General features: G+C 72.5%; 50 protein-coding genes and 1 pseudogene (1 of these 51 running past the window's edge). 26 read left to right on the top strand and 25 right to left on the bottom strand.

Translation table 11 applies throughout. The features are described 5' to 3' along the window. Positions 1 to 1486: the 3' portion of a putative bifunctional diguanylate cyclase/phosphodiesterase gene (locus ACFVZH_RS01875; protein ID WP_384891596.1), read on the top strand. 680 nt of this gene lie to the left of the window's left edge; only the last 1486 of its 2166 coding nucleotides appear in the window; its start codon lies beyond the left edge, outside the window; its stop codon occupies positions 1484 to 1486. A 141-nt stretch (positions 1487 to 1627) separates the two neighbouring features. Here ACFVZH_RS01875 and ACFVZH_RS01870 read toward each other — a convergent pair whose 3' ends face one another. After that, positions 1628 to 3802: a hypothetical protein gene (locus tag ACFVZH_RS01870; RefSeq protein WP_384891594.1), complete on the bottom strand. Its 2175-nt coding sequence runs from the start codon at positions 3800 to 3802 to the stop codon at positions 1628 to 1630. Between the two features lie 156 nt (positions 3803 to 3958). After that, positions 3959 to 4894, bottom strand: a complete 936-nt coding sequence (locus ACFVZH_RS01865; protein WP_384891591.1) for a LysR family transcriptional regulator — start codon at positions 4892 to 4894, stop codon at positions 3959 to 3961. Between the two features lie 96 nt (positions 4895 to 4990). Here ACFVZH_RS01865 and ACFVZH_RS01860 point away from each other — a divergent pair, with 96 nt between their 5' ends. From ACFVZH_RS01860 to ACFVZH_RS01840, 5 genes are all read left to right on the top strand, one after another. Further along, entirely contained in the window at positions 4991 to 5716 is a 726-nt protein-coding gene (locus ACFVZH_RS01860; RefSeq protein ID WP_384891588.1) for a succinate dehydrogenase, read from the top strand. A gap of 1 nt (position 5717) precedes the next feature. Further along, positions 5718 to 7664, top strand: a complete 1947-nt coding sequence (locus ACFVZH_RS01855; protein ID WP_384891585.1) for a fumarate reductase/succinate dehydrogenase flavoprotein subunit — start codon at positions 5718 to 5720, stop codon at positions 7662 to 7664. Beyond that, complete coding sequence (locus ACFVZH_RS01850; RefSeq protein ID WP_384891582.1) at positions 7661 to 8410, top strand: succinate dehydrogenase/fumarate reductase iron-sulfur subunit; 750 nt, start codon at positions 7661 to 7663, stop codon at positions 8408 to 8410. Before ACFVZH_RS01855 ends, ACFVZH_RS01850 begins: the two co-directional genes overlap by 4 nt. A 292-nt stretch (positions 8411 to 8702) precedes the next feature. Then, positions 8703 to 9095, top strand: a complete 393-nt coding sequence (locus tag ACFVZH_RS01845) for a tyrosinase cofactor (RefSeq protein ID WP_384891578.1) — start codon at positions 8703 to 8705, stop codon at positions 9093 to 9095. Between the two features lie 19 nt (positions 9096 to 9114). Beyond that, the gene (locus tag ACFVZH_RS01840) at positions 9115 to 9942 is read left to right on the top strand and encodes a tyrosinase family protein (RefSeq protein WP_384891575.1); all 828 of its coding nucleotides are present in this window, start codon (positions 9115 to 9117) and stop codon (positions 9940 to 9942) included. Positions 9943 to 9956: 14 nt separating this feature from the next. On the opposite strand, the gene ACFVZH_RS01835 is transcribed toward ACFVZH_RS01840, so the two are convergent. Both ACFVZH_RS01835 and ACFVZH_RS01830 read right to left on the bottom strand, forming a co-directional pair. Beyond that, entirely contained in the window at positions 9957 to 12314 is a 2358-nt protein-coding gene (locus ACFVZH_RS01835; protein WP_384891572.1) for an ATP-binding cassette domain-containing protein, read from the bottom strand. 101 nt (positions 12315 to 12415) lie between these two features. Then, positions 12416 to 13435 carry an MsnO8 family LLM class oxidoreductase gene (locus ACFVZH_RS01830; RefSeq protein ID WP_384891569.1) on the bottom strand — a complete coding sequence of 340 codons (1020 nt, stop codon included), beginning with the start codon at positions 13433 to 13435 and terminating at the stop codon, positions 12416 to 12418. A 125-nt stretch (positions 13436 to 13560) separates the two neighbouring features. Here ACFVZH_RS01830 and ACFVZH_RS01825 point away from each other — a divergent pair, with 125 nt between their 5' ends. Then, positions 13561 to 14049: a hypothetical protein gene (locus ACFVZH_RS01825; protein WP_384891566.1), complete on the top strand. Its 489-nt coding sequence runs from the start codon at positions 13561 to 13563 to the stop codon at positions 14047 to 14049. Positions 14050 to 14073: 24 nt separating this feature from the next. On the opposite strand, the gene ACFVZH_RS01820 is transcribed toward ACFVZH_RS01825, so the two are convergent. Beyond that, complete coding sequence (locus ACFVZH_RS01820; protein WP_384891563.1) at positions 14074 to 14289, bottom strand: dodecin; 216 nt, start codon at positions 14287 to 14289, stop codon at positions 14074 to 14076. 278 nt (positions 14290 to 14567) lie between these two features. On the opposite strand from ACFVZH_RS01820, the gene ACFVZH_RS01815 reads away from it, so the two are divergent. From ACFVZH_RS01815 to ACFVZH_RS01805, 3 genes are all read left to right on the top strand, one after another. Continuing rightward, the gene (locus ACFVZH_RS01815; protein ID WP_384891560.1) at positions 14568 to 15818 is read left to right on the top strand and encodes an extracellular solute-binding protein; all 1251 of its coding nucleotides are present in this window, start codon (positions 14568 to 14570) and stop codon (positions 15816 to 15818) included. Positions 15819 to 15954: 136 nt separating this feature from the next. Continuing rightward, a complete protein-coding gene (locus ACFVZH_RS01810) occupies positions 15955 to 16776 on the top strand; it encodes a GNAT family N-acetyltransferase (RefSeq protein ID WP_384891557.1) in 822 nt (273 codons plus the stop codon). Continuing rightward, complete coding sequence (locus ACFVZH_RS01805) at positions 16773 to 17678, top strand: lysophospholipid acyltransferase family protein (RefSeq protein ID WP_384891554.1); 906 nt, start codon at positions 16773 to 16775, stop codon at positions 17676 to 17678. Before ACFVZH_RS01810 ends, ACFVZH_RS01805 begins: the two co-directional genes overlap by 4 nt. On the opposite strand, the gene egtD is transcribed toward ACFVZH_RS01805, so the two are convergent. From egtD to egtA, 4 genes are read right to left on the bottom strand one after another with little or no spacing between them, the layout of a single operon-like run. Continuing rightward, positions 17573 to 18538, bottom strand: a complete 966-nt coding sequence (egtD, locus tag ACFVZH_RS01800; RefSeq protein WP_384891552.1) for an L-histidine N(alpha)-methyltransferase — start codon at positions 18536 to 18538, stop codon at positions 17573 to 17575. The genes ACFVZH_RS01805 and egtD overlap by 106 nt on opposite strands. Then, entirely contained in the window at positions 18535 to 19287 is a 753-nt protein-coding gene (egtC, locus tag ACFVZH_RS01795; protein WP_384891549.1) for an ergothioneine biosynthesis protein EgtC, read from the bottom strand. The genes egtD and egtC overlap by 4 nt, the downstream gene beginning before the upstream one ends. Continuing rightward, the gene (egtB, locus tag ACFVZH_RS01790; protein WP_384891546.1) at positions 19287 to 20651 is read right to left on the bottom strand and encodes an ergothioneine biosynthesis protein EgtB; all 1365 of its coding nucleotides are present in this window, start codon (positions 20649 to 20651) and stop codon (positions 19287 to 19289) included. Before egtB ends, egtC begins: the two co-directional genes overlap by 1 nt. Continuing rightward, positions 20648 to 21907 carry an ergothioneine biosynthesis glutamate--cysteine ligase EgtA gene (gene egtA / locus ACFVZH_RS01785; RefSeq protein WP_384891543.1) on the bottom strand — a complete coding sequence of 420 codons (1260 nt, stop codon included), beginning with the start codon at positions 21905 to 21907 and terminating at the stop codon, positions 20648 to 20650. Before egtA ends, egtB begins: the two co-directional genes overlap by 4 nt. 242 nt (positions 21908 to 22149) lie before the next feature. Here egtA and ACFVZH_RS01780 point away from each other — a divergent pair, with 242 nt between their 5' ends. Further along, entirely contained in the window at positions 22150 to 22980 is an 831-nt protein-coding gene (locus ACFVZH_RS01780; RefSeq protein ID WP_384891540.1) for a TIGR02452 family protein, read from the top strand. Between the two features lie 422 nt (positions 22981 to 23402). On the opposite strand, the gene ACFVZH_RS01775 is transcribed toward ACFVZH_RS01780, so the two are convergent. The 4 genes from ACFVZH_RS01775 to ACFVZH_RS01760 form a co-directional block, all read right to left on the bottom strand. Then, entirely contained in the window at positions 23403 to 24824 is a 1422-nt protein-coding gene (locus ACFVZH_RS01775) for a flotillin family protein (protein ID WP_384891729.1), read from the bottom strand. 84 nt (positions 24825 to 24908) lie between these two features. Continuing rightward, complete coding sequence (locus ACFVZH_RS01770) at positions 24909 to 25112, bottom strand: hypothetical protein (RefSeq protein ID WP_384891726.1); 204 nt, start codon at positions 25110 to 25112, stop codon at positions 24909 to 24911. A gap of 41 nt (positions 25113 to 25153) precedes the next feature. Then, a complete protein-coding gene (locus ACFVZH_RS01765) occupies positions 25154 to 25861 on the bottom strand; it encodes an alpha/beta fold hydrolase (protein ID WP_384891538.1) in 708 nt (235 codons plus the stop codon). Between the two features lie 50 nt (positions 25862 to 25911). Further along, the gene (locus ACFVZH_RS01760) at positions 25912 to 27186 is read right to left on the bottom strand and encodes an MFS transporter (RefSeq protein ID WP_384891535.1); all 1275 of its coding nucleotides are present in this window, start codon (positions 27184 to 27186) and stop codon (positions 25912 to 25914) included. Between the two features lie 155 nt (positions 27187 to 27341). On the opposite strand from ACFVZH_RS01760, the gene ACFVZH_RS01755 reads away from it, so the two are divergent. The 3 genes from ACFVZH_RS01755 (at position 27342) to ACFVZH_RS01745 (ending at position 30076) form a co-directional block, all read left to right on the top strand. Further along, on the top strand, positions 27342 to 28376 hold the full coding sequence (locus tag ACFVZH_RS01755) for a LacI family DNA-binding transcriptional regulator (protein ID WP_384891532.1): 1035 nt from the start codon (positions 27342 to 27344) through the stop codon (positions 28374 to 28376). Between the two features lie 90 nt (positions 28377 to 28466). Continuing rightward, positions 28467 to 28736 carry a hypothetical protein gene (locus tag ACFVZH_RS01750; RefSeq protein ID WP_384891530.1) on the top strand — a complete coding sequence of 90 codons (270 nt, stop codon included), beginning with the start codon at positions 28467 to 28469 and terminating at the stop codon, positions 28734 to 28736. Between the two features lie 152 nt (positions 28737 to 28888). Beyond that, entirely contained in the window at positions 28889 to 30076 is a 1188-nt protein-coding gene (locus ACFVZH_RS01745; protein WP_384891528.1) for a thiolase family protein, read from the top strand. Positions 30077 to 30315: 239 nt separating this feature from the next. Here the strand turns inward: ACFVZH_RS01745 and trxA are convergent, their stop codons facing one another. Further along, positions 30316 to 30681, bottom strand: a complete 366-nt coding sequence (gene trxA / locus ACFVZH_RS01740; RefSeq protein ID WP_384891525.1) for a thioredoxin — start codon at positions 30679 to 30681, stop codon at positions 30316 to 30318. A gap of 308 nt (positions 30682 to 30989) precedes the next feature. Between trxA and ACFVZH_RS01735 the strand changes: the two genes are divergently transcribed. Next, positions 30990 to 32651, top strand: a complete 1662-nt coding sequence (locus ACFVZH_RS01735; protein WP_384891522.1) for an alpha/beta hydrolase — start codon at positions 30990 to 30992, stop codon at positions 32649 to 32651. A gap of 145 nt (positions 32652 to 32796) precedes the next feature. Continuing rightward, a complete protein-coding gene (locus ACFVZH_RS01730; RefSeq protein WP_384891519.1) occupies positions 32797 to 34248 on the top strand; it encodes a dihydrolipoyl dehydrogenase family protein in 1452 nt (483 codons plus the stop codon). 10 nt (positions 34249 to 34258) lie between these two features. Here ACFVZH_RS01730 and ACFVZH_RS01725 read toward each other — a convergent pair whose 3' ends face one another. Next, positions 34259 to 34900, bottom strand: a complete 642-nt coding sequence (locus tag ACFVZH_RS01725) for a TetR/AcrR family transcriptional regulator (RefSeq protein ID WP_384891516.1) — start codon at positions 34898 to 34900, stop codon at positions 34259 to 34261. A 214-nt stretch (positions 34901 to 35114) separates the two neighbouring features. Here ACFVZH_RS01725 and ACFVZH_RS01720 point away from each other — a divergent pair, with 214 nt between their 5' ends. Both ACFVZH_RS01720 and ACFVZH_RS01715 read left to right on the top strand, forming a co-directional pair. Beyond that, positions 35115 to 36521: a purine-cytosine permease family protein gene (locus ACFVZH_RS01720; protein ID WP_384891514.1), complete on the top strand. Its 1407-nt coding sequence runs from the start codon at positions 35115 to 35117 to the stop codon at positions 36519 to 36521. A gap of 78 nt (positions 36522 to 36599) precedes the next feature. Continuing rightward, complete coding sequence (locus ACFVZH_RS01715) at positions 36600 to 38273, top strand: amidohydrolase (protein WP_384891511.1); 1674 nt, start codon at positions 36600 to 36602, stop codon at positions 38271 to 38273. A gap of 9 nt (positions 38274 to 38282) precedes the next feature. Here the strand turns inward: ACFVZH_RS01715 and ACFVZH_RS01710 are convergent, their stop codons facing one another. The 5 genes from ACFVZH_RS01710 to ACFVZH_RS01690 form a co-directional block, all read right to left on the bottom strand. Next, entirely contained in the window at positions 38283 to 39005 is a 723-nt protein-coding gene (locus ACFVZH_RS01710) for an HAD family hydrolase (protein ID WP_384891507.1), read from the bottom strand. 27 nt (positions 39006 to 39032) lie between these two features. Then, positions 39033 to 39929: a F510_1955 family glycosylhydrolase gene (locus tag ACFVZH_RS01705; RefSeq protein ID WP_384891504.1), complete on the bottom strand. Its 897-nt coding sequence runs from the start codon at positions 39927 to 39929 to the stop codon at positions 39033 to 39035. Between the two features lie 267 nt (positions 39930 to 40196). Continuing rightward, the gene (locus ACFVZH_RS01700) at positions 40197 to 40847 is read right to left on the bottom strand and encodes a DUF305 domain-containing protein (RefSeq protein ID WP_384891501.1); all 651 of its coding nucleotides are present in this window, start codon (positions 40845 to 40847) and stop codon (positions 40197 to 40199) included. A 92-nt stretch (positions 40848 to 40939) separates the two neighbouring features. Further along, entirely contained in the window at positions 40940 to 41494 is a 555-nt protein-coding gene (locus tag ACFVZH_RS01695) for a hypothetical protein (RefSeq protein WP_384891498.1), read from the bottom strand. A 52-nt stretch (positions 41495 to 41546) separates the two neighbouring features. Next, complete coding sequence (locus ACFVZH_RS01690) at positions 41547 to 41891, bottom strand: tetratricopeptide repeat protein (protein ID WP_384891495.1); 345 nt, start codon at positions 41889 to 41891, stop codon at positions 41547 to 41549. Positions 41892 to 42045: 154 nt separating this feature from the next. Here ACFVZH_RS01690 and ACFVZH_RS01685 point away from each other — a divergent pair, with 154 nt between their 5' ends. Then, on the top strand, positions 42046 to 43011 hold the full coding sequence (locus tag ACFVZH_RS01685) for a pirin family protein (protein ID WP_384891492.1): 966 nt from the start codon (positions 42046 to 42048) through the stop codon (positions 43009 to 43011). An 18-nt stretch (positions 43012 to 43029) separates the two neighbouring features. On the opposite strand, the gene ACFVZH_RS01680 is transcribed toward ACFVZH_RS01685, so the two are convergent. Further along, on the bottom strand, positions 43030 to 43959 hold the full coding sequence (locus ACFVZH_RS01680) for a jacalin-like lectin (protein ID WP_384891489.1): 930 nt from the start codon (positions 43957 to 43959) through the stop codon (positions 43030 to 43032). On the opposite strand from ACFVZH_RS01680, the pseudogene ACFVZH_RS01675 reads away from it, so the two are divergent. Then, positions 43955 to 44171 (top strand): annotated as a pseudogene (locus ACFVZH_RS01675) (family 1 glycosylhydrolase); the annotation flags it as partial. The gene ACFVZH_RS01680 and the pseudogene ACFVZH_RS01675 sit on opposite strands and share 5 nt — an antisense overlap. Before the next feature lie 39 nt (positions 44172 to 44210). On the opposite strand, the gene ACFVZH_RS01670 reads toward ACFVZH_RS01675, so the two are convergent. After that, on the bottom strand, positions 44211 to 45236 hold the full coding sequence (locus ACFVZH_RS01670; RefSeq protein ID WP_384891486.1) for a zinc-binding dehydrogenase: 1026 nt from the start codon (positions 45234 to 45236) through the stop codon (positions 44211 to 44213). Between the two features lie 435 nt (positions 45237 to 45671). Between ACFVZH_RS01670 and ACFVZH_RS01665 the strand changes: the two genes are divergently transcribed. The 5 genes from ACFVZH_RS01665 to ACFVZH_RS01645 all read left to right on the top strand — a co-directional run bounded on the left by ACFVZH_RS01665 (position 45672) and on the right by ACFVZH_RS01645 (position 51599). After that, positions 45672 to 46673 (top strand): ABC transporter substrate-binding protein, encoded by a 1002-nt coding sequence (locus ACFVZH_RS01665; RefSeq protein WP_384891483.1) that lies wholly within the window; start codon positions 45672 to 45674, stop codon positions 46671 to 46673. A gap of 67 nt (positions 46674 to 46740) precedes the next feature. After that, the gene (locus tag ACFVZH_RS01660) at positions 46741 to 48303 is read left to right on the top strand and encodes a sugar ABC transporter ATP-binding protein (protein WP_384891480.1); all 1563 of its coding nucleotides are present in this window, start codon (positions 46741 to 46743) and stop codon (positions 48301 to 48303) included. Further along, positions 48300 to 49412, top strand: a complete 1113-nt coding sequence (locus tag ACFVZH_RS01655) for an ABC transporter permease (protein ID WP_384891477.1) — start codon at positions 48300 to 48302, stop codon at positions 49410 to 49412. The genes ACFVZH_RS01660 and ACFVZH_RS01655 overlap by 4 nt, the downstream gene beginning before the upstream one ends. Then, a complete protein-coding gene (yjfF, locus tag ACFVZH_RS01650; protein WP_384891474.1) occupies positions 49409 to 50416 on the top strand; it encodes a galactofuranose ABC transporter, permease protein YjfF in 1008 nt (335 codons plus the stop codon). Before ACFVZH_RS01655 ends, yjfF begins: the two co-directional genes overlap by 4 nt. Positions 50417 to 50528: 112 nt before the next feature. After that, a complete protein-coding gene (locus tag ACFVZH_RS01645) occupies positions 50529 to 51599 on the top strand; it encodes an aldose epimerase family protein (RefSeq protein ID WP_384891471.1) in 1071 nt (356 codons plus the stop codon). A gap of 76 nt (positions 51600 to 51675) precedes the next feature. On the opposite strand, the gene mmsB is transcribed toward ACFVZH_RS01645, so the two are convergent. From mmsB to chvE, 3 genes are read right to left on the bottom strand one after another with little or no spacing between them, the layout of a single operon-like run. Beyond that, positions 51676 to 52920 carry a multiple monosaccharide ABC transporter permease gene (gene mmsB, locus ACFVZH_RS01640; protein WP_384891468.1) on the bottom strand — a complete coding sequence of 415 codons (1245 nt, stop codon included), beginning with the start codon at positions 52918 to 52920 and terminating at the stop codon, positions 51676 to 51678. Next, complete coding sequence (gene mmsA / locus ACFVZH_RS01635) at positions 52917 to 54461, bottom strand: multiple monosaccharide ABC transporter ATP-binding protein (protein WP_384891465.1); 1545 nt, start codon at positions 54459 to 54461, stop codon at positions 52917 to 52919. Before mmsA ends, mmsB begins: the two co-directional genes overlap by 4 nt. Before the next feature lie 56 nt (positions 54462 to 54517). Then, positions 54518 to 55627, bottom strand: a complete 1110-nt coding sequence (gene chvE, locus ACFVZH_RS01630) for a multiple monosaccharide ABC transporter substrate-binding protein (protein ID WP_384891462.1) — start codon at positions 55625 to 55627, stop codon at positions 54518 to 54520. A gap of 225 nt (positions 55628 to 55852) precedes the next feature. Here chvE and ACFVZH_RS01625 point away from each other — a divergent pair, with 225 nt between their 5' ends. Next, complete coding sequence (locus ACFVZH_RS01625; RefSeq protein WP_384891459.1) at positions 55853 to 56899, top strand: LacI family DNA-binding transcriptional regulator; 1047 nt, start codon at positions 55853 to 55855, stop codon at positions 56897 to 56899. Positions 56900 to 57074 lie beyond the last annotated feature (175 nt).

Below are 57074 nucleotides of genomic sequence, written 5' to 3'. Positions count from 1 at the left end.
GCTGGTCCGCGGCGAGCGCGAGCACTACCGCGTCGAGAAGCCCTACTACCGGGGTGACGGAACGGTTCTGTGGACCAACCTCACCGTCTCGCTCCTCCGCGACGCCGAGGGCCGCCCGCAGTACCAGCTGGCCCTCCTGGAGGACACCACCGAACGGCGCCTGCTCCACCTGCGCCTGCGGTACGAGGCCACCCACGACGCGCTCACCGGCCTGCCCAACCGCACCCTGTTCTTCGAACGCCTGGAGAAGGCGCTCGCGCCCGGCGACAACGCCCGCTTCGGCCTCTGCTACCTCGACCTCGACGGCTTCAAGGTCATCAACGACAGCCTCGGCCACTCCACCGGCGACCGGCTGCTCGTCGAGGTCGCCGACCGCCTGCAGAGCTGCGTCACCGGGGCCGGCGAGATGGTGGCCCGGCTCGGCGGCGACGAGTTCGTCGCCCTCACCACCGCCCCCGGCGGCGAACAGGACGTCACCGAGCTCGCCGACCGCATCCTCGCCGCCCTCGCCACCCCGCTCCGCATCGAGGGCCGCGAACTGACCGTCCGCGGCAGCCTCGGCGTCGTCGAGGGCCCGGCGGGGGAGCGGACCCCGGCCGAGGTGCTCCGCAGCGCCGACATCACCATGTACCGGGCCAAGTCCGCGGGCGGCAACCGCTTCGAGCTCGCCGACCCCGAGGCCGACGCCCGCGCCATCACCCGGCACGGACTCACCACGGCCCTGCCCACCGCCCTGGAACGCGGCGAGTTCTTCATCGAGTACCAGCCCCTCGTCCACCTCCACGACGGCAGCGTGCACGGCGCGGAGGCGCTCGTCCGCTGGTGCCACCCGCAGCACGGAGTGCTCGGTCCCGACCGCTTCATCCCGCTCGCCGAGGACACCGGCCTCATCGTGCCGCTCGGCCGGTGGGTGCTCCAGGAGGCCGTCCGCCAGGCCCGCTTCTGGCAGACCCGGCACGCCGACGGCGGCCCGCTGCGGATCAACGTCAACCTCTCCCCGACCCAGCTGCACCACCCGCGCCTGGTCGCCGACACCGTCGACGTCCTGGAGCGGTCCGGGCTCGAACCCGGCGCGCTCTGCCTCGAAGTCACCGAGTCGGCCCTCATCGGCGCCGACGAGGACCTCCTCAAGCCGCTCCGGCAGCTCGCCGAGATGGGCGTCGACATCGCGCTCGACGACTTCGGCACCGGCTACTCCAACCTCGCCAACCTGCGCCGCCTCCCCGTCAGCGTCCTCAAGCTCGACCGCTCCTTCACCCGCGGCATGCAGCAGCACCCCGTCGACCCGGTCGACCTCAAGATCGTCGAAGGGATCGTCTCGCTCGCCCACAGCCTCGAACTCGCCGTCACCGTCGAAGGAGTCGAAACCGGCGCCCAGGCCCGCCGGCTCCGCGACCTCGGCTGCGACACCGCCCAGGGCTGGTACTACGCCCGCCCCGGCGCCCCGGACCGCATCCACTCGCTGCTCCTGGCGGACGCGGTCTGAGACCCGAGCACACGAGACCGGCCTCCCCGCGCGAAGCGGGGAGGCCGGGAAGAGGTACGGGGGAGGAAAGCGGAGAGGCTATTCAGGGAGTGGGAGAAGGAAGCCTCTCCATGGCCTCGCCCCGGGCAACGACCGTAACACTCAGACGGGCAGCAGGTCGCGCAGGTTTTCCGGGGTGAACACGCGTGAGCCCGGCGCCAGGCCGTCCGGCCGCTCCAGGCCGATGTACGTCACCGGGTCGCCCGGCAGGGTACGGCCGTCCCACAGAGTCAGCGGCGCCCCCGACTCCGCCATCAGCGCCACCAGATGACGTACCGTCAGTGGAGTCCGGCCGAGCAGACCGCGCAGCAGGAGCGCGATCGACACCCGGTGTTCCTCGACCCGGTTCGCCGACGGCGTCCCCCGCAGGTACAGGTGCAGCCAGTGCGCGTGCCAGCGGCCCTCGTCGTCCCGCCGGAACGCCAGCGGCAGCGCCACCCGGCCGGGACCGCGCAGATCCGACTTCATCCGGACGGTCCTCGGCTCGAACGGCCGGCCCGCCTGCGCGGACTCGCGCAGCATGAAGCCGAAGAAGCACTCCGCCGCCGCGTCGAAGCCCTCGCCCGAGAAGACGTGCACCTGCGGGACGACGAAGGTGCCGCGCACCGCGCCGAGCCGCAGATCGATGAACTCCGATGCCCCGTCCGGCGCCGAGGTGATGTCACCGGAATGGCTTCCCTCGACGTCGGTGAGCGCGGTGTACGACAGCCAGGTGACCGCCGAGTAGTTCTCGTCCAGGACGAGCGCCGACAGATCGTGGTCGGTGGTGTGCCGCGCCTCCCTCCAGTACGTGAAGAAGCGCAGCAGTTCGCCCTCGACGGGTGAGACCGAGCCGCGCGGCAGGACGCCGAGCCCCGCCGAGGCCGCCCGCCCGCTCAACGGAAGGGCGACGTCGAGGACTTCGGGGTCGATCAGGAGGTGGCCGGGGTCCGGCAGTCGATGCCGGGTCTCCGCGTCGAGGACCTCGACGAGCCGCTCACGGACGGCGTCCGCCAGGGGTGGGCGCGTGTCGGCGGTGACCCATGCCTTGCCCTCCCGGTTCACGAACACGCGGCGCTCCCCGCTCTCGCCCGCGCGATTGCGGACGTGCTCGCGCACGGACAGGACGACCCGGCCCGACACCTCCGGCGCGGCCCGCTCGACGGCGGCGAGGACCGCCTCCCGCTCCGTGCCCTCCGCCGCGTCGCGCAGCAGCCGGTCCAGGGCACGGAACAGCCGCCCCGGGGCGTGGGACGCCAACAACTCCGCCGCGCCCGTGACATCGCCCCGGCCGAGCATCTCCTCCACCCGGCTGTCGAACGACGGTGCCCTACGCTCGCCCCGGGCCACGGCGAACACCTCGGCGGCGTGCGGCCAGTGCGGGTACGCGTGGGGGTGCAGCCGCTCCCCGAGGCGCTTCCACGCCTCCGCGTGCGCGGACACGTCCCCGAGCTTCGCCGGAAACGCGGCCACCACCGCGTCGAGCCCCGCGAGCAGGGCCCGGCGGTACGGGCGGGACAGCGCGCGGAAACGGGTCGGCTCGCGCAGGGTGACATCGCCCTCGGCGAGGGCGCAGGCCAGCCGCAGGGCGTCGGTCACGGTGTCGAGCAGCGGGGCGGCGCCCACCCGCAGCCGGGCGCGGTTGACCACGGCGCGGTTCTCCCGAACGGTGATCGTCTCGGGCTGTGGGCCGTCCGCGCAGTGCTCGGCGAGCACGGCCAGATCGCGCAGGTGCTCCTCGCCGAGCGGGGTCGTGCCGCCGGCCAGGGCGAGGTAGAGCCCGGTGACCTCGGTGTCCGCGTCCGCGCCCAGGTGCAGCACCGTCAGCCGGTCGCCGGCCGCCGCGATCAGCTCGTCGTGGACGGCGAGCATCTCCTCGTACGTGTGGCGGTAGCGGCCGTACGACGGGAGGGTCAGCAGATCGAGGACGCCCGCGCGCAGCCGGTCGATCGCTCCGGCGCGGGCGTCGCCGTCGTCGAGTGCCTCGGTCACGCACGCGATCCAGAAGTCCGTCGTGTCCGGCACGTCGGCCGGGAAGCCGACGAAGCAGACGTTGTGCCGCACATGGTCGCCGACGAGTTCGCGGACCGTGCCCAGGGTCCTGACGGCGGTCTCGACGACCGTCGCCTCCGCGAGCCCCGACAGGCGCGTGAACAGCTCGGGCGAGAGCTTGAACCCCGCGGTCATCAGGGCGGCGTCGAAGCGGCGCGCGGCGGCGGTCCCGTCGCCGGCCGGACCGGCGGGGGAGGGGAGACGGAAGGTGTGCCGGACGACCAGAGGTTCGAGCGCGTGGACCATGCGAGCATGCTCGCAGCCGCCCGCGGCCCGCCGCACGCGGATTTCCGCGCGGGCGCGCGCCACCCCCGGGGGGCGAAAGCGGCACGACGGCGGCCTCGGGCGTGCATGACCAGGAGGCCGGTGTCGGCCCGGGGCCCGGGGCCCAAGGCTCGGCGCTCAGACGGTCGCCTCGCCCGCCGCTGGGGCCGGGTCCGCCGCGTGGTTCGGGTCGCCGCGTCGGGTGGCCAGCAGGATCCGCTGGAGTTCCCGCGCCGCTCTCGGGGGAGCGACGTCGCTGCGGTGGGCCAGGGCGATGGTCCGGCGCAGGCCCGGCCGGGCGAGGGCGGTGACGCGGAGGTCCCGGCCCGCGCGGGCCGCGACCATCGCGGGGACGACGGCGAGCCCGAGCCCGGCCCGGACGAAGCCGAGGACCGCGTCGAGCTCGCCGCCCTCGACCGTGAAGGTGGGCTCGAAGCCCTCCGCCCGGCAGGCCGCGACGGTGAGTTCCCGCAGGTCGTAGCCGTGCCGGAACATCACGAGGGGCTGGTCGCGCAGGTCGGTGATGCGCACCGGCCGGCGGGGGGCCGGGGCCGAGGTCGAGGAGACGACGACCAGGTCCTCGCGGAGCAGCTCGACCGTGGTCAGGGCCGGTGACGGGGTCGGCAGCGGCAGTACCACGAGCGCGAGGTCGAGGGCGCCGCGCGCCAGCTCCCGTACGAGATCGTGCGAGCCGCCTTCCTCGATGAGGAGCTCGATCCCCGGGTGGAGGTCGTGGAAGGCCCGGAGCACGTCCGGGAGCAGCCCGGTGCACAGGCTCGGGGTCGCGCCGAGCCGCACCCGGCCCCGCTTGAGCTGCGCCAGCTCCTGCACCTCGATGCGCGCGGTCTCCGTGTCGGCGAGGATCCGGCGGGCGAGCGGCAGCAGGGCCTCGCCCGCGTCGGTGAGCGTGATGTTGCCCCGGGCGCGGCTGAACAGTTCGGCGCCCAGCTCCTGTTCCAGCGCCTTGATCTGCTGCGAGAGGGAGGGCTGCGAGACGTGGACGCGCTCGGCGGCCCGGGTGAAGTGACGGGTCTCGGCGACGGCGACGAAGTAGAGGAGCTGCTGGAACTGCATGGTCCCAGCGTAGGGCAAGTGAATAGGCTGGGCCTATCGAGATCAGCCGGACCATGTCTTGGACCTCTCGGGCCCTTCGGCCCTAGCGTCGTACGCATGGCTCTGGCACCCACGAGGGACCGGACGGCGGGCCGCCCGCCGTCCCCCACACCGTCACGCGGATTCTGGTCGTCCACCCTGGGCAAGAAGACGGTCATGGCCGTCAGCGGGCTGATCATGCTCGGCTATCTCGTCGCCCACGTCGCCGGGAACCTGAAGGTCTTCTTCGGCCCCGAGGAGTTCAACGGCTACGGCCACTGGCTGCGGGTCATGGGCGCCCCCGTCCTGCACCACGAGTGGGCCCTGTGGATCGTGCGGATCCTGCTCGTCGCCGCCGTCGTGGCGCACGCGGTCTCGGCGTACCAGCTCAGCCGCCGCGACGTGAAGGCCCGCCCGACGGCGTACGTCCACCGCCGCAGGCGCGCCTCGTACGCGACCCGCACCATGCGCTGGGGCGGGATCATCCTCGCCCTCTTCATCGTCTGGCACGTCCTCGACCTGACCACCGGCACCGTCCACCCGGGCGGCTTCGAGGAGGGCAAGCCCTACCAGAACGTGGTCGACACCTTCTCCACCTGGTACGGCAACGTCGTCTACATCGTCGCCATGCTCGCGGTGGGCCTGCACGTCCGCCACGGCTTCTGGAGCGCCGCACAGACCCTGGGCGTCGGCACCGCCCGCCGCGAACGCCTCCTGCGGGCCCTCGCCAACACCCTCGCGATCGTCCTGACCGCGGGTTTCGTCTCCGTCCCCGTCGCCGTCATGACCGGAGTGGTGAGCTGACATGTCCTATTCCGACTACGGCCCCGGTACGCCGCTCGCCGACACCAAGGCCCCCGCCGGGCCCGTCGCCGAGCGCTGGGACACCCGCCGCTTCGAGGCGAAGCTGGTGAACCCCGCCAACCGCCGCAAGCACCGCGTCATCGTCGTGGGCACCGGCCTCGCCGGCGGCTCCGCCGGCGCCACCCTCGCCGAACAGGGCTACCACGTCGTCCAGTTCTGCTTCCAGGACTCGCCGCGCCGCGCCCACTCCATCGCCGCCCAGGGCGGTATCAACGCCGCCAAGAACTACCGCAACGACGGCGACTCCATCCACCGTCTCTTCTACGACACGGTCAAGGGCGGCGACTTCCGGGCCCGCGAGTCCAACGTCCACCGCCTCGCCCAGATCTCCGTCGAGATCATCGACCAGTGCGTCGCCCAGGGCGTGCCCTTCGCCCGCGAGTACGGCGGCCTCCTGGACACCCGCTCCTTCGGCGGCGTCCAGGTCTCCCGGACCTTCTACGCGCGCGGCCAGACGGGGCAGCAGCTCCTCCTCGGCGCCTACCAGGCACTGTCCCGGCAGATCGCCGCCGGAAACGTCGAGATGCACGCCCGTACGGAGATGCTCGACCTGGTCGTCGTCGACGGGCGGGCCCGCGGCATCGTCGCCCGCGACCTCGTCACGGGCGAGATCTCCACCCACTACGCGGACGCCGTGGTCCTCGCCAGCGGCGGCTACGGCAACGTCTTCTACCTGTCGACGAACGCCATGAACTCCAACGCCACGGCCGTCTGGCGGGCCCACCGGCGCGGTGCGTACTTCGCCAACCCCTGCTTCACGCAGATCCACCCCACCTGCATCCCGCGCACCGGCGACCACCAGTCCAAGCTGACCCTGATGAGCGAGTCGCTGCGCAACGACGGCCGGATCTGGGTCCCCAGGGCCAAGGGCGACACCCGCGCCGCCGCCGACATCCCCGAGGACGAGCGCGACTACTACCTGGAGCGCATCTACCCCTCCTTCGGCAACCTCGTCCCCCGGGACATCGCCTCCCGGGCCGCCAAGAACGTCTGCGACGAGGGGCGCGGTGTCGGCCCCGGCGGGCAGGGCGTCTACCTCGACTTCGCCGACGCGATCCGCCGCATGGGCCGGGCGGCGGTGGAGGAGAGGTACGGCAACCTCTTCGACATGTACGAGCGGATCACCGCCGAGAACCCGTACGAGGTCCCGATGCGGATCTATCCCGCCGTGCACTACACGATGGGCGGACTGTGGGTCGACTACGACCTCCAGACGACCGTCCCCGGTCTCTTCGCCGTCGGCGAGGCCAACTTCTCCGACCACGGGGCCAACCGGCTCGGCGCCTCCGCCCTCATGCAGGGCCTCGCCGACGGCTACTTCGTCCTCCCGGCCACCATCAACGACTACCTCGCCCGCCACCCCCACGCCGAGCCCGTCACCGACGACCACCCGGCCGTCCGGGAGGTGCTCGCCGAGACCGAGGACCGGCTGAACCTCCTCCTCGCCGTCGACGGCGACCGCACCCCCGACTCCTTCCACCGCGAACTCGGCGAACTCATGTGGGAGTACTGCGGGATGGCCCGCACCGAGGCCGGGCTGCGCACCGCCCTCGCCCGGATCCCCGCGATCCGCGAGGAGTTCTGGAGCCGCGTCAAGGTCCCGGGGACGGGCGAGGAGTTCAACCAGTCCCTGGAGAAGGCCAACCGGATCGTCGACTACCTGGAGCTCGCCGAGCTCATGTGCCTCGACGCGCTGCACCGCGCCGAGTCGTGCGGCGGTCACTTCCGCGAGGAGTCCCAGACCCCGGACGGCGAAGCCGCCCGCCGCGACGAGGAGTTCGCGTACGTGGCCGCCTGGGAGTTCGGCGGAACCGGCGGGGCCCCCGTCCTCCACAAGGAGGACCTCACCTTCGAGTACGTCCACCCCACCCAGCGGAGCTACGCATGAGGCTCAACCTGCGCGTCTGGCGCCAGAAGAACGCCGGCACCGAGGGCGCCATGGCCACCTACGCGGTGGACGGGATCTCGCCCGACATGTCCTTCCTCGAGATGCTCGACACCCTCAACGAGGACCTCATCGTGCGCGGCGAGGACCCCGTCGCCTTCGACCACGACTGCCGCGAGGGCATCTGCGGGGCCTGCAGCCTCGTCATCAACGGCGACGCCCACGGCCCGGAGCGCACCACCACGTGCCAGCTCCACATGCGCTCCTTCCGGGACGGCGACACGATCGACGTCGAGCCGTGGCGCGCGTCCGCCTTCCCGGTCGTCAAGGACCTGGTCGTGGACCGCACCGCCTTCGACCGGGTCATCCAGGCCGGCGGCTACATCACCGCGCCCACCGGCTCCGCCCCGGAGGCCCACGCCACCCCGGTCCCCAAGGCCGACGCCGACTCCGCCTTCGAGCACGCCGAGTGCATCGGCTGCGGCGCCTGCGTCGCCGCCTGCCCCAACGGCTCCGCCATGCTCTTCACCTCGGCCAAGATCAACCATCTCAACGTCCTGCCCCAGGGCTCGCCCGAGCGCGAGACTCGGGTCCTCGACATGGTCGCCCAGATGGACGCCGAGGGCTTCGGCGGCTGCACGCTGACGGGGGAGTGCGCGACGGCGTGCCCGAAGGGGATTCCGCTGCCGTCGATCGCGGCGATGAACAGGGAGTGGCTGCGGGCGCGGCGGAAGGCGGCCCGGGGCTGAGGCCGGATCCGGACAGTCTGACGGCGTGGGCTCCGCCACACCTCGCACCCCTGAGCGAAAGATCGTTCACGAAACGATCACCTTCTCCGTAAGATCTTCGCTCGGGGGTGCTCCTGTCTCCCGTGACAGCAAGATCAACTCCGTTCAAACCTGCACTTTTCCCCGCATGTTGTCCACATCGCGGCCAACCGCCCGCCGGCGATTTCCGCCGCGCCGACACCCCCGGGTACTGATGAAAGCCGCCGGGGGCACATGACCAAACCCCCGGTCGCACAGACCATTTGGGGGTTTCATGTCCAGCATCACCCGCCGCCGGGCTCTCGGCGTCGCGGCCGGCGCGGCAGGCGCCGCCGCGGGCCTCGCCCTGGCCGGATCCGCCGTCGCCGACGCACCCCGGGCCGCCGCGCCCGCGGCCGGCCCGGCGCCGGCCTCCTTCGACGAGGTCTACCAGGGCCGCCGCATCAAGGGCGGACCCTCGCACGCGGGCGGTCACCACGGGGGACACCACGGAGGCGGCTACTCCGTGACGATCGACGGTCGGGAACTGCACGTCATGCAGAACGCCGACGGCACCTGGATCAGCGTGATCAACCACTACGAGCCGGTCACCACGCCCAAGGCGCTGGCCCGCGCGGCCGTCCGCGAACTGCAGGGCGCCCCGCTCGTACCCCTCACCGTCGCCTGACCGATCCAGGAGCACCACCATGACCGTACGCAAGAACCAGGCCGCCCTGACCGCCGACGAGAAGCAGCGCTTCGTCAACGCGCTCCTGGAGCTCAAGCGCTCCGGGCGGTACGACACCTTCGTCACCACGCACAACGCCTTCATCATGAGCGACACCGACAACGGAGACCGCGTCGGCCACCGGTCGCCGTCGTTCCTGCCCTGGCACCGGCGCTTCCTCATAGAGTTCGAGCAGGCGCTCCGGTCCGTCGACCCGACGGTCACCCTTCCCTACTGGGACTGGACGGCCGACCGCACCTCGGGCGCCTCCCTGTGGGCGCCCGACTTCCTCGGCGGCACCGGGCGCGTCCGGGACGGCCGGGTGACGGACGGACCGTTCGCCCGCAGCGGCAACCGCTGGACCGTCAACGTCCGCGTCGACGGGCGCGACTACCTGCGGCGCGACCTCGGAGCCGGCGGCCGCCAGCTCCCCACCCGCGCGGAGGTCGACTCCGTCCTCGCCATGGAGACGTACGACACGGCCCCCTGGAACAGCTCCTCGGAGGGTTTCCGCAACCATCTGGAGGGATGGCGCGGAGTGAACCTCCACAACCGCGTCCATGTCTGGGTGGGTGGCCAGATGGCCACCGGGGTCTCCCCGAACGACCCCGTGTTCTGGCTTCACCACGCGTTCATCGACAAGCTGTGGGCCGACTGGCAGGCCCGCCATCCCCGGTCGACGTACCTGCCCGCCGCCGGCACCGCGAACGTCGTCGACCTCGGTGACACCATGCGCCCGTGGAACGACGTGACCCCGGCGGACATGCTGGACCACACCCGCCACTACACGTTCGACACCGCGGCCTGACCGCGCGCCGGGGCTCAGCGCACGTCGCCGAGCCCCAGCGCCCGGGCCAGATACGGCGCGGTGCGGCCGTCCGCCGCCCGCGCCACCTCGGCCGGCGGGCCGGCGGCGACCACCCGGCCGCCCTCGTCGCCGCCACCCGGGCCGAGGTCGACGACCCAGTCGGCGGTGGCGACGACGTCCATGTCGTGCTCGACGAGGACCACCGAGTGACCGGCGTCCACGAGGCCGTGGAGCTGGCGCATGAGGACCTCGACATCGGCCGGATGGAGCCCGGTGGTGGGCTCGTCGAGGACGTAGAGGGTGGCGGAACGGTGGGGCCGCTGGAGTTCGGAGGCGAGCTTGATCCGCTGCGCCTCGCCGCCGGAGAGTTCGGTGGCGGGCTGCCCGAGCCGGAGGTAGCCGAGGCCGACGTCCAGCAGGGTGCGCAGACTGCGGGCGGCCGCGGGAGTGTCCTCGAAGAACGCGGCGGCGGACTCGACGGTCAGATCGAGGACTTCGGCGATGGTGAGGCCGCGCAGGCGGACCTGGAGGGTCTCGGGGTTGTAGCGGGCGCCGCGGCAGTCCGGGCAGGGGGCGTACGTGCTCGGCAGGAAGAGGAGCTCCACCGAGACGAAGCCCTCGCCCTGGCAGGTCTCGCAGCGCCCGCCCGCGACGTTGAAGGAGAAGCGCCCCGCCTTGTAGCCGCGGGCCCGCGCCTCCTCCGTCTCGGTGAAGAGCCGGCGGACGACGTCGAAGAGGCCCGTGTACGTGGCGAGGTTGGAGCGCGGTGTCCGGCCGATGGGCCGCTGGTCCACCGTCACCAGGCGGCCGACGCCGGAGACCTCCGCGGTCAGGGCGCCCACGAGGGTCGACTTCCCGGAGCCCGAGACGCCGGTGACCGCGGTGAGGACGCCGACCGGGAAGGCCACGTCCACGTCCCGGAGGTTGTGCCGGGTGAGGGGACCCGTCCGCAGCCACCCGGCGGGGGAGCGCACCGGCCGGGCGGGCGGGGCGGCCCGGTCGAAGAGGAAGCGCCGGGTCGCGGAGGCCTCGACGTCCGCGAGGCCGCTCGGCGGCCCGCTGTGCAGCACCCGCCCGCCGTGCACCCCGGCGCGCGGGCCGACGTCCACGAGCCAGTCGGCGTGCCGCACGACGTCCAGGTGGTGCTCGACGACGAAGACGGAGTTCCCGGCAGCCTTGAGCCGGTCCAGGACCACGAGCAGGGCCTCGGTGTCGGCGGGGTGCAGGCCGGCGGACGGCTCGTCGAGCACGTACACCACTCCGAAGAGCCCGGAGCGGAGCTGGGTGGCGAGCCGCAGCCGTTGGAGCTCGCCGTTGGAGAGGGTGGGGGTGGCGCGGTCCAGGCTGAGGTAGCCGAGCCCGAGTTCGGTGACCGTCGCGATCCGTGCGACGAGGTCCGCGGTGAGCACCCGGGCCGTCTCCGCGGCGTCCGCCGCCGTCCCGGAGAGCAGCAGGGACAGGTCCGTCAGCGGCAGCGAGGCCAGGTCGGCGATGGTCCTTCCCCCGAACGTGACCGCGAGCGCCTCCGGCCGCAGCCGGCCGCCGCCGCACACCGGGCACGGAGCACTGGTGAGGAAGCGCTCGGCCTTCGCGCGCAGGGCGGCGCTCTTGGAGTCGGAGAAGGTACGCATGACATGGCGCCGGGCGCTCATGTACGTCCCCTGGTAGGGGCGTTGGATCCGGTCCGCGTCCCGCACCGGGTGCACGGTGACGACCGGCTGCTCGTCCGTGAAGAGGATCCACTCCCGGTCCTTCGCGTCGAGCTCCCGCCACGGCCGGTCGACGTCGTACCCGAGGGCGTCCAGGACGTCCCGCAGGTTCTTCCCCTGCCAGGCGCCCGGCCAGGCCGCGATCGCACCCTGACGGATCGACAGCTCCCGGTCCGGGACGAGGAGTTCCTCGGTGGTCTCGTGGACCCGGCCCAGGCCGTGGCACGAAGGGCACGCGCCCGCCGCCGTGTTGGGCGAGAAGGCGTCGGAGTCGAGCCGCTGGGCACCCTCCGGGTAGCGGCCGGCCCGGGAGAACAGCATCCGCAGGGAGTTGGACAGCGTGGTCACCGTACCGACCGAGGAGCGGGCGTTCGGCGAGGACCGGCGCTGCTCCAGGGAGACCGCCGGCGGCAGCCCGGTGATCTCGCCGACCGCGGGCGCCCCGACCTGGTGGATCAGGCGCCGGGCGTACGGCGCCACCGACTCGAAGTACCGCCGCTGCGCTTCCGCGTAGATGGTGCCGAAGGCGAGGGACGACTTCCCGGATCCGGAGACGCCGGTGAACGCCACGAGCGCGTCGCGCGGGATGTCGACGTCCACGCCCGCGAGGTTGTGCTCACGGGCGCCGCGGACACGGACGTACGCATCGGGGGAGTGGTACATCCGTGGTCCAGTTCTGTCCCGGTCGGGACCGTCGAGCGTGTCGGCCGGGGCAGGGGTCGCCGTCGCCGCTCCGCTGGTCAGGCGGGGTGGTGTCCAGTCTGTCAGGCGCCCCGCGGTGCCAGGCCGACCGCCTTCGCGAGCCTCTGGTACGTGTCGCTCAGCGCGGCCCGGTCATAGGTGCTCGTGGTGACCAGTACCTCCTGCGCCCCCGTCTCCTTGACGGCCTCCTCCAGAGCCTCGGCCACCTGCTCCTCCGTGCCGTGGATGTGGCCGAGCAGGCCGGCCTCGTAGAGACCGCGCTGCTTCTCCGTCATCACGAGGGTCTCGATCCGCTCGGGCGCGTCGAGCGGCGGGAAGTCGCCCCGGGTGCGCGCGTACGCGAGCGACCAGGCTTCGGGGACGAGGAGCCGCCGAGCCGCCTCCTCGGTGGCGGCCACCGCGACCGTCCCGGCGACGACGACGTACGGCTCGGCGGCCCAGGGGGACGGGCGGAAGGCGGCGCGGTAGCCGTCGACGGCCGTCAGCACCCGGTCGCGGCCGCGCAGGTCGCCGATGACCAGGGGCAGCCCGGCCGCCGCGGCGATCCCCGCGCCCTCCCCGGTCGCGAGGACGAACGGCGGCACCCGCAGGCCCTCGGCGGGCCGGGCGTGCACCTGGGGGTGCGCCGTCCGGTCGCCGGTGAACCAGCCGAGGAGTTCGGCGAGCCGGTCCGCGAACCGGTCGGCCTCGTCCTTGTCCTGCCCGAGGGCCCTGCGGACGCCGTCCGTGAAGCCCACCGAACGCCCGACCCCCATGTCGATCCGGCCCGGGAAGAGCGATTCCAGGACGCCGAACTGCTCGGCCACGACCAGCGGCCGGTGGTTGGGCAGCATCACCCCGCCGGTGCCCACCCGGATGGAGGAGGTGGCGGCCGCCACGGCCGCGGCCAGGACCGTCGGCGCCGAGCCGGCCACCCCGGGGACGCCGTGGTGCTCCGACACCCAGAAGCGGTGGTAGCCGAGGGCCTCCACCTCCTGGGCGAGGCGCACGGTGTTCCGCAGCGCCCGGGGCGCGTCCTCGCCCACCCGGGTGCGCGACCGGTCGAGAACGGAGAAGCGGATGCCGTCGAGGAAGGTGCTCACACCGGGTTCAACGCCGGGGGACGGGAGGGATTCCCGGGGCGCGGCCCGAGGCGGTGTTCCGGAGCGGCGCGGCCCGAGGCGGCATTCAGGGGCGGCCCCGCCCGGCGGCTCCTACGCTGGGGTCCGTGACATCGGACAACAGGCCCCTGGCCGTCTTCGACCTGGACAACACGCTGGCCGCGACCGCGCACCGCCAGCACTTCCTGGAGCGCAAGCCCAAGGACTGGGAAGCCTTCTTCGCGGCGGCGCCGGGCGACCCGCCGCTCGACGAGGGCGTCGCGCTCTGTCTGGAGGCGGCCGAGGAGTGCGAGGTCGTCTACCTGACCGGGCGGCCCGAGCGCTGCCGCCGCGCGACGGTGGAGTGGCTGGCCGCGCAGGGGCTTCCGGACGGGCCGGTCCACATGCGCCGCAACCGCGACTTCCGGCCGGCCCGGGTGACGAAGGTGGAGATCCTGCGCCGCCTGGCCGCCGACCGCGCGGTCAGGATGCTGGTCGACGACGACCTGGCGGTGTGCGACGCGGCGGAGGAGGCCGGCTTCCGGGTCGTACGCGCGCGTTGGGCGGAGCCCTCCGAGGCGCTGAAGGAGGCGCAGGAGAAGGAGGGCCGCACCTGATCCGGGCGTCGGGGGCCCGGCCGGTCAGTCCTCGTCCTCCAGGCGGAAGCCCACCTTCAGGCCGACCTGGTAGTGCTCGATCGCGCCCTCGACGATGTGGCCGCGTACCTGCGTGACCTCGAACCAGTCGAGGCCCCGCAGCGTCTGCGAGGCGCGCTTGATGCCGTTGCGGATGGCCTCGTCGACGCCCTCGGTGGAGGTGCCGACGATCTCGGTGACGCGGTAGGTGTGATTCGACATGGGGGCCGAACTCCTCTCGGTACGTTCCCTCCACGGTGCCCCAGGGCACGGCGGCGCGCGACACGACGGGGGCCGGGCGGAGCCCGGGGAGCTACCGGCGGTAAGGGCGTAGATCGTGCGTCCGCGGACGGAACGGGATGGTCAAGGACTTGACCATCTGGTTGGTCCAGACCAGAATCCAGGCCACATACCCGCGCGAACACCCCGTTCGGTCCCCCCATGTCGGGTCAGCCCCCCATGCCGCACGCCCCTGTGCTGAACCGCAGAAGGTGACCCACGTGAACAACCGCCATCTCGCCTGCCCCCTGGCAGTCGCCACCGCACTCGCCCTGGCCGGGTGCGGCATGCTGCCGGGCGGAGGCGGCCAGACGAAGACCGTCAACATCTGGCTGATGCGGGACAGCGTCAGCGAGGACTTCCTCACGCGCTTCACGGAGACCTACGAGGACGAGCACGACAACGTCGAACTCAAGGTCACCATCCAGGAGTGGACCGGCATCGGGAAGAAGGTCACCGAGGCCATCAAGGGCTCCGGCGGCCCGGACGTCATCGAGGTCGGCAACACCCAGGTCGCCCAGTACGCCGACACCGAGAAGCTCTTCGACCTCACACTGGAGTCGGTGCGCGACCTCGGCAGCGACGACTGGCTGCCCGGTCTCGCGCAGCCCGGCAGCATCGGCGGCTCCCAGTACGGCATCCCCTGGTACGCGGCCAACCGCATCGTCATCTACAACAAGGACCTGTTCCTCGACGCCGGCATCGACAAGCCGCCGGCCACCCGCGCCGAATGGCTCACCGACACCGCGAAGCTCAACCGCGACGGCAACCAGGGCATCTACCTCGCCGGACAGGACTGGTACACCCTCGCCGGATTCATCTGGGACGAGGGCGGCGAACTCGCCGTCGACAAGGGCGGCGAGTGGACCGGCGCCCTCGCCTCCCCGGCGGCCCGGCGCGGCATGGCCTACTACAAGCAGCTCCAGGCCCTCGGCTCCGGCCCCAAGAACGCCGACGAGCAGAACCCGCCGCAGGCCGACGTCTTCGCCAAGGGCGACGTGGCCCAGCTCATCGCCACCCCCAGCGCCGTCGCCGCCATCCTCAAGGCCAACCCGGACCTCAAGGACAAGCTCGGCTACTTCCCGATACCCGGCGCCAAGGCCGACCAGCCCTGCGCCGTCTTCACCGGCGGATCCGACCTCATCATCCCGGAGAACGCGCCCCAGCGCTCCGCCGCCATCGACGTGGTCAAGGCCCTCGCCGGCGAGAAGTGGCAGTCCGAACTCGCCCGCACCATGGGATACGTCCCCAACAAGAAGAGCCTCGCCGGCGTCGTCGCCGGCCAGGAGGCCACCGCCGTCATGGCCAAGGCCGCCGCTCGCGGCCGGGCCACCCCCAACTCCCCGCAGTGGGCCAGCGTCGAGGGCGACAACCCCATCAAGCCGTACATGACGGCCGTCCTGACCGGCGAGGACCCCCTGAAGGCGGCCCAGCAGGCGTCCACCGCCATCACGGACACGCTCGCCGAATAGCATTCAGCGTTCGCACACCCGCGATCCCCCGGACGGCCAACTCGAATCCAGCCGGTCACGGAAGAAGTAGGGGCAGGGCCACCGCGCGAGCGGCCCGGCCCGCCCCTTCCCCTTCCGCCCGCCGGAGGAGCCCGTCATGACCGCACCGACCACGCTCGCCGTCCCCGCACCGACGCCCGCGCCCGCCGTCCCCGCACAGCCCGGCGCCCGCGCGGAGCAGCAGCCCGCCCCCCGGTACCTCGTCGGACTCGCCCGCGACCAGGAGGAGGTGCGGGCCGCCCAGCGGCTGCGCCACCTGGTCTTCGCCGGCGAACTGGGCGCCCGGATCGACGGGCCCGAGCCCGGCCTCGACACCGACGCCTTCGACGCCTACTGCGACCACCTCCTCGTACGCGAGGAGACCACCGGCGAGATCGTCGGCACCTACCGCATCCTGCCGCCCGAACGGGCCGCCGTCGCCGGACGCCTCTACTCCGAGACCGAGTTCGACCTGACCCGGCTCGCGCCCGTCCGGCACGACCTCGTGGAGGTCGGCCGCTCCTGCGTCCACCCCGCCCACCGCAACGGCGCGGTCATCGCCCTCATCTGGGCCGGACTCGCCCGCTACATGACCAGCACCGGGCACAACTGGCTCGCCGGCTGCTGCTCCCTCCCGCTCGCCGACGGCGGGACCCTCGCCGCCGCCACCTGGGACACCGTCAAGGCCAAGCACCTCGCCCCCGAGGAGTACTGGGTCACCCCGCACAAACTCTGGAACCCCGACGGCATCACCCGCCCCGAGGGCCGCACCGAGCTGCCGCCGCTCCTGCGCGGCTACCTCAGGCTCGGCGCCTGGGTCTGCGGCGCCCCCGCGCACGACCCCGACTTCGGCGTCGCCGACCTCTACGTCCTGCTCTCGCTGCGCCGCACCAACCCGCGCTACCTCAACCACTTCCTGTCGCTCGCCCCGGCGCGGTGAACGGGTCCACGGCACCCTCGCCGTGGCTCCCCACGGCACCCTGCACCCCCGGCCACTGCGCCGCCCATCCGCACCCGGCCGGCCGTGACCACGCGGACGCCGCGGCCGGAGCCGTCCTCGCCGCGCTCCGGCTGACCGCCGGCACCGGCACCGTCCTCCTCGGCCTCCTGCTCGCCCCCGCCGCCGCGCTGCTCCCCGCCGCCGCCCGGCTCGCCCTCGTCCGCCGCTGGGTGCGGACCGTGGTCCGCGCCTTCGGGGTACGCGTCCGGTACGAGGGAGAGCCGCCCGGCCCGGCCACCGGCCCGCTCCTGGTCGTCGCCAACCACGTCTCCTGGCTGGACATCCCCCTCGTCGCGGCCGTGCTGCCCGGCCGGATGGTCGCCAAGGCGGAGGTCCGCCGCTGGCCGGTCCTCGGGGTCCTCGCCGCGTTCGGCGGCACCCTCTTCCTCGACCGGGACGGCCTTCGGGCGCTGCCCGCGGCGGTGCGCGGGATGGCCGGGATCCTCGCGGCCGGCGGCCGGGTCGTCGTCTTCCCCGAGGGGTCGACCTGGTGCGGCCGGGCCGCCGGCCGGTTCCGTCCCGCCGCGTTCCAGGCGGCGCTCGACAGCGGCGCCGACGTCCAGCCCGTACGGATCGACTACCGGCCCGCCGGGGCGGCCGCCTACGTCGGTGACGACCCCCTCGGCGCCTCGCTGTGGCGGGTGGTCACCGCCCGCCGCCTCACCGCCGAGGTCCGGATACCGGCGCGGATACCCGCCGCCCGGCACCCGGACCGGAGAGCGCTCGCCGCCGCCGCTCAGCGCGCCGTCGCGAGGGACAGCGCGAACCTGCCCGCGCCATCCGTCCACCAGCGGTCCAGATCGAGGTCAGCCTCCGCCAGCTCCGCCCGGACGCCCGCCTGACGGAACTTCGCCGACACCTCCGTCCGCATCTCCTCGCCCGCCGCGAACGGCACCACGAGATCCAGCTCCGGGATCTTCACGGTGAGCGCGCGGCGGGCGCGCAGCCGCATCTCGATCCACTCGTGCTCGGTGTCCCACACCGCCACATGGTCGAAGTCGTCGGGATCGGCGTCCGCGCCCAGCTCCCGGTCGATCACGGACAGCACGTTCTTGTTGAACGCCGCCGTCACCCCGGCCGCGTCGTCGTACGCGGCGACGAGCGTCCCCTCGTCCTTCACCAGGTCCGTGCCGAGCAGCAGCGCGTCCCCCGGGGAGAGCATCGCCCGCACCGAGCGCAGGAAGGTCCGCCGCTCGGCGGGCAGCAGGTTGCCGATCGTGCCGCCGAGGAAGGCCACCAGCCGCGGCCCCGGCGTGCCGGGCAGTCCGAGCCCCCGGGTGAAGTCGGCGACCAGCGCGTGGACCCGCAGCTCCGGCCGCTCGGCGAGCAGCTTCTCGGCCGCCCCCGTCAGCGCGGACTCGCTGACGTCCACGGGCACGTAGCTGTCCAGCCCGGGCAGCAGCGCGTCGATCAGGAACCGGGTCTTCTCCGAGGAGCCGGAACCCAGCTCCACCAGGGTCCTGGCCCCGGTGGCGGCGGCGATCTCCGGCGCCCGGTCCGCCAGGATCTCCCGCTCCGCCCGGGTCGGGTAGTACTCGGGCAGCCGGGTGATCTCCTCGAAGAGCTCGCTGCCCCGGGCGTCGTAGAACCACTTCGGCGGCAGTTCCTTGGGGGAGTGGGCGAGGCCGTGCAGGACGTCGGCGCGCAGATCGGCGCCGGCGGCGTCGGGGGCGAGGGTGCGGGTCAGCTGGAACGGGCTCACGCGGATGGCTCCTTGAGCGGGGTGAGGGTGACGTCGGCGCGGGTGGCGGTCACGAGCGTGTGCTCGGGCACCTCCCGCCAGCGTGGATCGTCGTCGTACGGTTCGGAGGCCACGACCACCCGGTCGGGACCCGTCAGGTACCAGAGGCCGTTCTCCCAGGTCGTCGCGGCGATGGTGGCGCCGTCGGTGAGCAGCAGGTTCAGCCGGGACCCGGGCGCCGCGGCGGCGGCGTCCCGCACGGTGTCCGCGAGCGCCCGGCCGGGCGCGTCCCCGGCCCGCAGCCGGTGCAGCACGAGCGCCCACAGCAGCGCCGAGTCGGTGCGCGCCTCCAGGGAGAGCAGTTCCTCGGCCGGCAGCGCCGCGGCCGCCGGGGCGAGCGAGCCCGGCCAGCCGGCGACCGCGCCGTTGTGGCTGAACAGCCAGGGCCCGCCGGCGAACGGCGCCGCCGCGGCCTCCCCGTCGGCGCCCGGCAGGGTGGCGCCCCGGACCGCGGCGAGCAGCGCACCCGAGCGCACCACCCGGGCGAGGTCCGCGAACGACAGGTCGCCCCAGATGGGCGCCGCCCGCCGGTACCGCGCGGGCACCGGGTCGCCCTCGGCGTACCAGCCCACGCCGAAGCCATCGGCGTTCACCACCCCGCTGGACTGCGTACGGGGCTCCCAGGACTGGCGCAGCAGCGCGTGCTCCGGCCGGACGAGGAGCTCGCCGAGCGCCACCGGTTCGCCGAGGAAGGCGATATGACGGCACATCAGTCGAGCTCCGCGCTGCGCGCCGTACGGAATCCGGAGAAGATCTGGCGCCGCACCGGCAGGTCCCAGTTGCGGAACGTGCCCCGGCAGGCGACCGGGTCCACCGCGAACGAGCCGCCGCGCAGCACCTTGTGCTCCGGCCCGAAGAACACCTCCGAGTACTCCTTGTACGGGAAGGCCGTGAACCCCGGGTACGGCAGGAAGTCGCTCGCCGTCCACTCCCACACGTCGCCGATCAACTGCCGTACCCCGAGCGGCGACGCACCCTCGGGGTAACTGCCCGCGGGCGCGGGCCGCAGGTGCCGCTGCCCGAGGTTGGCGTGCTCCGGACCCGGATCGGTGTCGCCCCACGGATAGCGCCGCGAACGCCCGGACACCGGGTCGTACCGGGCGGCCTTCTCCCACTCGGCCTCCGTCGGCAGCCGGCGGCCCGCCCACCGCGCGTACGCGTCCGCCTCGTACCAGCTCACGTGCAGCACCGGCTCGTCCTCGGGCACCGGCTCCGTCACCCCGAACCTGCGGCGCAGCCACTGGCCGCCCTCCCGGCGCCAGAACAGTGGCGCCCCGATGGAGTGCTCCCGGATCTGCGCCCAGCCCTCCGGCCGCCACCAGCGTCGCTCCGTGTAGCCCCCGTCGGCGATGAACGCCAGGTAGGCGCCGTTCGTGACCGGTGTGGTGTCGATGTGGAACGCGGGCACGAGGCGGGGGTGCGCCGGCCGTTCGTTGTCCAGCGCCCACGGCTCGTCCGAGGTGCCCATCGTGAACGGGCCACCGGGCACCAGCACCTCGGGCGGCAGCGGCCCCGACCGCCGCGCCGGCGGCGGGGGAGCGGTCAGGGCCGCCGGCCCCTTCCGGAGCTGATGGGTGATCAGCATCGTCTCGTCGTGCTGCTGTTCGTGCTGGGCGATCATCCCGAACGCGAAGCCCGCGTCGAGCAGCGGCCGCCCCTCCAGGGGCGCGCTCGCCAGCACGTCGAGCACCCGGGTCCGTACGTCCGCCGCGTAGGCGCGGGCCTCGCCCGGCGCGAGCAGGGGCAGGGACGGGCGGCTGGCCCGCGGGTGTTCGAAGGCGTCGTAGAGCGAGTCGATCTCGGGCCGCAGCGCGTCACGCCCGGCGACCGCCCGCCACAGCCACTGCTCCTCCTGGTTGCCGATGTGCGCCAGGTCCCACACCAGCGGCGACATCAAAGGGGAGTGCTGCGCGGTCAGTTCGCCGTCCTCCACGCAGGAGGTGAGCAGCGCCGTCCGCTCCCGCGCGACGGTCAGGGCGTCCAGGGCGCGCGTCCGCAGGGCCTCCGGACCGCCGTCGGCCCCGGCCGGGCTCGCGCTCACCGTGCCGCTCTCGTTCCCCGTGCCACCGGTCATGAGGTCACCGCCTGGAGCTCGTCGGCCGGGCAGCTCCCGGGGATCACGTACCGTTCGTGGAAGGCGGCGACCGCGCGCCGCACCTCCTCGCTCGCCCCGATCCGGGGCAGCGCGTCGAGCGCGAGGGCGAACACCGTCCGGGCGGCGGCGTGCAGCTCGGGATCGGCGAGACCGTCGCGGGCCGCCGCGTGCCAGAGCGGATTGCGCGGTGCGGGACCCGGACCGGCCCGCTCCCCGAGGGGCTTGAGCGCCCGGTAGACGGCCTCCGCCGCCTCCGGGTCGTCGAAGAGGGCCGTCGTCACGGCCACCGGCACCATCCAGCCGTCGGGACCGGACTGCGCGTCGATCATCCGCAGCTCCAGATGGCCGCGCGGCCGGACCGGCGGGAAGAGCGTCGTCAGGTGATAGCGCAGATCGTCCGCGTCGGCCCGGCGCGGGAGCCCCGTGCGCAGCCACTCGCGGAAGGACAGGTCCTCGGGGACGGCCCACGGACCCTCCTCGGCCCGCACGCAGAGCACCGGGGTGTCGAGCACATGCGCCGCCCACTCGGCGCGAGGCTCCCCGTCCGGCGACGGCGCCAGCGCCCGCCGGGGGTCGAGATCCGCCCAGAACGACTGCCGCGTCGAACGCCAGCCGGTCCGGCGGCCGCCGTGCACCGCGGAGTTGGCGAACGCCGCCACGAGCACCGCGCCCAGGAGATGGGCCAGCCGCCACCGCCGGTGGTAGCCGAGGGGACCCGGCTCCTCGACACCCGCGTCGAGACAGATCTGCACCGACGCCGAGTCGCACATCATCGCCCGCCCGGCCGGACCGGTACGGCCGAGCGCGGTCTCCATCGCGTCGTAACGAGGCTCGTGCAGCACCCGCTCACGCGGCGCGTGCCAGGGATCCACCCCGTACCCGCTGAGCGTGAGACCGAGCGGACCGAGCGCGCCCCGCACCGACCGCAGGTCCGCGGCGAGGGAATCGAGGCACTCCATGAGAGAGCCGGCCGGGCGCGAGCTGAGCTCCAGCTGCCCGCCGGGTTCGAACGTCAGGGCCGACACCAGGGGCAGCGACCGTACGGAGTCGACCGCCGCCGCGAGCCGCGGCGGCCGTACGGGTGCCCGCGGGTCCCGCAGGTCGTGCACCAGCCACTCCAGCTCCGCCCCCACCGTGCGGGGCGGGCCGGTCTTGAAGCAGATACATCGCAGCAGGTCCTCGGCCTCTCCCTCGGTGAGAGGCGGCCCGCCACGCGGTATGCCGCTCGACGCCATCCGTGCACCTCCTGGTCATGGGGACAGCCCCCGGGAAGTCCCTGCTTCCACCTAAAGCCACCGCCGACCGGCATGCAAGAGCGCCCCGGACGCCCCGCGTGCTCCCCCTGTGCCCCCACGCGGCCGAAACCCCTTCCTCCACGGCATCCCGGCCCGTCCCGCCCGCGTTCCCGGGACGCACCCGTGCGGCATCCCGGGAAATCCCGTTGCCCCGCCGACGGCGAAACGATCATCCTGAGGGCATGAGCGCACGACTGCGCGCGATCGCGCGGCAGACCGAGGAGATCGTGGCCACGGGCCACTACCAGGCCCCGGACGGACGGACCGTCTCCCTCGCGGAAGACCTGGCCGCCGCCCTGTCCGGAACCCGCCTCCACGGCCCCGGGCCCGTCGCCGTCACCCCCGACACCGACCGCACGCCCACCCTCGACGTCACCGGCGAGAGCAGCCTCGCGGCAGCCCGCAGGATGACCGCGGCCGACGCCACCCGCCCTGTGGCCGTCCTCAACTTCGCCTCGGCCCGCAACCCCGGCGGCGGCTACCTCAACGGCGCCCAGGCCCAGGAGGAGGCCCTCTGCAGGGCCTCCGCCCTCCACGCCACCCTGCTGCGCGCCCCCGACTACTACGCCCACCACCGCGCCGACCGGGACGTCTTCTACACCGACCGCGTCATCCACTCGCCCCGCGTGCCGGTCTTCCGTGACGACCACGGCGCCCTGCTCGCCGCACCCTTCACGGTCGGCTTCCTCACCTCGCCGGCTCCCAACGCGGGGGTCGTTCGCCGCACCACCCCCGAACGCGCCCACCGGCTGCCCGCCGCCCTCGCCTCCCGCTCCGAACGGGTCCTGGAGACGGCGGCCGCCGCCGGCTACCGGCGGCTCGTCCTCGGCGCCTGGGGATGCGGGGTCTTCATGAACGACCCCGCGGACGTCGCCGGCGCGTTCCAGCGGCTGCTCACCGGGAACGGCCGCTTCGCCGGCCACTTCGAGGAGGTCGTCTTCGCCGTGCTCGACCGCTCCTCCGGCGCGCGGACGCGCGCCGCCTTCGCACGGGTCCTGGACCGCACACCCTGACCGAGCCCTCCCCCACCCCTCCCGAATGGCCTGACATGCGCCTTTTGGGCCCCCGTGCCAGGCTGAGGGGACACGGACCACAGTCCGAGACCCCTCACGGGAGGCACGATCGTGGGCAAGAAACAGACCCGGAGCAATCGGGGAGCCCGTACCGGCGGTCATGAGCACCGCACCGAAGCCGCAGCGAAGGAACAGACGGCGACCCCCGCGAGAGAGAGCTCGATGCCCCTCGTGGAGCACGCGTCCCACCGCAAGGAGCGGAAGTTCGGCCACAACTGAGGCCGGTCACCCGGCGGGAGCCGACCGGCCACGCACCGGCCCGGAGTCGGTGAGCGGGGCAGGGCAGCCGACGGGAGTACGAGAACGGGGCCCGGCGCCGAGAAGGCGCCGGGCCCCGTCCGTCACTCCCCGGTCGGTGCGGACTACGCGCCGTCGCCGACCGTGATCTCCACGCTCTCCTCCGGCCGCCCGGCGGGCTGCGCCGGCACCGTCGTCCCACCCGGCCTGTCCTGACCGGCCGGGTTCATCGTCGAGAGCAGCTGCCGGGCCAGACCGAGCCCGGTACCGCCCATCGTCAGCGCCTTGGCGAACACGTCCGCCATGCCGTCGGCGCCGTTGAGCAGCACCATCTGGTCCACGTTCCCGAACGCGGAGGCCCCGGCGGAGACGATCTCCGGCCACTTCTCGGCCAGCTGCTGCGCGACGACGGCCTCCTGGTTCTCCGCGAGCGCCGCCGCGCGGGCCTTGATCGCCTCGGCCTCGGCCAGGCCCTTCGCGCGCGTGGCCTCGGCGACCGCGAGCCCCCTCGCGTGCTGCGCCGCCGCCTCCGCCTCACCGGTGAGGCGCGTCGCCGTCGCCCGGGCCGCGCTCGCGAGCTCGGTCTCCTTCGCCTCGGCCTCGGCCGCCGAGATCCGGGCGTCCCGCTCGGCCGCGGCCAGTGTCCGGGTCTCGTACGCCATGGCGTCGGCCGGCTTGCGGACCTCCGCCTGGAGCTGCTGCTCCTTGCGGTGTCCCTCCAGCTCCGCGACCCGGGTCTCCTGGACGACGACCTCCTGCCGCGAGGCCGCCTCCGCCAGCGGACCGGCCTGCCGGGCCCGGGCGGACGCCTGGTCCCGCTCGGCCTGGTATCCGGCCTGGAGGATCTCGCTGTCCCTGGTCGCCTCGGACATCCGGGCCGCGGCCTGCTGCTCGGCCTCGGTGGCCCGCCGGTTGGCCTCCGCCTGCGCGATCCGCGCGTCCCGCTGGACGGCGGCGGCGTGCGGGGCGGCGAGGTTCTTGATGTACCCGGTGGGGTCCTCGATCTCGTGGATCTGCAGCGAGTCGACGATCAGACCGAGCTTCTCCATCTCCGTCCCACAGGCGGAACGGGCCTGCCCGGTCAGCTTCTCCCGGTCACGGATCATGTCCTCCACGGTCAACCCGCCGACGATGGCACGGAGATGACCGGCGAAGACGATGTGCACCCGCTCGCTCATGAGCTTCTGCTGGTCCAGGAAGCGTCGGGCGGCGTTGGCGATCGACACGAAGTCGTCACCGACCTTGAAGATCACCACACCGCGGACCTTGAGCGGAATGCCCTGGTGGGTGACGCACTCGACGGACAGCTGCGTCTCGTTGAGGTCGAGCGACAGCTTGCGCACCGCCTGGACGCCGGGCATGACGAGGGTGCCGCGGCCGGTGACGATGCGGAACCCCATGCCCGCGCCGAGGCCCTCGTTCTTGTGGTTGGAACCGGAGATGATCAGCGCCTCGTTGGGTTCCGCGACGCGCCACATCATCTTGAACACGGTGATGACGACGACGAAGGCGCCGACGACGACGCCCGCCAGAATGCCGATGCCCATGGGCATGGTTCCCCCTTCACCGGAGCCGAACGGATCCGGTGAAGGGAGTGTGCGCCCGTGACGGGCGCGCACTCAACGGTTCGGTCAACTGTCGTACGCGGCTGTGACATAGACGGTGCGTGGAGGGAGATGTTCCATGACCATCACCACCGTCCCGGTCTCGATCCGCTCCTTCGGCGTCGCCGCATAGGCCAGGAAGTGCTCGGCGCCGCCCCGGATCCGGACGATCACCTCACCGACGAGGCCGGGGCCGACGGTGCCGGTCACCCGGCCGAGCAGTCCCACCATCGAGGAGTCCATCGACGCGTCGTCCATGCCTGAACGGTACGTCAGATCCAGCCCTCCAGCGCGGACATGAACCCGTCGAAGTCGTCCCGGTGGACGGTGTGTCCGGCCCCGGCCACCGTACGGAGGGCGAATCCGCGCCCCTCCAGCATCCGGGCCGCGCCGGGCGGGACGAGCGTACTCGGGTCGGCGAGGGTGACGAGGGACGGTACGACGGCGCCGGCCGGCCACATGTCGGCGCCCCTGAACGCGTCCAGGGCGTACGCCGTCCGCTCGTCCCAGTCCCGTACCGACGCCATCTCGACGTCGAGGTCCTCGTCCGCCCAGTGCGGATTGAACCCCTTGACCTGCTCCCTGGTCATCGACCTGCCCCGGACGAAGAGCTCCGCCCGGAAGCCGGCGGGCCCGGCCCCCAGGTGCCAGGCGGGGTCGGAGTAGACCGCGCGGGCCGGCTTCAGCCGCTCCACCGCCTGGGCCAGGACGAGCGCCCCGAGGGAGTGCCCGACGGCCAACTCGGCTCCGGACTGCAGGGTTTCGACGAGGTCGTCGGCATGGTCGCACGGCCGGTACCCCTCCGTCCCCGGCGCCCGTCCGCTGGCGCCGTGCCCCCGCAGGTCCACCGCGATCGCCCGGTAGCCGCGCTCCGCGAGCGCCGGCCCGACCCTCCGCCAGGTGCGGTGGTCGGCCATGAGGCCGTGGACGAGCAGGGCGATCCGGTCCCCGGATCCCCAGGTGGTGGTGTGCAGGCGCACGGTGCCGCCTTCCGTCGTGCTCGGTGGTGCTGGGTGCCCGCCGACCGGGGTCAGCGGACGCTGCGGATGGGGCGCACGGCGAGCGCGCCGAGCACCGACAGTACGGCCGCGATCAGGAAGAGCGCCGTGTATCCGCCACTGAGCGAGACGACGAGCGAGGCCACGAAGGGGGCGACGATCTGCGGGCCGGCATTGGCCACGTTGAGGACGCCCATGTCGCGGGCGGCGTCCTCGGCCTTCGGCAGCACCATCGTCACCAGAGCGGTGTCGACGGCCATGTAGCAGCCGAAGCCGAGGCCGTTGACGACCGAGAAGGCGAGCATCGCCGTCCAGCTCGCGGAGACGGCCGGGATCAGGAGGGCGACGGCGGCCAGCGCGGCGGACGCGCCCACGAAGAGCTTGCGCCGGTCGTAGCGGTCCGAAAGCCAGCCGCCGAGCACCGTGGACACCACCATGGCGACCGAGTTGAGCGGCATGAGGATCGCCACCGCCTCCTCGGGGGTGAGCCCGGCCGGCAGGTCGACGTGGTCCTTGAGGATGTACAGCTGGAAGCCGGCGACCGCGAAGTAGCCGAGGACCAGGAGGGCCCGGCCGATGAACGCCCAGCGGAAGTCGTGGTCCTTGAGCGCGCTGCCGAAGGCCGCGATCTGCTCCTTGACCGGCAGGGCGGCCCTGGGGGGCATGCGCTCCTCGCGGGCGCAGACCGTGAAGAGCACGGCGGTGGCCGCGACGATCGCGCCGAACACCAGGTACCCGGTGCGGTAGTGCTCGGAGAAGGCCGCGCCGACGAGCGCGCCGATCGTCGAGCCGATGGGCAGGCCGAGGCCGACGGCCGCCGACGCCTTGCCGCGCGAGGCGACGGGCACCCGGTCGGGCACCACGGAGGTGATGGCGGCCTGGTAGACGTTCATGACCGCCTGCCCCAGACACCAGACGATGGTGACCAGCAGGATCGTGTGGACGCTGCCGAGCAGCAGCATCACCGGGAGGGCCAGGAGCCCGCCGGTCAGGATCCACGGGTTGCGCCGTCCCGAGCGGTCCGAGAGGGCGCCCGCGACCGGGTTGAAGACGGTCGCGAAGATCGCGGATATGCCGGCGACGAGGCCGAAGTTCGCCACCTTGTCCGCCGGGTCGATGGCCTCGATCTGGAGCGCGAGCAGCAGGCCGGGTACGCCGATGTACAGGGCGTACATCGCGGTGTTGCCGGCGAGGAGCAGGGTCAGCAGGCCGCGCGTCGGCCGGGTGGCGGCGGGGGAGCCGGCCGTATCGGCGGCGGGTCCGGGCGTCGCGGTGCCGGAGCCGGTGCCGGGGGAGGAAAGGGCCACGGTGCCCTCCTGGGGAGATCGCCCGACGAGGGGGCGAGGAGCGGATTGAACGGTACAGTTACACGTGTCAGTGACACGTGTGAGCACTGTGTAGCACTCACTTCCGGCCATCCGCCAGACCCTGTGCCGGATTGTTCTGGAAAGATGCCGAAGCGATGAGTCAGCCAACCGAACAGTCCCCCGACCGCCCCGCCGCGCGCGCCATCCCGACCAGCGCCGACGTCGCGCGCCTGGCGGGCGTCTCCCGGGCCACCGTCTCGTACGTCCTGAACAACACCGCGGCCGTCCGCATCAGCGAACCCACCCGCCGCCGGGTCCGGGAAGCGGCCGAGGAGCTGGGGTACGTGCCGCACGCCGCCGCCCGCAGCCTGCGCGCCGGCCACAGCCGGATGGTCCTGCTGCCGACCGCCCCCGTCCCGGTCGGACCGCTGTACAGCCAGTTCCTCAACGACTTCCAGTGGGCCCTGCGGCGCCTCGACTACACCGTGGTGCAGTACGGCAGCGTCGGCCTCCAGGCCGAGGAGGCGGCCCGCGCCTGGGCCGAGCTGCGGCCCGTGGCCGTGGTCTCGCTCGGCGAGGCCGAGCTCACCGCGCAGGGCGTCGAGATCCTCAAGCGCTCCGGGGCCCGGGCCGTGATCACCCTCGGCACCCAGCGGGTCGAGGGCACCCACGCCCTGGTCATGGACCAGGGACGGGTCGGCGAGGTGGCCACCGCCCACCTGGTGGAGACCGGCCGCCGCCGGATCGGCGTCGTCGTCCCGGAGGAGCCGGGCCTCGACATGTTCGCCGGGCCCCGCCTCGCGGGAGCCCGCCGCGCCGCCGAGGGCACCGGCGCCACCGTCGTACCCCTTCCGCTGCGGTACGACGAGGAGTCGGCACGGGCGCTCGCCGCGCGGTGGCGCGCCGAGGGGCTCGACGCCGTCTTCGCCTACAACGACGAGTACGCCATGCTCCTCATGCGGGCGCTCCAGGACGAGGGGATCTCCGTACCCGGCGAGACCGCCGTGGTCGGCGCCGACGACCTGCTCCTCGGCCGGCTGCTGCGCCCCCGGCTCAGCACCGTCGCGATCGACATGGTGCTCGGCCGCGAGCTGGCCGAGCTCGTCGACCGCGCCGTGCGGGAACCCGAGGCTCCGCCGGTCGCCCGCTCCCTGCTCGACTCGCGGGTCGTGCGGCGGGAGTCCAGCTGAGCGCTCGGCGCCGGGTGGCCCCGGGCGGGGCGGCCCCGGCGGGGCCCGCGTCACCCGGCGGGAGTCCGGGCGAGCGCTTAGCGTCGGTGCATGAGCACAGTTCCGAAGCGTTTCGAGATCCTGCTGGTGGCCGCGCACGTGGAGGACCGCGGGGGCGCCTCCGTGACGGACAGCGCTGTCCGCACGGCCGTCGTCGAGGCCACCGGACGGCACGGCGAGACGGGCTACCCGATCTACGAGGGGCACGGCCTCAGGGCCGACATCGACCCCGAGACGCAGACGGTCGAGGCACTCCTCGTCGACGGCCGCGAGCTCGACTACGGCCTGACGGCGCTGGTCCGCCCCGTCGACCGCGACTGACGTGCCGCCGCCTCCTCCCCGACGTCCGGAAGCGGCCCGTTGACACGGCGGGCCGCCGGACGCAGACTCTGCGCGCGCATGCTGGCGAAATTTATTTCACCAGGCGAACAGAGTCGTTCCGAAGGTCACGCAGGCCACGTGGGAGAGAACCGATGAGCATCCGCGACGTCTACATCGTCGACGCCGTCCGCACCCCGATCGGGAAGTTCGGAGGCGCCCTCGCCCAGGTGCGCCCCGACGACCTCGCCGCCCACGTGGTGAAGGCCCTCGTCGAACGCTCGCCCGCGCTCGACCCGGCGCGCGTCGACGACGTGTACTTCGGCGACGCCAACGGCGCCGGCGAGGACAACCGCGACGTCGCGCGGATGGCCGTCCTGCTCGCCGGGCTGCCCGTCTCGGTGCCCGGCGTCACCGTCAACCGGCTCTGCGGCTCCGGCCTGGAGGCCGTGATCCAGGCGGCCCGCGCCATCGCGCTCGGCGACGCCTCGGTGGCGATCGCCGGCGGCGTCGAGTCGATGTCCCGCGCCCCCTGGGTGCTGCAGAAGCCCGAGCGGGCGTTCCCCGCCGGTCACCAGCAGCTCCACTCCACCACCCTCGGCTGGCGCATGACCAACCCGCGGATGCCCGCCGAGTGGACGGTCGGGCTCGGCGAGGGCGCCGAACTCGTCGCCGACAAGCACGGCATCACCCGCGAGCAGCAGGACGCCTTCGCCCTCGCGAGCCACCGGAAGGCCGCCGAGGCGTGGGAGAAGGGCCTGTACGCCGACGAGGTCGTCCCGTACCCGGGCGTGGACCTCGCCCGTGACGAGTGCATCCGCGACGCCACGTCCATGGAGGCGCTCGGCCGGCTCAAGCCGTCGTTCCGCCCCGAGGGCGGCACGGTCACGCCGGGCAACTCCTCGCCGCTCAACGACGGCGCCGCCGCCCTGCTCCTCGTCGACGAGGACGGGCTGCGCGAGACCGGCCGGGAGCCGCTCGCCCGCATCCGCACCTCCGCGGTCACCGGCATCGAGCCCCAGCTCTTCGGCCTCGGCCCGGTCGCGGCGGTCCGCCGCGCCCTGGAGAAGTCCGGACGCTCCTTCGCCGACCTGCGCGCCTTCGAGCTGAACGAGGCGTTCGCGGCCCAGGCGCTCGGCTGCCTCGCCGAATGGCCGGAACTCGATCCCGAGATCGTGAACCCGCGCGGCGGCGCCGTCGCCATCGGCCACCCGCTCGGCGCCTCCGGTGCCCGCCTGGCCGGCTCCGTCGCGCACCAGCTCGCGGCGGCGGGCTCCGGCACCGGCCTCGCCGCGCTCTGCATCGGCGTCGGCCAGGGCCTCGCGCTGGTCCTGGAGCGCTGACCCGAGCCCCCGGACACGCGCCGACGCGGTGACGCGGTGAGCGGTGAGCGGTGACACACGAGAGGGGTACGGGAGGCTCAGCGCTCTCCCGTACCCCTCTGCCGTCTCACGGAGGTCGTGACCCGGGGGTCATGCCTGCGGCCACGTCCCGCGGGTCGCGTCCCTAGGGTCGCATCCCGCGCGCCGCGCCCGGCCGGTCGCGCCCCGGGGATCACGTCCCGAGCGCTGCGCCCGGTGCGTCACTTCGCCTTGGCGTCCTCGATGGACTTGCGGACCTCGTCCATGTCCAGCTTGCGCGCCTGGCCGATGACGTCCTCCAGGGCCGCCTCCGGCAGCGCGCCCGGCTGCGCGAACACGGCCACGTTGTCGCGGACGATCATCAGCGTCGGGATCGAGCGGATCTCGAACGCGGCCGCCAGCTCCTGCTGCGCCTCGGTGTCCACCTTCGCGAACACCAGGTCCTCGTGGCGCTCGGAGGCCGCCTCGAAGACGGGGGCGAACTGACGGCAGGGACCGCACCAGGAAGCCCAGAAGTCGATCAGGACGAATCCGTTGCCGCTCACGACCTCGTCGAAGTTGTCCTTGGTGAGCTCTACGGTGCTCATGCTTTCCTGCCTTTCGGGGGCTCCTGGCGGTGTCCTCACGGTCCCCTGGGGACTCGCCCGGCACAACGGCGAAACGGGCCGAGCTATTCCGCCCCCCTGCCGGCGGACCGGGAGGGCATGACCCGCGACGTGGTGGACGTGACCGCGGGTTTGGCCGACGGGACGCCGTCGAGCGGGCCGGTGCCTGATCCTCCTGCGGTCGGAGAGAGTGCCCCCCCTGAGGGAGGATTCGCCGAACTGTCTTTTGCGAAAGGGTGGTTGGGTTCGAACGTCCACCTTCCACGAGGACCTGACTGACTGTGCGAAGCATGCGAATTGCACCCGTCGTGGCCATCGGCACCCTCGCGACGCTCTTACCCGCTCTCACGCCCGCCGCGGCCTCCGCGGCCGACCCCCGGCCCCGCACCGCCGCGGCCGCCGGCACCGGCGCCCCCGCGGCCGACGCTCTGCGGAGGTACACGCGGCAGAAGCCGCACTGGAACCGTTGCGGGGGCGAGACCCCCGCCGAACTCGAGTGCGCGACGATCGAGGTGCCGCTCGACTACGCCCGCCCCGGCGGCCGGACCCTCTCCGTCGCGGTGTCCCGGACGAAGGCGACCAGCGCCCGGGACCGGCGCGGTGTGCTGCTGCTCAACCCCGGCGGCCCGGGTGGATCGGGCCTGGACATGCCGGTGTGGATGGCGCCGATGCTGCCGGACGACGTGAAGAAGCGGTACGACCTCGTCGGCTTCGATCCGCGGGGCGTCGGCCGGAGCTCCCCGGTGGGCTGCGGCCTGAACGACGACGAGCGGGAATGGCAACGCCCGTACAAGGCGGCGACGTTCGGCAAGGACGTCCGGTGGGCGCAGACCGTGGCGGCCAAGTGCCGGGCGAGGAACGGCGCCGTACTGCCCCACCTCACCACCCGCAACACCGCACGTGACATGGACGTGATCCGCGCCGTGCTCGGCGAGAGGAAGATCTCGTACCTCGGGTACTCGTACGGCACGTACCTGGGCGCCGTCTACACGCAGATGTTCCCCCGGCGCGCCGACCGTTTCGTCCTGGACAGCGCGGTCGACCCGGAGCGGATCTGGCGCGGCATGATCCAGGTGTGGGCCGAGGGCGCGGAACCGGCGTTCACCCGGTGGGCGACGTGGACCGCCGCCCGCGACGAGACGTACGGGCTCGGTCGCACCCCGGCCGAGGTGCGTGCGACGTTCTGGGCACTGGTCGCCCGGGCGGACCGTGAGCCGATCGTGCTGGACGGCACCGCCCTGACGGGCGACGACATCCGCGCCGGCCGGGCCGTGTTCTTCGACGTGGCGTACGCGGCGGAGGCGATCGTCCGCCTCAAGGAGGCCGCCGCCGGCCGGACCCCGGCATCGCCCAGGCAGAGCGGGCGACCCGCTCCCGTACCGCCGTCGTTCGCCCCGGTCGGCACCACGGCCAGTGCCTCCCTCGGTGCCTCGCTCGGCACCTCGGCCGACGCCGTCCCGCCGGACAACATGGACGCCGCGTTCTGGTCCGTGGTGTGCGCGGACACCCGCGCCTGGCCCCGCGACCCGGAGCGGTACCGCCGCGACGCGATCCGCGACAAGGCCAGGTACCCGCTGTACGGGGACTTCGCGTCGCACATCAAGCCCTGCGCGTTCTGGGGCGACGGCTCCGAGCCTGCCACCCGGGTGAACAACTCCGTCGGCGCCCTCATCCTGCAGAATGAATGGGACTCCCAGACGCCGCTGGTCAGCGGCCAGGGACTGCGCCGGGCCATGAAGGGCGCCCGGATGGTGACGGTCCTGGGCGGCCAGGGCCACGGGGTCTACGGGATGCAGTCCTGCGCCGACGCGACCGCCACCGCCTACCTGGTCACGGGGCGGCTGCCGGCCCGGGACGCCGTCTGCCGCACCCCTGCCGCCGAGAACGGGCACGCACAGCGGCTCCCGCTCCCGGCGCCTCAGGGGCTCCCGGACGGGAAGGCCCGCTTCTGACACCACCATGACCGGCCTCTGAGGACCCGCTCCGAGCCGCGTCCGGGGCCTCCTGGCGACGGTCCCGCGCTTCCCCGGGGAATGGCACGGCTCACCGGCGTATCGAGCCGTGCCATTCCCCACCCCTGCCAGCAGACTGGGACCCATGACACGAACGGTGGACGCGGTGGAAGACGGGCTCGAGTACGACGTGGTGGTCCTGGGCGCCGGCCCGGTCGGCGAGAACGTCGTCGACCGGGTGCGGGCGGCCGGCCTCAGCACGGCGGTCGTCGAGAGCGAGCTGATCGGCGGCGAGTGCTCGTACTGGGCCTGCATGCCGAGCAAGGCGCTCCTGCGGCCCGCGATCGCCCGTTCCGACGCCCGCAAGGTCGCCGGCCTGCGCGAGTCGGTCTACGGACCGCTGGACGCGATGGAGGTGCTCGCCCACCGGGACGCCGTCGTCGGCCACTGGAAGGACGACGGACAGGTCGACTGGCTGGAGTCCGTCGGTGCCCGGGTGTTCCGGGGGCACGGCCGGTTCGTCGGGCCGCGCCGGGTGGAGGTCGTCGGCCCGGAGGGCGAGCGCCATGTGCTCACCGCCCGGCACGCGGTGGCCGTCTGCACCGGCACCCGTGCCGTCCTCCCGGAGCTGCCCGGACTGCCCGCGGCGCACCCCTGGACCAGTCGCGAGGCGACCAGCTCCGACCGGGTGCCCGAGCGGCTGGTCGTGGTCGGCGGGGGAGTGGTGGGCGTGGAGATGGCGACCGCCTGGCAGGCCCTGGGGTCGAAGGTGACGATGCTCGTGCGGGGCGGCGGGCTGCTGCCGCGCATGGAGGCGTTCGTCGGCGAGCACGTGGCCGCCGCCCTGGAGACGCGCGGCGCGGACATCCGCACCGGCGCCGTCGTCACCGCCGTGGTGCGCGACGGGGGCACCGGCCCGGTCACCGTGGTCCTGGAGGGCGGTGACCACGTCGAGGGGGACGAGGTGCTGTTCGCGACCGGCCGGGCCCCGCGCACCGACGACATCGGCCTGGAGAAGGTCGGTCTCGCCCCGGGCTCCTGGCTCGACGTCGACGACAGCCTCCGGGTCACCGGAAGCGACTGGCTGTACGCCGTCGGGGACGTCAACCACCGTGCGCTCCTGACGCACCAGGGCAAGTACCAGGCCCGGATCGCCGGAGCCGCGATCGCCGCTCGCGCGCAGGGCGGCCCGCCCCTGGACACCGGCCGCTGGGGCGCGCACGCCGCGACCGCCGACCACGAGGCCGTCCCGCAGGTCGTGTTCAGCGACCCCGAGGCGGCCGCCGTGGGGCTGAGCCTCGCCGAGGCCGAGCGCGCGGGGCACCGGGTCCGGGCGGTCGACCTCGACATGCGGCAGGTCGCCGGGGCCGGTCTGTACGCCCAGGGTTACCGGGGGCACGCCCGGATCGTCGTCGACCTCGACCGGGAGGTGCTCCTCGGCGCTTCCTTCGTCGGCCCCGGCATCGGCGAGCTCCTGCACTCGGCGACCGTCGCCGTCACCGGCGAGGTCCCCATCGCGCGCCTCTGGCACGCCGTACCGTCCTACCCCACGCTGAGCGAGGCGTGGCTCCGCCTCCTGGAGGCGTACCGGGGCTGACGCTCAGTCATCACACCTCCGCCGTACGGCTTCCGGCGTCCCCGGAGCCGTACGGCGCGATCAGCAGCCGGGCGGCCGAGCGGGCCGTCTCCAGGGCGGGGCGCGGATCGCTCCGGGACTCCTGCCCCAGGACGACGCGGGTGCTCAACCCGTCGAGCAGGGCGAGGAGTTCGGAGGCGCGGGCGGGGGCGTCGAGGGGTGCGAAGCGGCGGCGGGCGACGCCCGCCGCCAGCAGGGCCTCCAGGTCCTCCTGCCAGCCCCGGTCCAGTTCGACCTGGGCTTCGCGGAGCGCGCCGTTGCCGGGGGTACGGGCCCAGAGTTCGATCCAGAGCGTCCAGCGCGGATCACGGGGGCCGCGCGGCAGGTAGAGCCGGAGGAAGAGGTCGAGCTTGCGCTCGGCGGTGAGGCGGCGGGCCAGCAGCGCCCGGCGTTCCTCGGCGAGCGCGGCCTCGCTCCAGCGGAGGGCGGCGAGCAGCAGCAGGTCCTTGCTGCCGAAGTAGTACAGGATGTGGCCGCCGCTCGTGCCGAGCCGCTCGGCGAGCGCGGACATGGTGAGCGTGGCGAGGCCGTCCTCGGCGATCGCCGTCATCGCCTCCTCCAGCATCCGCTCCTGGGTGACGTTTCCGTCCCGTCGTCGTGCCGCGCCTGCCACCGCGCCGTCCCCGTCCTGCCGATCCGTGAGCCACTGCGTGTCTCTGCGTGCCGCTGTGCGCCTCTGCGTACGGCGCTGCGTGCGAGATCGACCTTAACCGCAGCCCCCCAAGGTCTTGACGTGGCCCGAACTCATCGCACATCTTGAATGCCGTTCTAGAACTTAGAACGGCATTCAAGATCTTCGGGACAGTATCCAACGACAGGAGCGCGATGTGCTCGGACACGAGACGGCGGCCGTGAGCACAGGCCGGACGGCGACCGACGAGGTCTTCCAGGTCGAGGAACACGGCATCGACCCCATCCCCGACGCCGAACGCCACGGCGGCGCCAAGGACGTCTTCTGGCTCTGGTTCGGCTCGAACCTCACCTTCACGTACGTCATCAACGGCGCCCTCGCCGTCGCCTTCGGGCTCTCCTTCTGGCAGGCCACCGCCGTCGTCGTGATCGGCGGCCTCTCCTTCCTCGCCATCGGCGCGGCCGGCCTCAGCGGGGTGCGTACCGGCACCGCCACCCTCGTGATCTCCCGGGCCGCCTTCGGCATCCGGGGCAACTGGCCCGCCGGGCTCCTCAACTGGATCGTCAGCATCGGCTACACCATCGTCAACACGGTGGTGGGCACCCTCGCCCTCGAAGCCTTCTTCGCCGACCTCGGCTGGCACGGGGGACACGCCGCCCGCGCCCTCGCCCTCGGCGTCACCCTCGCGCTGACCTTCGCCGTCGCCCTCTGGGGCCACGCCACCGTCCAGTTCGCCGAACGCTGGATGGCCTACGTCCTCGCCGTCGGCTTCGCCGCGCTCCTGGTCCTCGTCCTGCCCGGCACCGACACCTCGGCCCCCGCGGCCGCGCCCGGCGCCTCCGGCTGGAGCCTCGCCTTCGTCGTCATGCTCGCCGGCCCCTTCTCGTACCTCCCGATGCCCGCCGACTACACCCGCTACCTGCCCCGCACGACCACCCTCAAGGCCGTCACCTGGAGCGGGGCCCTGGGCGGCTTCGTCTCCTCCGTCGCCCTGGGCGTCGCCGGAGTGGCCGCCGCCACCCAGGCGGACATGACCGACGCCGTGGCCGGCACCGAGAGCCTGCTCCCCGGCTGGTTCCAGCCCCTCTTCCTCGCCCTGGTGCTCGGCGGATCCGTCACCAACTCGATCATCACCCTCTACTCGTCGAGCCTGAACCTCCAGGTCCTCGGCATCCCCTGGAGCCGGGCCCGCGCGATCGTCATCAGCGCCGCCGTCACCGGGGCCGGCTCCCTCGGCGCCCTCTTCCTCACCGACTTCACCACCTCGCTCCTCTCCTTCCTCTCCCTCCTGATCATCGTCTTCGCCCCCTGGGGCGGGGTCTTCCTCGCCGACATGGTGCTCCGGCGCTGCACCTACGACGCCGACGCCCTGCACACGGGCCCGGGCGGCGCCTACTGGTACCGCTCCGGCTGGCACCCCGCCGGGCTGACCGCCCTCCTCGCCGGACTCCTCTTCTCCGCCCTCACCTGCGACTCCGAGCTCTGGACCGGCCCCCTCGTCGCCCCGCTCGGCGGCGCGGACCTCACGCTGCTCGGCGCGGCCGCCTCCGCCCTGGTGTACGTGCTCCTCGCCCGGCGGACCGTCGCCCCGGTCCGCGCCTGAGCCCCGCCCCCGTCCGCGTCTGAGACCCGCCCCGAACCGCCCGCACACCCTCGTACGCACGTCACGGAGTCACCCCGCATGAACGGCACCACCCCTTCCCCCGCCCCCGCCGACCTCCTCCTCACCGGGGCCCGGATCCACACCGTCGACCCGGCGCTCCCCGAGGCCCAGGCGCTCGCCGTCCGCGCCGGCCGGATCGTCTGGATCGGCCCCGACGCCGAGGCAGGAGCCTGGGCAGGGCCCGCCACCCGGATGCTCGACGCCGCCGGACGGCTCGTCCTGCCCGGCTTCGTCGACGCCCACAACCACGTCCGCCTCGGCTCCGACGACGCCTGCGTCCAACTCGCCGGCGCCCGCACCCTCGACGCCGTCCACGAGCGGATCCGCGCCTGGCACGCGGCCCGTCCCGACGCCGAGTGGATCGAGGCGGAGGCGTTCGACTACTCCGCGATCCCCGACGGCCGCATGCCCACCGCGGCCGACCTCGACCCGGCCACCGGCGACACCCCCGCCCTCGTCCTCAGCTACGACGTCCACACCGCCTGGCTCAACACCGTGGCCCTGCGCCGGCTCGGAGTGGACCGCGACCACACCGACCTGCCCTTCGGGCGGGCCGTCACCGACCCCGACACCGGCGAACCCACCGGATTCGTCAAGGACTTCGCGATCAAGGGACTCTCCCGCGACGGCCATCGCGCCCTGCGCGAACTCGGCCTGCCCTGGGCCTCCCTCGACCGCCAGTACGGCCGGCTCGCCCAGAGCCTCGACGACGCCATCGGCTACGGCATCACCACCGTCGTCGAACCCCAGAACTCCCTCGACGACCTCGCCCTCTTCCAGCGCGCCCGCGTCGAGGGCAGGCTCCGCTCCCGGATCGTCGCCGCCCTCTTCCACCCGCGCGGCACCACCGACACGGACCTCGACGCCTTCGAGGCGGCGGCACGGGAGTTCGCCGACGACCGGCTGCGCGTCGGCCCGCTCAAGCTGTACATCGACGACGTCGTGGAACCGCGCACCGCCGCCCTCCTGGAACCGTACGCGGGCTGCTCCCACCACCGCGGCGACACGTTCTACCCGCCCGAGGAGTTCGCCGAGCTGCTCACCCGCCTCGACGCGCGCGGCTTCCAGTGCTTCGTCCACGCCACCGGCGACCGGGGCATCCGCACCGTGCTCGACGCCGTCGAGCGGGCCCGCGCCGCCAACGGGCCGCGCGACGCCCGCCACCAGATCGTCCACGTCGAATGCCTGGACCCGGCGGACACCCCGCGCTTCGCCGAACTCGGCGTCGTCGCCTGCATGCAGCCCCGGCACGCGGCCCCGGACATCGCGGGACCCGGCCAGGACTGGGCCGAGAACGTCGGGCCCGACCGCTGGCACAAGGCATGGCCCCTGCGCAGCCTGCACGCCGCCGGCGCGGTCCTCGCCCTCTCCAGCGACTGGAACGTCGCCGAGATGGACCCCATGGTCGGCATCCACGCCGCCGTCACCCGCCGGCCGCCCGGCGGAGGCGACGCCTGGACGGCCGGCGAGACGATCGACGTCGCCACCGCCGTCGAGGGGTACACGATGGGCTCGGCGTACGCCAACTTCCTCGAGGACGAACGCGGTTCGCTGACGGTCGGCAAGCTCGCCGACTTCGTCGTCCTCTCCCGCGACATCCTCCGCATCGCCCCCGACGAGATCCCGGGCACCGTGGCGGAGACCGTCGTCGTGGGCGGGGAGGTGGTCGCGGAGCGCCGCGAGGCATCGTGACCGCGCCGCTCAGCGGCCGGTCAGCTCCAGGACCGGGGCCAGGGCCGACGGACGCCGGTCGACGGGCAGCGGGTCGACGAAGTGCACCGGACACCCGAGCGCCCGCGCACCCCCGTCGGCCGTCCGGCTGTCGCCGACCATGAGCACCTCCGCGGGCGCGCGCCCGAGGAGCGTGCAAGCGGCCCGGAAGATCGCCGCATCGGGCTTTTGGGCCCCGACCTCGTACGACAGCACATAGGCGTCCACCAGCGCGTCCAGTCCATGGGCCCGGAACACCGGACGCAGGTCCCAGCCGATGTTGCTCACCACGGCCACCGGGACGCCGCGGCCGCGCAGGGCGCGCAGCGTGGCCGCGGTGTCCGGGTACGGCCGCCAGGCCGCCGGGCTCATGTGCCGCTCGTACAGCGCCTCGACGAGCTCTGGGTCGCCGAGCCCGGCCTCCCTGGTGAGCGCGGTGTACACGGCGCGATGCCCTTCCGGGGTCAGGTCCCGCTCGTCCCAGAGCCCCACCAGATCGTCGGGGACCCGCACCGGATCGGGACCGCCGGGCTGCGCCCCGTACCGGGTGAGGCGCCGTACGAGGTCGTCGAACGCGGCGGTGCCGCGCGCCGGGCCGCCCCGAGGGCCTCCACCCGACGCGAGCACCGCGTCGAGCCATTCCTCCACCGGCTCGATCCGCAGCAAGGTGCCCGAGAAGTCGAACATCACTCCGTTGACTGCCGTGTGGATCATTCGGGGATCGTAGACCGCCGGAGTGGTTCAGTGACCGTCCTTCCCGGCCGTCACGGCCATCAGCCGCTCGAAACCGCGTCCCGCGTCCCGCGACTCGTACACCCCGTCCTGGGTGGCGACGAACAGCCGGCGCGCGTCCACGACGGTGAGCGCCTGGGGGGCGCCGCCCGGCACGGGGCCGATCCGGGTCCAGGAGGCGCCGCCGTCCGTCCCGCGGAACAGGACACCGCTCGGGTCGACGCCGAAGAGCGCGTCCGGGGCACCCCAGGAGACATGGGCGAGGACCGGACCGATGGCCGGGGCGAACGTCCTTCCGCCGTCGGTGGATCGGGCCACTCCGCCCTCGGTGGTGGCGAGGACCGTGCCCGCGGCGGTCGGGGAGACGGCGATGTCGAGCGCGCGCAGCGCCGCCCGGTCCTCCCACTCCACGCCGTCGGCGCTGACCCGCAGGAGCCCGTTCGCGCTGTCGTATCCGTACACGGTGGAGTCCGGGGCGGTGTCGAGGGCGTGGAAGTCGACCTTCCCCGCGAGCGACTTCTCCTGCCAGGTGAGGCCGGCGTCCGTCGACGCGACGAGGCCGAGGTCGGCCGGGCCGGTGCTGCCGGGGGCGGGGTGCCCGCTGGCGAGGAACGTGCCCGACGCGGTGACCGTGAAGCCCATGAGGTCGTCCCGGCGCTCGCCGACCGGTGTCGGCCGGCCGTCGGCGTCAGGGGTGCGCAGTCCCTCGTGCGTGGCTACGTAGAGCGTGTCGCCACGCACCCCGAGGCCGTGGACATGGCTGAGGGACGCGCCGGAGCCCTCCCCGTCGCCACCCGTGCCGGACGAAGGGGAGGAACAGGCGCCGAGAGTCAGGGCGGTCAGCGCGAGGAGGGTGGTGAGGGCGGTTCGGGTGAGAGCCGAGCGGCCGGAGAGGTAGGTCTGCATCGTTCTTTCGCCTGGAGTGCCGGATTGCGGGAGTACGGGGATGCGGAGGTGAGGGGCCGAGGGGATGCGGAGGTGCGGGTACGTGGGGGCGCGGGGGTTCCGCGTACGCGGGGGATACGGGCGTGCCGGAGTGCGGCGGCGGGGCGGCCCGTCCCGGAAGGGGGACGGGCCGCCCGTGTCACGCGCGCGTGCTCGCCCGATCGTGCGGACCTGCGGACCTGCGGACCTGCGGACCTGCGGACCTGCGGACGTGCGGACGGCAGGGGGTCAGAGCCGGTCGAGGATCTTCCGCAGTGCCGCGATCTCCTCGGACTGGGTCCGCACGACGTCGTCGGCGAGCTTCTTGGCCGTGGCGTTGCGACCGTTCTTCTGTTCGTCCTTGGCCATGGCGACGGCCCCGTCGTGGTGGGCGATCATCAGCTCGGCGAACGTGCGGTCGAAGTCCTTGCCCTGGGCGGCGGCCAGGTCCTTCATGTCCTGCTCGGACATCATCCCGGACATGCCGTGCCCGGAGCCGGAGCCGTGACCGGCGGACTCGGGCTTGCCCCATCCCTTGAGCCAGGCCCTCATCTTCGCGATCTCCGGGTCCTGGGCGCGCTCGACGGCGGCGACCAGCTCCTTGACCTCGGCGTCCTCGGCCCGGCCGTCGGCGAGCTTCGCCATCTCCAGAGCCTGCTCGTGGTGGGGGATCATCATCTGCGCGAACATGACGTCCGCGTCGTTGAAGGCTCCGGGGGCGGCGGCCTCGGCGGCGGCTCCCGGCGTGGTGGCGGTGGCGGTGGCCGGGGCGGACGTGCCGCTGTGGTCCATTCCGCTCATGGCGTCGTCCGTGCCGCAGGCGGAGAGCAGGAGCCCGGTCGCGGCGACGGCGCCGACGAGGGCGAACTTCCTGGCGGTGCGGTTCGTGAAGGCACGCATGTGGTGATACCTCGTGTGCTGGTCGTACTGACGGAAAGGGCAGGCCGAAGGCGTTCACGGGCAGCGCGAGGCGCCCGCGGTGGCGGTACGGCCTAGATCCGCAGGACGGACAGACGGGCGAGGTCCGGGGGCCGGCGAGGCGGCGCGTGCGGACCCAGCGCGGGTGTGAGCCGCGCGAGGAGGAGGGTGAGCCACTCGGGGCGCCGCCCGAGCGCGGCCCGTACGAGCCCGGCGAGCAGCCAGGCGCCGAGGACGGCCACGCACAGCGTGGTCATGTCCATCCCCGCACCGGGCTGGTGGCGCGCGTCGGAGCCGTCGGCTCCGTGTGACGCGGCCGCGTGCGTGACGTGGCTCCCGCCGGAGGCGCCGGGGTTCGTCGCGTGGACCTCGTCGTACAGGACGGGGTCCATCCGGTGTGCCCCGCCGGAGTCGGCGAGGCCCGCCGAGTGACTCCTGCCGGAGGCGGCCGGGTCCGGCGGCTTCGTACCGCCGGACGAGGCGGAGACGGTGTCCGCGCCGCCGCCGGACCCCTCGGGGTGACCGACGGCGTGCATCAGGAACACACCGAGCGCGAGCACGACGACGAGCAGAAGGTGCGCCAGGGCACCTCCTGCTCGTCTGCCGCGTGCCGCTCGGTGTGTACGCACAGCCAGGACCTCCTGGCCGCCGAATATACCGCGCGGGGGTATCGGATGCGCGTCAGGACGGGGTCTCGCCCGCCATCGCCGCGGCCATCCGCAGATGCGGCGCCGCCTCGGCCACGCGTCCCTGGCGCTCCAGCGTGCGGCCGAGCATCAGCCGGGCGTAGTGCTCGACGGGGTCGCGGTCCAGGACGGCCCGCAGCTCGGTCTCGGCCTTGGTGAGCTGGGCGGAGTGGTAGTAGGCCCGGGCGAGCAGGAGCCGCTGGGCCGTCTGCTCCGGGTGCTCCGCGACGAGGCCGCGCAGGACGCGGACGGCGGTTCCGTACTCCTTCGCGTCGAAGAACAGCTGCGCACGGTCCCAGCGCTCTCCGGCCGTTCCGAACTCGTAGTACGTGTCGTTCACTTGCCGTCCCTTTCCAGAGTCCCGGATCTGCCACCCTGTGGGGTGGCCGATCACGTCAACAAGGCAAGTTGGTTGAACATTCCATTAAGGGATCCTCCGACTCGCCCCGGGGCGTCACGTCCCCCGGAACCCGGACAGGAATAGGTTGAGCGACATGAGCAATCTTGACCGTCAGGCCGCGCCGACCGTGTGCGGCGGCCGTGGCTTCGTCGTCGCCGAGCCGGTACGGGAGCTGCTCAGCCCCCGTCACGTCCAGCTCGGCGAGTCGACCGAGGTCCGCCGCCTCCTGCCGAACCTCGGCCGGCGCATGGTCGGGGCATGGGCCTTCGTCGACCACTACGGGCCGGACGACATCGCCGACGAGCCGGGGATGCAGGTCCCGCCGCACCCGCACATGGGGCTCCAGACCGTCAGCTGGCTCCACGAGGGCGAGGTCCTGCACCGCGACTCCACCGGCAGCCTGCAGACGATCCGCCCGCGCGAGCTGGGCCTGATGACCTCCGGCCGGGCGATCTCCCACTCGGAGGAGAGCCCCCGCCCGCACGCCCGCTTCCTGCACGGCGCCCAGCTCTGGGTCGCCCTCCCCGACGCGCACCGGCACGTGGAGCCCCACTTCCAGCACCACGCCGAGCTGCCCCGCGTCACCGCCCCCGGCCTCACCGCCACGGTGATCCTCGGTGCCCTCGACGGCGCGACCTCGCCCGGCACCACGTACACCCCGCTCGTCGGCGCCGACCTCGCCCTCGCGGCGGGCGCCGAGACCCGCCTCCCCCTCGACCCCGACTTCGAGTACGCCGTCCTCGCCATGTCCGGCGAAGCCCGCGTCGACGGCGTCCCCGTCCTCCCCGGCTCCATGCTCTACCTCGGCTGCGGCCGCACCGAACTTCCCCTCCACGCCCTCTCCGACGCCGGCCTCATGCTGCTCGGCGGCGAGCCCTTCGACGAGGAACTCGTCATGTGGTGGAACTTCGTCGCCCGCACCGACGAGGAGATCCGCCAGGCCCGCGAGGACTGGATGACCACCGGCCGCTTCGGCGACGTCAAGGGCTACGACGGCGACCGCCTCGACGCACCGGAGGTCCCGCCGACCCACCTGAAGGCCCGAGGCCGGGTGCGCTGACCTGGGGTTTTCTCCACTTCATCTATGTGGGGGTGGCGGATGGCTGCCCTCCCCTGTGACTGTCGGTGCGGCTGGGAGGGGCGCGTGTCGCAGCCCCTCCCAGCCGCGTAGTTCGGTGGCGCGTGCTTCCCCCGTGTGGGTGTGGCCGAGGTTGGTGCTGAACCTTGCGTCGAAGATCCGGGTGCGGCCGTCCTTCTGGGCCCGGCACAAGTGCGCGGTCGTGACGTACTCCCCGCTGCCGAGCGTGAGGGAGGCCGCGGTGCCTCCGGTGCCGCCGTGGGTGAGTGTCGTGCCGTTGTCCAGGGTGATGGCCAGCCGGTCGATCCGGGAGCCGGCGCTCAAGGTGATGGTGGTGGCACGGGCGCCGGCGGGGATGCTGTCGATGTCGTTGAAGCGGTCGCCGTGCGGTCCGCCGAACTGCTCGCTCAGTCGGAAGTCCGGGTTGCGCGACCAGGAGAAGCGCACCGCGACCGGGTCGTGGTCGGAGAGCATGAGTCCGTCGCCGGTGAGGAACGCGGCGTGCTCGTTGTTGTAGGAGGTGGCGTTCAGGGAGACGAGTCTGCTGCCGCGGTAGAGGACCTTGTCCACGACCTCGCAGGTGTTGGGCACGGTCGGCTGGGACTGGTCGCAGACGAGGGCGTCGCTGCCCTTGGTGGGCGGGGTGCCGTCGCGGATCAGCCCGACCCAGGCGTCGGTGAGCGCGTTGGCGGCGGCGAACTCGGCGATGGTGTCGGCGGCGTAGAGGCGGGCGTGGTAGTTGAAGTCCTCCTGGACGTGGACGATGTCGTACGCCTCGATCCGTCGGCCGATCTCGGTCGTGGCGGGCTCGCGGGGCGTAGGCGCGCTGGAGATGCTGTCGGGCAGCCCGGCGACGTTGTAGGTGAGCACGCGGATCAGGCGCAGGCGCTCCCGTTGAGCGTGAAGGCCGTGGGGGAGTGTTGACCACATCCACCGGCACCTCGCGGCCGTCCACCGGGCCATCGTCGACGGTGCCGACGCGCACGGCTACTTCCTCTGGTCCCTGCTCGACAACTTCTGAGTGGGCCCACGGATACGAGAAGCGCTTCGGCGCCGTCCACACCATCCAGCTGCGCACCCCGAAGCGCAGCGCCCGCTGGTACGCGAGGGCCATCGCCGGGCATGCGATCCCGGCGATGTGAGCTCCGCGCGCGGGGCCGCTCTTCGGGGGCGCGCGCTCGTCAGGAGCTCTGGGGGTGGAGCAGGACCTTCCCCACGCGAGGATCTCCGCTCTCCGTGAGCGCCATGGCCCGCTCGAACTCGGCGATGCCCAGCTGGTGCGTGACGAGTTCGAGCGGCGTCAGGCGTGCCGCGGAGAAGGCGCTTACGGCGTAGGACCAGGCGCCGGAGGAGGCTCCGAAGGCCGTTCCGACAGACAGTTGCCGAGCGACGACCCGGGCGGGATCGAGTCCTTCCGCCCCCTGGGCCGGGATACCCGTGAGGACCAGGTGTCCTCCCGGCCGCAGCAGGGACGTCGCGGTGCTGGCGGTCGACGTACCGCCCACGGCGTCGATCACCAGGTCGAAGCCCGAGAGACCGGAGGCACGGTCCCACGTGCGGTAGCTGGTGGCTCCGAAGTGGTGGGACAGATCGGCTCGGTCGGGGTTCGTGCCGACGACCGTCAGCTCGCTCGGGGAGAAGGCGCCGAGGAGTTGTGCGGCGAGCAGACCGAGGGTGCCGGAGCCGATGACGGCCGCCCGCGAACCGGGCAGCGGGCACGCCTTCAGGACGGCGGCGGCCGCACAGGCGGCGGGCTCGAGGAGCGCGGCGGCCGTGAGGTCGGCGTCCGGCGGCAGTGTGTGCAGCAGACGGGCGGGGAGGGCGAGGGTGGGAGCCATCGCGCCGGGAAGGGTGAACCCCGTCTCCTCGTAGCCGGCGTCGCACAGATTGGTCTCTCCGGCGCGACAGGGTGCGCAGGTCTCGCAGTTCCGGATCCCTTCGCCCACGACCTTGCGGCCGATCAGGGAGGCGGACACACCCTCGCCCACGGCGGTGACGGTACCGGACCACTCGTGGCCGGGGGTGAGTGGATAGCGGGCGTACGGAGCGGGGCGGCGGCCCAGGTAGACGTCGAGGTCGCTGCCGCAGACCCCGACGGCGTGGACGTCCACCCGGGCTTCGCCGGGGCCCGGCCGTTGAGGTGTGTGCTCCACGAGGCGATAGGTCTCCGGAGCATCGAGGACGACAGCCTGCTCTCGGGGGCTCACAGGAAGGTGCCCTGGGAGATCGGCCGAGTGGAACACATGGGGACACTCCTGCTGTTCGAAATTTCGGACACTGTTCGAAATTGTGCCGCGACCCTACGAAGGGGGGTGGGTCGTGTCAACGGGCCGCACTTCGGAGGGGTTTGCCCGGAGTCGCCCAGAGAGGATCGGTGTTAACGCTCACAAGTTGCCGGTCATGCTGCTTGCCTTCGGCGCGCTCAGTTCGTACAGAAATCAAGTAACGGCCGTACAGACCCTTGAGTTACGGCTCTGTTAGCGCTCACAATGACTGGCGTTGACCGGCTCACCAGTCGTCGGGAGCAGACGTTTCACCCTGCCGCCGCCGGTTCAACAGCCCCTGCGCAGCCACACCTTCACCGGGCCCGTCCATCTCAGGGCTCCGGCTGGTACGACGCACGTCCCGAGAGGAACCACGACATGGCCCACAGAGCCCTCCGCATCATCGCCGCCGCCGCCCTGGCCGGCAGTGTGTTGACCGCCTGCACCACCGAGCCCGCGACGACCGGTACCACCGGCGGCGCCGGCAAGGGTTCCTCCGACGGCAAGCTGGTGCTCGGGTTCGCGCAGGTGGGCGCCGAGAGCGGCTGGCGCACCGCCAACACCAAGTCCGTGCGCGACGCGGCCGAGAAGGCGGGCATCGAGCTGAAGTTCTCCGACGCGCAGCAGAAGCAGGAGAACCAGATCAAGGCGATCCGCACCTTCATCCAGCAGAAGGTCGACGTCATCGCCTTCTCGCCGGTGGTGGAGTCCGGCTGGGACACCGTCCTGAAGGAAGCCAAGAACGCAGGCATCCCGGTGATCCTCACCGACCGCGCGGTCGACTCGCAGGACACCTCCCTCTACCGCACCTTCCTCGGCTCCGACTTCGTCAAGGAGGGGGAGGAGGCCGGCAAGTGGCTCGTGAAGGAGTACGAGGGCACCTCCGCGCCGGTCAACGTCGTCGAGCTCCAGGGCACCACCGGCTCCGCACCCGCCAACGACCGCAAGGCGGGCTTCGCCGAGGTGATCAAGGGCGACCCCAAGTTCAAGGTCGTCGCCTCCCAGACGGGTGACTTCACCCGTGCCAAGGGCAAGGAGGTCATGCAGGCATTCCTCAAGTCCCACGAGGACATCGACGTCCTGTACGCCCACAACGACGACATGGCCCTGGGCGCCATCCAGGCCATCGAGGAGGCGGGCAAGAAGCCGGGCACCGACATCAAGGTGATCTCCGTCGACGGCATCAAGGACGCCTTCGTCGCCATGGAGCAGAAGAAGATCAACGTCGTGGTCGAGTGCAACCCGCTCCTCGGCGACCAGCTGATGGAACTCGCCAAGAAGGTCGCGGCGGGCGAGGACGTCCCGCGCCGGGTCGAGACCAAGGAGGGCGTCTTCACGCAGGACCAGGCCGCCGCCGCCCTGCCCAGCCGCCAGTACTGATCCACCGCCCGCACGCATCGGGGGCGGCCCTCGCGCCGCCCCCGGACCCCTCAGGAGAGGAGGGCGGATGGCAGCCCCACCCACCCCCCGCACACCCACCCGCGCCGACCGGCCCGTTCTGGAAGCCCGTGGCATCCGCAAGACCTTCCCCGGCGTCCTCGCCCTGGATGGAGTGGACCTGCGTCTCTTCCCGGGCGAGGTCCACGCGCTGATGGGCGAGAACGGCGCCGGCAAGTCCACCCTCATCAAGGTGCTCACCGGGGTCCACCCGCCCGACGCGGGAACCGTCACCGTCGACGGCGGCCTCCAGCGGTTCACCGAACCCCTGGAGGCCCAGCACGCCGGCATCAGCACGGTCTACCAGGAGGTGAACCTGTGCCCCAACCTCTCCGTCGCCGAGAACATCCTCATCGGCCGTGAGCCCCGGCGCCTGGGACTCATACACTGGTCGGCCCTCCACCGGCGCGCGGAGCAGCTCATCACCGAGCTGGAACTCGACCTCGACGTCCGCATGCCGCTGAACGCGCACTCCATCGCCGTCCAGCAACTCGTCGCGATCGTCCGCGCCGTGGACATCCAGGCGAAGGTCCTCGTCCTCGACGAACCCACCTCCAGCCTCGACCGGGACGAAGTCGCCCAACTGTTCACGCTGGTGCGTCGACTCCGCGACCGGGGCGTCGCGATTCTCTTCGTGACCCACTTCCTCGACCAGGTCTTCGACCTGTGCGACCGGGTGACCGTCCTGCGCAACGGCCGCCTCGAAGGCGAGTACCGGATCGACGAGCTGACGCCCGTCACCCTCGTCCACCGCATGGTCGGCAGCGAACTGCGCAGCCTGGACGAACTGGCCGACACGTCCCACACTGACGCCGTCACCACTCCCGACGCCGTGGACCGCCCTTTCCTGAGCGCCCGCGGACTCGCCAGGGCCGGGTCCATCCAGCCGTACGACCTCGACATCCACCGCGGGGAGGTCATCGGCCTCGCCGGTCTCCTCGGCTCCGGACGCACGGAGGCGGCCCGGCTGCTGTTCGGCGCCGACCACGCCGACGAGGGCGAGCTGCGGATCGACGGCGAACGCACCGTCCTGCGCTCCCCGCGCACCGCGATCGGCCACAAGATCGCCTTCTGCTCGGAGAACCGCAAGGCGGAGGGACTGATCGGCGAACTCACCGTCCGCGAGAACATCGTGCTCGCCCTGCAGGCCGCACGTGGCTGGACCAGACCTCTCTCCCGCGCCCGGCAGGACGAGATCGCCGCCCGCTGGATCGAAGTCCTCGACATCCGCCCGGCTGCCCCCGAGGCACAGGTCCGCAATCTCAGCGGAGGCAATCAGCAGAAGGTACTCCTCGCCCGGTGGCTGCTCACCGATCCCGAGCTGCTGATCCTGGACGAACCCACCCGGGGCATCGACATCGGCGCGAAGACAGAGATCCAGAGACTGGTGACACGCCTCGCCGCCGAAGGCACGGCGGTCCTCTACATCTCCGCCGAACTCGAGGAAGTCCTGCGGCTGAGCCACCGGGTCGGCGTCCTGCGCGACCACCGCCTCGTCGCCATCCTCCCCAACGACACCACCCTGACGCCCGACCGGATCCTGGGCGCCATCGCCACCGGAGCCACCTCATGACACCACCTGACGACACCGGCGCCGGGCGCCCGGCCCTGGCTCCCGGCGCCCGGCGGCTCACCGGGCACCCCCTGTTCTGGCCCGCCGCCGTCCTCACCGCCCTGCTCCTCGGGAACGTCGCGCTCACTCACGACTTCCTCGCCGTCCGCGTCCAGAACGGACACCTGTACGGCAGTCTCATCGACATCCTCCAGTTCGGCGCCCCTCTGATCCTCGTCTCGCTCGGCATGACCCTGGTCATCGCGACCCGGGGCATCGACCTCTCGGTCGGCTCGACGGTCGCCATCGCCGGCGCCCTGGCGTGCGAGCACATCGCCACGGCACAGGACCCCGGGAGTCTCTCCACCGTCGTCACGGCGATCGCGACTGCGCTCGGCGTGGCCGCCGCGATCGGACTGCTGAACGGCTTCCTCGTCGCCCGCCTCGGCGTCCAGCCCATCGTCGCCACCCTGGTCCTCATGGTCGCCGGGCGCGGCGTGGCCCAGCTGATCACCGACGGCCAGATCATCAGCGTGTCCAGCGGCGCCTACAAGATGATCGGCGGCGGCTACTGGCTCACCCTCCCCTTCGCCGTCCTGCTCGCCGCCGCTCTCGTCGCCGTCACCTCCCTCGTCACCCGGCGGACCGCGCTCGGCATGCTCATCGAATCGGTGGGCGGCAACCCGGTCGCGAGCCGCCTCGTCGGCATCCGGGCCGCCGGGCTGCTGGTCACCGTCTACGTCGTCAGTGCCGTGTGCGCGGCGGTGGCCGGCCTGATGATCAGCTCCAACGTGTCCAGCGCCGACGGCAACAACGCGGGCCTCTGGATCGAACTGGACGCCATCCTCGCCGTGGTCATCGGCGGCACCGCTCTCACCGGTGGCCGCTTCTCCCTCGGCGGGACTGTCCTGGGCGCACTGATCATCCAGACCCTCTCGACCACGATCTACACCCTCGGCGTACCGCCGGAGACCACCCTCGTCTTCAAGGCCCTGGTCGTCATCGTCGTGTGTCTCGTCCAGTCGCCCGCGTTCCGCGCGCGGCTCTCCCGCAGCCGCCGGCCATCCGGCCCTGACCTGGCCCCCGCCCCCGGCGACGTCGCGGCCCGCCGGCAGGAGGTCCACCCGTGAGCACTACCCTCAACTCCCTCGCCAAGCCGCTCCACCGGTTCTCGGTACGGCACGCCACCCGTCTGCCGCTCATGGTGACGGCCACTCTGCTGGTCGCGATGTTCACGGTCGGCTCCCTGAACTACGAAGGCTTCTTCTCCGCGCAGGTCCTGCTCAACGTCCTGATCGACAACGGCTTCCTGCTCGTCGTGGCCATCGGCATGACGTTCGTCATCCTCACCGGCGGGATCGACCTGTCCGTCGGCTCCATGGTGGCCCTGTCGACCATGCTGACGGCCTGGCTCGTCGAACAGAACGGTCTGCCGCTCGCCCTCGCGGTACCCGTGGTCCTGCTGGTGGGAGCCGGCGGCGGCGCGCTGATGGGCTGGGTGATCCACGCCTTCGAGATCCAGCCCTTCATCGTCACCCTCGCGGGCATGTTCCTCGCCCGCGGCCTCTGCTACATGATCAGCACCGAGTCGATCTCGATCACCGACCCGACGACCACGCGGATCGCCCAGACCCGGGTGCTCCTGCCCGGCGGCCTGTTCGTCTCGCCCGCCGTGGTCATCGCCCTGGTCGTGCTGGCGCTCGCCTTCGTCGTCCTGCACCACACCCGCTTCGGTCGTACCGTCTACGCCCTGGGCGGCAACGAGTCCTCGGCCCGCCTCATGGGCCTGCCCGTGGGACGCACCAAGATCGTGGTGTACGCCGTGAGCGGCCTGTGCTCCGCCCTCGGCGGCCTGCTGCTGACGTTCTACATGCTGTCCGGCTACGCCCTGCACGCCGTCGGCATGGAACTCGACGCCATCGCGGCCGCCGTCATCGGGGGGACGCTGCTGACCGGGGGCTCCGGCTTCGTCCTGGGAACCGCGCTGGGCGTGACGGTCCTCGGCCTGATCCAGACCGTCATCAGCTTCCAGGGCACGCTCAGCTCGTGGTGGACGCGCATCGTCATCGGCGGCCTGCTCTTCGTCTTCATCCTCCTCCAACGGCTCTTCGGCGGAGCCCGCCACGTGGAATAGACCCCTTGCGAAGGGCGGACCCCGAGCCGCCCCCGAACACGAACGCGCCCCGGGAGGGGCAGGGCCCTCCCTGCCCCTCCCGTTTGTGCCCTCTCGCCGACAAGGAGACTCCATGAACCTGTATCCGCCGCCCCCATTCACCGGGGTCCCCCCGGTCTGCCGCCCCGACACATACGCCGGACAACGATGGACCTTCGGCTTCCCCGGCGGACTCACGGCGGAGGTGCACACCCGTGGCGCCCGCCTCCACGGGCTGTGGGTGCCGGACCGGTACGGCACGTCGGCCGACGTCGTCCTCGCCCCCCACGACCCGGCCCTGACGGCCACCGCCGCCCGGTACTTCGGCGCCACCGTCGGCCGCTACGCCAACCGCATCGCACACGGCCGGTTCTCCCTGGACGGGAAGCCGTACCAGCTGACCACGCAGGAGGACGGCCACTGCCTGCACGGAGGAACCGAGGGCTTCGACACCCGGCTCTGGGAAGCCGAGAGCGTGCACACCCCGGAGTGGACCGGCGTGCTTCTGCACCTCCGAAGCCCCGACGGTGACCAGGGATTCCCGGGAAACCTGGACGTCACCGTCAGCTGTCTCGTCGGCCGCGACAACGAACTCTCCTTCTCCTACGCGGCGGTCACCGACGCCCCCACCCTGGTCAACCTGACCAACCACGCCTACTTCAACCTGGAGGGCGAGGGCACCGGGGACATCCTCGACCACGAACTGACCGTCGACGCCTCCCACTACACACCGGTCGACGCAGATCTCATCCCCTCCGGCGACCACCGCCCCCTCCCCGGCACCGCGTTCGACCTCCGACGGCCCCTCAGCATCGCCGAGGCCCTCGCCCGCCCCGGCACGGTCGGCGGATACGACCACAACTTCGTCCTGAGCCCCTACGGCGACGGGACACCGCATCGGGCCGCCGTCCTGTACGCGCCGGCCACGGGCCGCCACATGGAGGTGCTGACCACCGAGCCCGGACTCCAGGTCTACACCGCGGGGCAGTTCGACGGCACGGTGCTCGGCAAAAGCGGTACGCACTACGGGGCGGGCGCCGGCATCGCGCTGGAGACCCAGCACTTCCCCGACTCCCCGAACCGCCCCGGTGACCCGTCTCCGGTGCTTCGGCCGGGCGTCGAGTACCGGTCGAGGACGGTCCTGCGGTTCAGTACCCGCGGCTGACCCTCGTACGGACACGTCGACATGGCTGTGCCCGCCGGTGGGGGAACCGGCGGGCGCAGCCATGTCCGGAGGGGCGTCAGGCGCCCGCCCTGCGCTTGTTCCACACGTCGAAGCCGACCGCGGCGAGGAGGACGAGGCCCTTGATGACCTGCTGCCAGTCGGTGCCCACCCCGACGAGGTTCATGCCGTTGTTGAGCACGCCGAGGACCAGACCGCCGATGATGGCACCCAGGACGGTACCGACTCCACCGCTCATCGACGCTCCGCCGATGAACGCGGCTGCGATGGCCTCCAGTTCGAAGTTCACGCCGGCCTTCGGCGAGGCCGCGTTGAAGCGCGCCGCGAAGACGAGGCCTGCGAGCGCCGCGAGCATCCCCATGTTCAGGAACACCGCGAAGGTCACCTTCTTGTCCTTGACCCCGGAGAGCTTCGCGGCGGGCAGGTTCCCCCCGATCGCGTACACGTGGCGGCCGATCACCGCGTTGCGCATCACGTATCCGAAGGCCACGAGCAGCGCGGCGAGGATCAGGAGGACGACCGGGGCGCCCTTGTAGCTGGCGAGCAGCAGGGTGGTGACCAGGACGGCGGCGACCAGCGCCGTCACCTTCAGCGCGAACAGGCCCGTGGGGAGCGTCTCCAGGGTGAACTCCCGCTGCCGGCGACGGTCCCGGAACTCCTGGACGACCACGTAGGCGACCAGGCCAAGGCCGAGGAGCAGGGTCAGGTTGTGGTAGTTAGTCTTCGGCCCCACCTCGGGCAGGAAGCCGTTGGCCACCTTCTGCAGTCCGTCGGGGAACGGGCCGAGGGTCTGCCCCTTGAGGAAGATCTCCGTGAGCCCGCGGAACAGCAGCATGCCGGCGAGCGTCACGATGAACGACGGTATGCCGACGTACGCGATGAAGAAGCCCTGGAGAGCGCCGGCGACGGCTCCGAGCAGGAGCGTGAGGAGCACCGCCACGGGCCAGGAGACCTGGTGCTCGACCATGAGTACGGCTCCGAGGCCGCCGACCAGCGCCATGAGGGAGCCCACCGAAAGGTCGATGTGCCCGGAGATGATGACGATCATCATCCCGATGGCCAGGATGAGGATGTAGCTGTTCTGCAGTACCAGGTTGGAGACGTTGCGCGGCAGCAGGAGGTCGCCGCCCGTCCAGATCTGGAAGAGGAGCACGATCAGGCCGAGTGCGAAGAGCATCCCGTACTGACGCATGTTCCGCCGGATGCCGTCGAGGAGCACCCGGGCCATCGATGTCCCGGTGGAGGGCGATCCGTTGCCGGATGCCGCCGGGACGGTCGTTTTCGTGCTGGCGTCGGTGCTCATGCCTGGTGTCCTTCGTCGGATGTGGCGGTGTCCTGCGTCATGTGCCGCATCAGGACTTCCTGGGTGGCTTCCTCGCGGCCGACCTCGCCGGTCAGCCGTCCGGCGGCCATGGTGTAGAAGCGGTCGCACATGCCGAGCAGTTCGGGCAGCTCGGAGGAGATGAGGAGAATCGCCTTGCCCTCGGCGGCGAGCCGGTCGATCACGGTGTAGATCTCGTACTTGGCTCCCACGTCGACCCCGCGCGTGGGCTCGTCGAGGATGAGGACGTCCGGTCCGGCGAGGATCCACTTGCTGAGGACGACCTTCTGCTGGTTGCCGCCGGAGAGGCGGCCGACCGGTTCGAGGACGTTCGGAGCCTTGATGCTCATCGTCAGTCGGAACCGTTCGGCCACCTTGCGTTCCTCGTGCCCGTCGACGATCCCGCGGCGGGCGAGGGCGCCGAGCGATGCGAGCGAGATGTTCCGGCTCACGGAGTCCCCGAGGTCGAGACCGTAGTGCTTGCGGTCCTCGGTGACGTAGGCGATGCCGTGGGCGACGGCCTCGGGGACGGTGTGCGTCCGGACCTCCCGGCCGTCCCTGAGCACCGTGCCCCGCTCGTAGCGGCCGTAGGAGCGCCCGAAGACGCTCATGGCGAGTTCGGTCCGGCCGGCCCCCATGAGTCCGGCGACCCCGACGATCTCCCCGCGCCGGACCTGGAGCGAGACCCCGTCGACCACCTTGCGGGCACGGTCGAGCGGGTGACGCACGGTCCAGTCACGGATCTCCATGACGGGTGCGGCGTCGGCCGGTCCCTCGTACGGCGTGCGCGCGGGGAAGCGGCTGTCGAGGTCCCGTCCCACCATGCCGCGGATGATCCGCTCCTCGGTGGTGGCCGGGTCCCTGACGTCGAGCGTCTCGATGGAACGGCCGTCGCGCAGGATCGTGACGGAGTCGGCGATCCGGGCGATCTCGTTCAGCTTGTGCGAGATGATGATCGAGGTGATGCCCTGGTCCTTGAGCTCGTCCATGAGGCGCAGCAGCTTCGCGCTGTCCTCGTCGTTGAGCGCCGCGGTGGGCTCGTCGAGGATCAGCAGACGGACGTCCTTCGCCAGCGCCTTGGCGATCTCCACGAGCTGCTGCTTGCCGACACCGATGTCGGCGACCCGGGTCTCGGGGTGTTCGTCGAGGCCGACCCGCCTGAGCAGTTCGGACGAACGGCGCAGCGCCTCGTGCCAGTCGATGATCCCTCGCCGGGACGGTTCGTTGCCGAGGAAGATGTTCTCGGCGATCGACAGGTAGGGGACGAGTGCGAGCTCCTGGTGGATGATGACGATGCCGCGCCTCTCGCTGGCGCGGATGTCCTTGAAGCGGCAGGGCTCGCCGTCGAAGAGGATCTCGCCCTCGTACGTACCGTGCGGGTGGACGCCGGACAGGACCTTCATCAGGGTCGACTTCCCGGCGCCGTTCTCCCCGCACAGCGCGTGGACTTCACCGCGCGCCACGGACAGGGTCACGTCGGAGAGCGCCCTGACGCCGGGGAAGGTCTTGACGATGGACCGCATCTCGAGGACGGGGCCCGCCGGAGAGGGGACGGGACCCGCCGGAGGAGGGGTGGGGGTCACCGCAGGGCGCCGGCGTCGATGTAGCCGGAGTCCACCAGGACCTTCTGGTAGTTCGTCTTGTCGACGCTGACCGGGTCGAGAAGGAAGGCCGGAACCACCTTCTTGCCGTTGTCGTAGGTCTTGTCGTCGTTGACCTCCGGCTTCTTGCCGTCGAGGACGGCGGTCACCATGTCGGCGGCGACCTGCGCGAGCGCGCGGGTGTCCTTGTAGACGGTCTGGGTCTGCTCGCCCGCGATGATCGACTTCACGGAGGCGACCTCCGCGTCCTGTCCGGTGACGATCGGAAGCGGCTTGGCGGCGCTCCCGTAGTCGTCGGACTTCAGGGCGGACAGGATGCCGATGGAGATGCCGTCGTAGGGGGAGAGGACGGCGTCGACGCGGGCCGTGGAGTACGCGGAGGTCAGCAGGTCGTCCATGCGCTTCTGGGCCGTACCGCCGTCCCACCGCAGAGTGGTGACCTGGTTGAGCTGGGTCTGCTGGGAGCGCACGACCAGCTGCTTCTTGTCGAGGTAGGGCTTGAGCACCTTCATGGCGCCGTTGAAGAAGTACTTGGTGTTGTTGTCGTCGTTGGACCCGGCGAACAGCTCGATGTTGAAAGGGCCCTTCTTCGCGCCGGCCTTCAGTCCCAGCTTCTCGACGATGTACGTGGCCTGGAGCTCGCCGACCTTCTCGTTGTCGAAGGAGGCGTAGTAGTCGATGTGCGGGGAGCCCAGGATGAGCCGGTCGTAGGAGACCACCGGGATGTGGGCGTCGGCCGCCTGCTGGAGGACGTTGGAGAGGGCCTCGCCGTTGATGGCGGCCACGACCAGGGCGTCGACGCCCTGGGTGATCATGTTCTCGATCTGGGCGACCTGCTGGTCGGGGTCGTCCTCGCCGTACTGCAGGGTCGTGGCGAATCCGGCCTTCTTCAGGCTCGCCGTCATGTTCTTGCCGTCGGCGATCCACCTCTCGGAGGACTTGGTCGGCATCGCGATGCCGATGGTGAGGTCCTTCTTGTCCTTCGTCTCCTCGCTGCCGCCCTCGCTGTTCTGCCCGCAGGCGGTCAGGAGCAGGGCGCAGCCGGTGGTCACGGCAAGGAGGGAGGATGCGAATCGGAACTTCTTCATGGGGGGCTTACCCATCCCGTCGTCGAGGGCGGCTCCGACCGGGGCGGGCTCAGCGGCGGCGCGTGTCCTCGCACCACCGGGACGGCACCGTTCCGGTTGGGGGGTCCAGGGCGTCGGCACCCCGGACGAGCTAGATTGTTAGCGCTCACAATGCCGTGATACAAGAGGCGATAAGGTTTTTCTCGCATCGATACACAGCCGAGATCACGGAGAAGGGAGGCGAACGTGGCGCAGTCCGCGGAAGACGTCCGCCCGCCGACGATGGCCGACGTCGCACGAGAGGCCGGGGTCTCCCACCAGACCGTCTCCCGGGTGCTGAGCGGTCACCCCAACGTGCGCGCGACCACCCGCGACCAGGTCACCGCAGCCATCGAGCGGCTCGGCTACCGCCGCAACTCCGCCGCGCGCGCCCTGGTGACGCGCCGCACGAGGACGCTCGGCGTCATCGCCGTCAACACCGCCCTGTACGGCCCCGCCAGCACCCTGACCGGCCTGGAGGAAGCCGCTCGGGAAGAGGGCTACCTCGTCTCGACGGTCAGCCTGCGCGCCGGGCAGGGGCAGGGGCTCAAGGACGCCATCGACCATCTCGCGGCCTGGGGGGTGGAGGGCGTCGTCGCCATCACGCCACAGCGCTCGCACGTACAGGCGCTCGCCGAACTGGACGCGCCCTTCCCTGTGGTCACCGTGGAGGGCGGGCACCAGCTCGACCTGCCCAGCGTCTCCCTCGACCAGGAGCTCGGCGCCCGCATGGTCACCGAGCACCTGCTCGCCGCCGGGCACGGCACCGTCTGGCACGTGGCCGGCCCCGAGGACTGGCTGGAGAGCCAGGCCCGCGCCGCGGGATGGCGCGCCGTCCTGGAGGAGAACGGCATCCGCCCTCCGCGTGTGCTGACGGGGGACTGGAGTCCGCTGTCCGGGTACCGGGCCGGGCAGGAACTCGCGGGTCTCGCCCTGGCGCGTCGTGGGGAGACGCCGGTCACGGCGGTCTTCGTCGCCAACGACCAGATGGCCCTCGGCGTCCTGCGCGCGCTGCGCGAGGGCGGGATCCGCACCCCCGGTCAGGTGGCCGTCGCCGGTTTCGACGACATCCCGGAGGCCGAGTACTTCCCGCCGCCGCTGACGACGGTCCGCCAGGACTTCGCCGCGATCGGGCGCCGCAGCATCCGGCTCCTGGTGGACCACATCGAGGGCCGCGCCAAGAAGGCCGAACACCTCCTGGTCCAGCCGCAGCTCATCATGCGCGCGAGCACGCGGCCTTCGAGCGAGGCCTGACGCGGCGGGCGGCTCCCTCCGTCGTCTTCCGGCCCGTCGGCGGCGGGCTTGCCGTCGGCCGGCGTGTGCGTCCCGGCGTGTCCCCCCGCCCGGGCGCCCCACCCGCGGGCCCCCCCGCCGCCCGGGCCGCCCGGCGGCCCCCACGCGCACACCCCCCCGCGGGGCGCGCGGCCGC

The organism is Streptomyces sp. NPDC059534 (genome assembly GCF_042743475.1).
Taxonomy (GTDB): domain Bacteria; phylum Actinomycetota; class Actinomycetes; order Streptomycetales; family Streptomycetaceae; genus Streptomyces.
This window is presented reverse-complemented; position numbering and strand designations above follow the sequence as displayed.

Coding starts and splice junctions, on each gene's coding strand:
- ACFVZH_RS01870 (WP_384891594.1), bottom strand. CDS start 3,802: ATGGTCCACGCGCTCGAACCTCTGGTCGTCCGGCACACCTTCCGTCTC.
- ACFVZH_RS01865 (WP_384891591.1), bottom strand. CDS start 4,894: ATGCAGTTCCAGCAGCTCCTCTACTTCGTCGCCGTCGCCGAGACCCGT.
- ACFVZH_RS01860 (WP_384891588.1), top strand. CDS start 4,991: ATGGCTCTGGCACCCACGAGGGACCGGACGGCGGGCCGCCCGCCGTCC.
- ACFVZH_RS01855 (WP_384891585.1), top strand. CDS start 5,718: ATGTCCTATTCCGACTACGGCCCCGGTACGCCGCTCGCCGACACCAAG.
- ACFVZH_RS01850 (WP_384891582.1), top strand. CDS start 7,661: ATGAGGCTCAACCTGCGCGTCTGGCGCCAGAAGAACGCCGGCACCGAG.
- ACFVZH_RS01845 (WP_384891578.1), top strand. CDS start 8,703: ATGTCCAGCATCACCCGCCGCCGGGCTCTCGGCGTCGCGGCCGGCGCG.
- ACFVZH_RS01840 (WP_384891575.1), top strand. CDS start 9,115: ATGACCGTACGCAAGAACCAGGCCGCCCTGACCGCCGACGAGAAGCAG.
- ACFVZH_RS01835 (WP_384891572.1), bottom strand. CDS start 12,314: ATGTACCACTCCCCCGATGCGTACGTCCGTGTCCGCGGCGCCCGTGAG.
- ACFVZH_RS01820 (WP_384891563.1), bottom strand. CDS start 14,289: ATGTCGAATCACACCTACCGCGTCACCGAGATCGTCGGCACCTCCACC.
- ACFVZH_RS01810 (WP_384891557.1), top strand. CDS start 15,955: ATGACCGCACCGACCACGCTCGCCGTCCCCGCACCGACGCCCGCGCCC.
- egtC (WP_384891549.1), bottom strand. CDS start 19,287: ATGTGCCGTCATATCGCCTTCCTCGGCGAACCGGTGGCGCTCGGCGAG.
- egtB (WP_384891546.1), bottom strand. CDS start 20,651: ATGACCGGTGGCACGGGGAACGAGAGCGGCACGGTGAGCGCGAGCCCG.
- egtA (WP_384891543.1), bottom strand. CDS start 21,907: ATGGCGTCGAGCGGCATACCGCGTGGCGGGCCGCCTCTCACCGAGGGA.
- ACFVZH_RS01780 (WP_384891540.1), top strand. CDS start 22,150: ATGAGCGCACGACTGCGCGCGATCGCGCGGCAGACCGAGGAGATCGTG.
- ACFVZH_RS01775 (WP_384891729.1), bottom strand. CDS start 24,824: ATGGGCATCGGCATTCTGGCGGGCGTCGTCGTCGGCGCCTTCGTCGTC.
- ACFVZH_RS01770 (WP_384891726.1), bottom strand. CDS start 25,112: ATGGTGGGACTGCTCGGCCGGGTGACCGGCACCGTCGGCCCCGGCCTC.
- ACFVZH_RS01755 (WP_384891532.1), top strand. CDS start 27,342: ATGAGTCAGCCAACCGAACAGTCCCCCGACCGCCCCGCCGCGCGCGCC.
- ACFVZH_RS01750 (WP_384891530.1), top strand. CDS start 28,467: ATGAGCACAGTTCCGAAGCGTTTCGAGATCCTGCTGGTGGCCGCGCAC.
- ACFVZH_RS01745 (WP_384891528.1), top strand. CDS start 28,889: ATGAGCATCCGCGACGTCTACATCGTCGACGCCGTCCGCACCCCGATC.
- trxA (WP_384891525.1), bottom strand. CDS start 30,681: ATGAGCACCGTAGAGCTCACCAAGGACAACTTCGACGAGGTCGTGAGC.
- ACFVZH_RS01735 (WP_384891522.1), top strand. CDS start 30,990: ATGCGAATTGCACCCGTCGTGGCCATCGGCACCCTCGCGACGCTCTTA.
- ACFVZH_RS01730 (WP_384891519.1), top strand. CDS start 32,797: ATGACACGAACGGTGGACGCGGTGGAAGACGGGCTCGAGTACGACGTG.
- ACFVZH_RS01715 (WP_384891511.1), top strand. CDS start 36,600: ATGAACGGCACCACCCCTTCCCCCGCCCCCGCCGACCTCCTCCTCACC.
- ACFVZH_RS01710 (WP_384891507.1), bottom strand. CDS start 39,005: ATGATCCACACGGCAGTCAACGGAGTGATGTTCGACTTCTCGGGCACC.
- ACFVZH_RS01705 (WP_384891504.1), bottom strand. CDS start 39,929: ATGCAGACCTACCTCTCCGGCCGCTCGGCTCTCACCCGAACCGCCCTC.
- ACFVZH_RS01700 (WP_384891501.1), bottom strand. CDS start 40,847: ATGCGTGCCTTCACGAACCGCACCGCCAGGAAGTTCGCCCTCGTCGGC.
- ACFVZH_RS01685 (WP_384891492.1), top strand. CDS start 42,046: ATGAGCAATCTTGACCGTCAGGCCGCGCCGACCGTGTGCGGCGGCCGT.
- ACFVZH_RS01680 (WP_384891489.1), bottom strand. CDS start 43,959: ATGTGGTCAACACTCCCCCACGGCCTTCACGCTCAACGGGAGCGCCTG.
- ACFVZH_RS01665 (WP_384891483.1), top strand. CDS start 45,672: ATGGCCCACAGAGCCCTCCGCATCATCGCCGCCGCCGCCCTGGCCGGC.
- ACFVZH_RS01660 (WP_384891480.1), top strand. CDS start 46,741: ATGGCAGCCCCACCCACCCCCCGCACACCCACCCGCGCCGACCGGCCC.
- ACFVZH_RS01655 (WP_384891477.1), top strand. CDS start 48,300: ATGACACCACCTGACGACACCGGCGCCGGGCGCCCGGCCCTGGCTCCC.
- ACFVZH_RS01645 (WP_384891471.1), top strand. CDS start 50,529: ATGAACCTGTATCCGCCGCCCCCATTCACCGGGGTCCCCCCGGTCTGC.
- mmsB (WP_384891468.1), bottom strand. CDS start 52,920: ATGAGCACCGACGCCAGCACGAAAACGACCGTCCCGGCGGCATCCGGC.
- mmsA (WP_384891465.1), bottom strand. CDS start 54,461: ATGCGGTCCATCGTCAAGACCTTCCCCGGCGTCAGGGCGCTCTCCGAC.
- chvE (WP_384891462.1), bottom strand. CDS start 55,627: ATGAAGAAGTTCCGATTCGCATCCTCCCTCCTTGCCGTGACCACCGGC.